Below are 55953 nucleotides of genomic sequence, written 5' to 3' on the forward strand. Positions count from 1 at the left end.
GCGGGCGCGCCGGAGGAGGGTGCCGCGATGCACGGTTCCACGGACGCTTCCACCAGGACCATGGGGGTCCTCACCATCGGCGGACTGGTCGTGGTGACGGCCTACACGGTCGCGCTCGGCAGCAACGGCTGGCTGTGGTTCGGCTGGGTCGTCCTCGGCCTGATCACCCTCGCCCTGATCGCGACCCGCACGCCGTGATCCCTGCGGGGAGATCCGTACGGGGTGATCGCTTCGGGGTGATCCCTGCGGGGTGAGCGTCAGGGCGGGCCGACGCGGGCCGCTGTCGTATGGACGCCCGGCTGGTACTTGGGCAGCCGGGCGGTGATCCGCATGCCCGCGCCCGGCGCGGTCTCGATGACCAGGCCGTGGGCGTCGCCGTAGACCTGCCGCAGCCGGTCGTCGACGTTGGACAGGCCGATGCCGCCGGACGGGCTGACCTCGCCCGCGAGGATGCGCCGCAGCAGCGCGGGGTCCATGCCCGCGCCGTCGTCCTCGATGACGACAAGGGCCTCGGCGCCCGCGTCCTGCGCGGTGATCCGGATGTGACAGCGGTCCGTCTTGCCCTCCAGGCCGTGCTTGACGGCGTTCTCCACCAGGGGCTGGAGGCACAGGAAGGGCAGCGCGACGGGCAGCACCTCGGGGGCGATCTGGAGGGTGACGGCGAGCCGGTCGCCGAAGCGGGCCCGGACCAGCGCCAGGTAGTGGTCGATGGCGTGCAGCTCGTCGGCGAGGGTGGTGAAGTCGCCGTGGCGGCGGAACGAGTAGCGGGTGAAGTCGGCGAACTCCAGCAGCAGCTCGCGGGCCCGCTCGGGATCGGTGCGCACGAAGGACGCGATCACCGCGAGCGAGTTGAAGATGAAATGCGGGGAGATCTGGGCGCGCAGGGCTTTGATCTCGGCCTCGATGAGGCGGGTGCGGGAGCGGTCGAGGTCGGCGAGTTCGAGCTGGACGCTCACCCAGCGGGCCACCTCGCCCGCCGCCCGGACCAGGACGGCCGACTCGCGGGGCGCGCACGCGACGAGGGCGCCGTGCACCCGGTCGTCGACCGTGAGCGGGGCGACGACCGCCCACCGGACCGGGCAGTCGGGCGTCGCGCACTCCAGGGGGAAGGCCTCGCCGCGCCCGGTGTCCAGCGGTCCCGCGAGGCGGGCCATGATCTCGGCGCGGTGGTGGGCGCCCACGCCGTCCCAGGCGAGGACCTCGCTCCGGTCGGTGAGGCAGAGGGCGTCCGTGCCGAGCAGGGTGCGCAGCCGGCGGGCGGACTTGCGGGCGGTCTCCTCGGTGAGCCCGGCGCGCAGCGGGGGCGCGGCGAGGGAGGCGGTGTGCAGGGTCTGGAAGGTGGCGTGCTCGACGGGGGTGCCGAGGCCGCCGAGGTGCTGGGGGCGGGCGGTGCGGCGGCCGAGCCAGAGGCCCGCGGCGAGGCAGGGCAGGATCGCGATGCAGAGGCCCGCGAGGAATCCGCTCATGACGTGACCTCCGCCGTACGGGGGGTGACCTCGGCCGTGCGCAGTTCCTCGGGCAGGTGGAAGCGGGCCAGGACGGCCGCGGTGCCGGGCGGGACGCGGCCGGGGGTGGCGAGGGAGACCAGGATCATGGTGAGGAAGCCGAGCGGGACCGACCACAGGGCGGGCCAGGCCAGCAGGGCGTGGAGGGTGCCGGTGACGGGCAGGCCCGCCATGGTCGCGGTGACGGCGGCGAAGGCGCTGCCGCCGCCGACGAGCATCCCGGCGGCCGCGGCGGGCGGGGTGAGCCGCCGCCACCAGATGCCGAGGACGAGCAGCGGGCAGAACGAGGACGCGGAGACGGCGAAGGCGAGGCCGACCGCGTCGGCCACGGGCAGCCCGCCGACCAGGAGGCTTCCGGCGAGCGGGACGAGCATCGCGAGGCCGGTGCCGAGGCGGAAGTGACGTACCCCGCGGGAAGGCAGCACGTCCTGGGTGAGGACCCCGGCGACGGCCATGGTGAGGCCGGAGGCGGTGGACAGGAACGCGGCGAAGGCGCCGCCCGCGACGAGCGCGCCGAGCAGGTCCCCGCCGAGGCCGCCGATCACCCGGTCCGGCAGCAGCAGGACGGCGGCGTCGGCGTCGCCGGTGAGGGCGAGTTCGGGGGCGTAGAGGCGGCCGAGGGCGCCGTAGACGGGCGGGAGGAGGTAGAAGCCGCCGATGAGGGCGAGGACGGCGACGGTGGTGCGGCGGGCGGCGACGCCGTGCGGGCTGGTGTAGAAGCGGACGACGACGTGCGGCAGGCCCATCGTGCCGAGGAAGGTGGCGAGGATCAGCCCGTACGTGGCGTACAGCGGGCGTTCCTCGCGGCCCGCGGCGAGGGAGGTCGACATGCCGCCGTTGCTGCCGCGCTCGGCGGTGGGGACGGTGCTGCCTTCGGGGAAGGTGAGGCGGGTCCCGGCGTCGACGCGGTGCGTCCCGGCGGGCAGGCGCAGTGCGGCGGCGTGGTGGGGGCGGCCGTCGACGCGGCCGGTGACGGTGACGGTGAGCGGGCGGTCCAGGGTGAGGTCGAGGGTGTCGTCGACGCGGACGGAGCGCTGGTCGCGCAGGGCGGGGGGTTCGTCGAAGGCGCGGCGGGGTCCGCCGTCGGCCTGCCAGGCGAGGACGAGGAAGAGGGCGGGGACGAGGAGGGCGGTGAGCTTCAGCCAGTACTGGAAGGCCTGGACGAAGGTGATGCTGCGCATGCCGCCCGCGGCGACGGTGACGGTGACGACGACGGCGACGATGAGTCCGCCGAGGGAGTCGGGGGCGCCGGTCAGCACGGTCAGGGTGAGGCCGGCCCCCTGGAGCTGGGGCAGCAGGTAGAGCCAGCCGACGCCGACGACGAAGGCGCCCGCGAGCCGCCGTACCGCCTGGGAGGCGAGGCGGGCCTCGGCGAAGTCGGGGAGGGTGTAGGCACCCGAGCGGCGCAGGGGCGCGGCGACGAAGAGGAGCAGGACGAGGTAGCCCGCGGTGTAGCCGACCGGGTACCAGAGCATGTCGGGGCCCTGGACGAGGACGAGTCCGGCGATGCCGAGGAAGGAGGCGGCGGAGAGGTACTCGCCGCTGATGGCGGCGGCGTTGAGGCGGGGGCCGACGGTGCGGGAGGCGACGTAGAAGTCGGAGGTGGTGCGGGAGATGCGCAGGCCGAAGGCGCCGACGAGGACGGTCGCGACGACGACCAGGGCGACGGCGGGGACGGCGAAGTTCGGGTTCACGGGCGTGCGGTCCTCATGGCTCCTCGGCGGTCCTGGTCCTCATTGCTTGTCGGCGGTCCTCAGCGGTCCTCGACCAGGCGGACGAGGTCGCGTTCGTTGCGTTCGGCGCGTCGGACGTACCAGCGGGCGAGGAGGACCAGCGGGAGGTAGAGGCCGAAGCCGAGGATCGCCCACTGGAGGCGGCGGGCGTCGGGCAGGGCGGCGAACAGCAGCGGCAGCGGGCCGACCAGGAGGGCGAGGACGGCGAAGACGGTGAGGGCGGCGCGCAGCTGGGTGCGCATGAGGGAGCGGACGTAGGTGTGGCCGAGGGTGGTCTGCTCGTCGATCTCGGTGCGCGGGCGGTGCGGGCCGCTGGGGCGCCGGGTGCGGCGGGGCGGGCCGGTGACGGTGACGCGGCGCTCGGCGGGGTCCTGGGGCGGCACGGGTCAGGGCCTCCGCATCAGCAGGTCGCGCAGCTCGCGGGTGTGGCGGCGGCTGACCTGGAGTTCGTCGCCGCCGACGAGGACGCTGACGGTCCCGGCGTCGAGGCGCAGCTCCCCTATGTGGCGCAGGGCGACGAGGTGGCGGCGGTGGATGCGGACGAAGCCGCGGGCCCGCCAGCGCTCCTCCAGGGTGGAGAGCGGGATGCGGACGAGGTGGCTGCCGCGGTCGGTGTGCAGGCGGGCGTAGTCGCCGCGGGCCTCGACGTGGGTGATGTCGTCGACGGCGACGAAGCGGGTCACCCCGCCGAGTTCGACGGGTATGTGGTCCGGGTCGGGTTCGTGGACGGGGACGGGCGCGGGCAGGGGGCCGCCGGTCGGGCGCGGGGCGCCGGTGCGCTGTTCGGCGGCGCGGCGGACGGCTTCGGCGAGGCGCTCCTTGCGGACCGGTTTGAGGACGTAGTCGACGGCCTTGAGGTCGAAGGCCTGGACGGCGAAGTCCTCGTGGGCGGTGACGAAGACGACCAGCGGCGGGCGGGCGAAGCCGGTGAGGAGGCGGGCCAGGTCGAGGCCGTCGAGGCCGGGCATGTGGATGTCGAGGAAGACGACGTCGACGGCCTCCGGGCCCTCGGGGCCCGACTCCAGGGCACGGTTGATGCGGCGCAGCGCCTCGGTGGCGTCGCCCGCTCCCTCCACGCTGCCGATGCGGGGATCGGCGGCGAGCAGGTAGAGCAGCTCCTCCAGCGAGGGGCGTTCGTCGTCGACGGCGAGGGCGCGCAGCATGAAGGTGGAGTGTAGGGGCGATCCGGACGCCTGGACACGTGCCGGGGCGAACCCGGAGCCGCTGGATACAGTGCCCGCATGAACAGCGGTGGTCCCCTCTTCGACGAACTCGACCGGAAGATCCTCACGGCGCTGATGGCGAACGCCCGGACGAGTTTCGCCGAGATAGGGGCCGCGATCGGGCTGTCGGCGACGGCGGTGAAGCGGCGGGTGGACCGGCTGCGGGAGTCCGGGGTGATCACCGGGTTCACGGCGACGGTGCAGCCGTCGGCGCTGGGCTGGCGGACCGAGGCGTACGTGGAGGTGTACTGCGAGGGCGCCGCGCCGCCGCGGCGGCTGGCGGAGGTGGTGCGCAACCATCCGGAGATCACCGCGGCGATGACGGTGACGGGCGGCGCGGACGCGCTGCTGCACGTGCGGGCGCGGGACGTGGAGCACTTCGAGGCGGTGCTGGAGCGCATCCGGGTGGAGCCGTTCATCCGGAAGACGATCAGTGTGATGGTGCTGTCGCACCTGCTGCCGGACAGTCCCGAGGCCGGCGCGACCCACGCCGCGCCGGACGACGCAGCAGATCCGCGCTGAGCGGGCAGAACACGCAGCATTCGTGCGTGGACGCGCAGCTTTTCCCGCTTGTCGGGCGTCGGCCGCAGTTTCTACGGTGGTGTCACCCTCAGTCGACACCGCAGAAAGCGGAGGAACCCCTCTGTGAGCGTGAGCGTCAGCCGTGAGCCGCGCCTTCGGCGCTTCCTGGTCTGCGAGCCCAGACACTTCGCCGTGCAGTACGCGATCAACCCGTGGATGCGTCCCGACACCCCCGTCGACGTCGATCTGGCCCAGGAGCAGTGGCAGGCGCTGATCCGCGCCTACCGCACCCACGGGCACACCGTCGACACGGTCGAGCCCGCGCCCGGCCTGCCCGACATGGTCTTCGCCGCGAACTCCGCGGTCGTCGTGGACGGGCGGGTCTTCGGCTCGCTGTTCCACGCGGCCGAGCGGCGCGGCGAGTCCGCCCACTACGACCGCTGGTTCAAGACGGCGGGCTACGACGTCCACCGGTCCGAGTTCGTCTGCGAGGGCGAGGGCGACCTCGTCTGGACCGGCCGCTACGTGCTGGCGGGCACCGGGTTCCGCACCACCCGCGAGGCCCACCGGGAGGTCCAGGAGTTCTTCGGGCACCCGGTGGTCAGCCTGACCCTGGTCGACCCGCACTTCTACCACCTCGACACCGCGCTGTTCGTGCTCGACGACACCAACGTCGCCTACTACCCGGAGGCGTTCTCGCCCGGCAGCCGCGAGGTGCTGGCCCGGCTGTTCCCGGACGCGGTGCTCGCCTCCCGCGACGACGCGATGGTGTTCGGGCTGAACTCCGTCTCCGACGGCCGCAACGTCTTCATCGCGCCCCGGGCCGAGTCCCTGGCTGCGAACCTCGCCGACCACGGCTACGTCCCCGTCCCCGTCGACCTCTCCGAGTTCCAGAAGGCCGGCGGCGGCATCAAGTGCTGCACCCAGGAGATCCGCTCATGACCGCTCCCGCGCACGTCCGTGGCTCCGCCGACCTGATCCGGGCCGAGGAACCGGTCCTCGCGCACAACTACCACCCGCTGCCGGTGGTCGTGGCGCGGGCGGAGGGCTGCTGGGTGGAGGACGTCGAGGGGCGCCGCTACCTCGACCTGCTCGCCGGGTACTCGGCGCTCAACTTCGGCCACCGCCACCCGGCGCTGATCGAGGCCGCGCACCGGCAGCTGGACCGGCTGACGCTGACCTCGCGGGCCTTCCACCACGACCGGCTCGCCGGGTTCGCGGAACGGCTGACCGCGCTGACCGGCCTCGACATGGTGCTGCCGATGAACACCGGCGCCGAGGCGGTGGAGAGCGCCGTGAAGGTGGCCCGCAAGTGGGCCTACGAGGTGAAGGGCGTGCCCGCCGAACTGGCCACGATCGTGGTCGCCGCCGACAACTTCCACGGCCGCACGACGACGATCGTCAGCTTCTCCACCGACGAGACGGCGCGGGCCGGGTTCGGCCCGTTCACGCCCGGCTTCCGCGTCGTGCCGTACAACGACCTCGCGGCGATGGAGGCGGCCGTCGACGAGACGACCGCGGCGGTGCTGATCGAGCCGATCCAGGGCGAGGCCGGTGTCGTCGTCCCCGACGACGGCTACCTCGCCGGGGTGCGGGAGCTGACCCGGCGGGCGGGCTGCCTGTTCGTCGCCGACGAGATCCAGTCGGGCCTCGGCCGCACCGGGCGGACCCTCGCCGTCGAGCACGAGGGCGTCCGCCCGGACGTCGTCCTGCTCGGCAAGGCCCTCGGCGGCGGCATCGTGCCGGTGTCGGCGGTCGTCGCCACCCGCGAGGTGCTGTCCGTGCTGCGGCCCGGCGAACACGGTTCGACGTTCGGCGGGAACCCCCTGGCCGCGGCCGTCGGCACGGCGGTGGTGGAACTGCTGGAGACCGGGGAGTACCAGGCCCGTGCGACCCGGCTCGGCGGCGTCCTGCGGGACGGGCTGACCGACCTCGTCGGCCGCGGGGTGACCGGGTTCCGGGCGCGGGGGCTGTGGGCGGGGGTCGACGTGGACCCGGCGGTCGGCAGCGGGCGTGAGGTCGGGGAGCGGCTGCTGCGGGAGGGGGTGCTGGTGAAGGACACCCACGGGTCGACGATTCGGCTGGCGCCGCCTCTGACGATCACGGAGGAGGAGCTGGGGTCCGCGCTGGCGGCGCTGGGGAGGGTGGTCAGCGGGTAGCGGGCCGGGCGCCGTCCGTTCCACGCGGGTGCATCCCTGTGACATGTCTGTCGTGAATGGTCTATAGCCACCAAAAGGCATATCCATCGCTTAGCGGGTGAAGATGGAGTCCGGAAGGTGGGTAGACCACTCTCAGCGACAGAGAGGTCGACCGTGGGCACTCACGACGAGGACGGCGCCGCCCGCCGGTGGTTCGACGTGGCGGACGCCGTGCCCCTCGTGCTCGACGCGCGAGGTGTGGTGACCGCCTGGACCCGAGACGCCGAACGCATGTTCGGTTACACGGCTGACGAGGCGGTCGGACTCGACCTGGCCGGGCTGCTGGCCGCCGACGACGCCGGGCGGGTGCCGGAGCTGCTGGACCGGTGCCGCCGGTCCGGCAGCTGGACCGGGCTGCTCTCGGTGTGCCCGAAGAACCGGGGCACGGTGACCGTGATGACCCGGATCAGCGCCACCCAGGAGAGCGGGCGCGCCCCCCGTCGGCTGGTCCTGATGAACGAGATGGCGGACGCCCCCGGCTGGACCATGAGCCGCTCCGTCCTGGAGCAGATGGTGGCCGACTCCCCCATCGGCATCGCCGTCGTCGACACCGACCTGCGGTACGTCTGGTCCAACGCGGCGCTGGAGCGCTTCGGCGGCGGCCCTCCGCAGCGGCGGCTCGGGCTGCGGATGGGCGACGTGCAGCCGGGCTTCGACTGCGCGCCGGTCGAGGCGACCATGCTGCGGGTGCTGGCCTCCGGCGAGAAGGTCGTCGGGTTCGAGCACGTCGGGCGGACCCCGGGCGCCCCGCACCGCGAGTCCGCGCACGTCCTGTCGTTCACCCGGCTCGACGACGAGTGGGGCAGCCCCGCGGGCGTCTACTACACGGTCGTGGACATCACCGACCGGCACCGTGCCCGGCGCCGCCTCGCCCTGCTGGACCGGGCCGGACGGCACATCGGGCGCAGCCTCGACATCGGCCGCACCGCGCAGGAGCTGGCGGAGGTGGCGGTGCCGGGGTTCGCCGACGCCGTGGCCGTGGACCTGCTGGAGTCGGTGCTGCGCGGGGCCGAGCCCACCGCCCTCCCGGCGAGCGGAGCGGACGGCCCCGTCGTGCTGCGGCGCGCCGGGCACCGTACGGCCGCCGACCCCGCGCCGCCCGACGGGGAGCACGACGACGACGCGGCCGACCGCCCGGCGCCCCGGACCGTCACCCATGCCGCCGGTTCGCCCGCCGCACGCTGCCTCACCACGGGGCGGGCCTGGCGGGAGGAGCGGGTCGGTCCGGAGGCGGCCGGGTGGAGCACCGCGCTGCCCGCCGCCGACGCCGGGTCGGGGCCGCCCAGCGTGCTGATCGTGCCGGTGCGGGCCCGCGGCGCCACGCTCGGGGTGACCACGTTCCTGCGCCACGCCGCCCAGGAGCCGTTCGGCGAGGACGACCTCGTCCTCGCCGAGGACCTCGTCTCGCGGGCCGCGGTCTGCGTGGACAACGCCCGCCGCTACACCCGCGAACGCGACGCCGCCCTGGCGCTCCAGCGCAATCTGCTCCCCCACCGCCTCCCCGAGCAGGACGCGGTGGAGGCGGCCGCCTGCTACCGGCCCGCCGACGAGCTGACCGGCCTCGGCGGCGACTGGTACGACGTCATCCCCCTCTCGGGGGCGCGGGTGGCCCTGGTCGTGGGCGAGGTGCCGGGCCACGGCATCGAGGCCGCCGCCCAGATGGGCCGCCTGCGGACCGCCGTACGGACCCTCGCCGCGCTGGGGCTGCCGCCGGACGAGGTGCTGGCCCACCTGGACGACCTGGTGGCGCGCGGGGCGCAGGACCAGGACGGCGCGGGAGACGGCGCGGAAGGGGAGGGCGCGGAGCACGCCGACGCCTCCCAGGCGGTGGGCGCGGGCTGTCTGTACGTCGTCTACGACCCGGTGGACGGCCGGTGCGCGATGGCCGCCGCCGGACACCCGGCCCCGGCCGTCGCCCGGCCCGACGGCACCGTGGAGTTCGTGGACCTCCCGCAGGGGCCGCCGCTCGGCGCGGGCGGGCCGCCGTTCGAGTCGGCCGAGCTGGTCCTCCCCGAGGGCAGCGTCCTCGCGCTGCACACCGACGGGCTGCTCACCCAGGGCGACCGGTGGACCCTGGCCGACGGGCGGGAGCGGCTGGTGCGGGCCCTGGAGCGGCGGGGCACCACGCTGGAGCCGAGCTGCCGCGGTGTCATCGACGCGCTGGTGCCGGACCGGCCGCACGACGACGCGGCGCTGCTGATGGCCCGGACCCTGCGGCTGCCGGCCGGCCGGGTCGCGGAGTGGGAGCTGCCGGTGGACCCGGCGGCGGTCGCCGAGGCACGCAAGGCGGCAAGCCGCAGGCTGGGCGAATGGGGCCTGGAGGAGCTGTCGTTCACCACCGAGCTGGTCGTCAGCGAACTCGTCACCAACGCGATCCGGTACGCCGGGGGCCCGATCCGGCTGCGGCTGATCCGCGAACGGGCGCTGCTGGTCTGCGAGGTGCACGACGCCGGTGCCACCACCCCGCATCTGCGCCACCCGCGCACCACCGACGAGGGCGGGCGCGGACTGCTGCTGGTCTCGCAGGTCACCCGCCGCTGGGGCACCCGCTTCGTGCCCGACGGGAAGATCATCTGGGCGGAGCAGTCGCTCTCCGGCCCCGAGGCGTGAACGGCCCCCGGCGCGCGGGCGCGTGTGAGGCGCCGCGGGCGGGGCACGGACGTCGTACGGCTGTGCGGCCGACACGGCCCGTGGGTACGGTTCATGACGTGCCGTCAGCGTCGCGGTGATCCACGGGGATTCCGGGGCGCGGACGGCCAGGTCTAGACTTTGCAGCCCGCGTCATACCGGGTGACCTGCTGGAACACGGCGGACGAGCCGATCCGCCGGACTGAGGAGCCGCTCCTTGTTCTACTACCTCCTGAAATACGTGGTGCTGGGTCCCCTGCTGCGGCTGGTGTTCCGGCCGCGCATCGAGGGGCTCGACCACGTGCCCGCGTCCGGGGCGGCGATCGTGGCGGGCAACCACCTGTCGTTCGCGGACCACTTCCTCATGCCCGCGATCCTCAGACGCCGGATCACCTTCCTCGCCAAGGCGGAGTACTTCACGGGTCCGGGCGTCAAGGGACGGCTGACGGCGTTCTTCTTCCGCAGCGCCGGGCAGATCCCCGTGGACCGTTCGGGCAAGGAGGCGGGCCAGGCCGCCATCCGCGAGGGGCTCGGCGTACTGGCCAAGGACGAGCTGCTCGGCATCTACCCCGAAGGCACCCGCTCGCACGACGGCCGCCTCTACAAGGGCAAGGTCGGCGTCGCGGTGATGGCGCTCAGGGCGGGCGTGCCGGTGGTCCCGTGCGCGATGATCGGCACCTTCGAGGCGCAGCCGCCCGGCCGGAAGATCCCGCGCGTCCACCCGGTGAGCATCCGGTTCGGCGAGCCGCTCGACTTCTCCCGGTACGCCGGGATGGAGGGCGAGAAGGCCGTCCTGCGCGCCATCACCGACGAGATCATGTACGCGATCCTCCATCTGTCGGGGCAGGAGTACGTCGACCGGTACGCGGCCGAGGTCAAGGCCGAGGAGGAGGCCGCGGCGAAGGAGCGGGCCGCGGAGCGGGGGCGCCGGTTCCCGAGGCTGCCGCAGCGGTGAGACGCGCGCGGTACGGGCGGTACGGAGTGCCGCCCGGCGCCCGGTCGCGGTGAGGCGACAGGGGTGAGGGGCGGCCGGGGTGTCCCGGCCGCCCCTCGGTCCGTCGCGGGGTGTTACGGCTTCGGCGTGGCGTGCGGGGTGCAGGTCACGTCGGCGGTGTCCAGCTTGCCGGTGAGGAGGTAGGCCTCCACCCGGGTGTTGATGCACGGGTTGACCAGCGAGGTGACGCCGTGCGAGCCGGCGTTCTTCTCGGTGATCAGGCGGGAGCCCTTGAAGCGCTGGTGCAGTTCGACGGCGCCCTCGTACGGGGTGGCCGCGTCCCGCTCGGACTGGACGATGAGCACCGGCGGCAGGCCCTTGTGGGTCTTGACGTTCACCGGGGTCTGCTGCCGGACCGGCCAGGTGGCGCACGGCAGGTTCATCCAGGCGTTGGCCCACGTCATGAACGGGTGGTCCTTGTGCAGCCGGGTGTTGTCGCGGTCCCACTTCTTCCAGCTGGTGGGCCACTGGGCGTCGGCGCACTCGACGGCCGTGTAGACGGCGTTGCCGTTCTCGGCGGAGGCGTTGCCCGCCGTGTCCGACAGGTCGGGGGCGGCGGCGTCGATCAGGGCCTGGGTGTCACCGGCGACGTACTTGCTGAAGACGGTGGCGACCGGGATCCAGGACGAGTCGTAGTACGGCGCGCTCTGGAAGAAGGAGATCAGCTCGGCCGGGCCGACGACCCCGCCGAGGGGCTGCTTCGCGGCGGTGGCGCGCAGGTCCAGGTACTTGGCCTGGACGGCGGCGCGGGTGGTGCCGAGGTGGAAGACGGCGTCGTTGGCGGCGACCCAGTCCTGCCAGTCCTTCCAGCGGCCCTCGAAGGCGACGTCCTGGTCCAGGTTGGCCTGGTACCAGATCTTCTCCCGCGACGGGTTGACGACGCTGTCGACGATCATGCGGCGGACGTGGCCCGGGAAGAGGGTGCCGTAGACCGCGCCGAGGTAGGTGCCGTAGGAGACGCCGAGGAAGTTCAGCTTCTTCTCGCCGAGGGCGGCCCGGATGACGTCCAGGTCGCGCACCGTGTTCGGGGTGGTCATGTACGGCAGCATGTCGCCGCTGCGCTCGTAGCAGCCCTCGGCGTACTCGCGGGCGAGCTTGCGCTGGGCGCGCTTGTCGGCCTCGGTCTTCGGGACCGGGTCGGCCTTGGGCGCCTTGACGAACTCCTGGGGGTCGACACAGGAGATGGGCGCGGACCGGCCGACGCCGCGCGGGTCGAAGCCCACGAAGTCGTACGCCTTGGCGGTGTTGACCCAGAGCGCGGACTTGGTGGTGGAGCGCAGCGGGAAGCGCAGGCCGGAGCCGCCGGGGCCGCCGGGGTTGTAGACGAGGGCGCCCTGGCGCTCCTCCTTCGTGCCGGTGCTCACGGCCCGGTCCACGGCGATCTTGATCTTCTTGCCGTTGGGGCGGGCGTAGTCCAGGGGCACGGTGACGTAGCCGCACTGGACCGGCTTGGCGAGGCCCCAGTCGGCGGGACAGTCCTGCCAGTCGACACCGGCCCGCGCGGCGCGCTCGGCGGCGATCGCCGCGCCGCGCATCTCACGGTCCTGGCCCGGACGGTAGCCGGTCGCGCTGGCCGTCGGGGCGGCGACGGCACCGGCCACCAGGGTGGCGGCGACGAGTGCGCCCGCCGAACCCAGCACCGCGGTCCGCCTGTTCGGTCGTATCTGCCTCAAGAGGGCACTCCCCGTACATTGTTGATCGGAGTCGGTCGGATACGGGGAATCCTTGCGGCTGTGAGGTGTCTGAGAACAGATGTGGTTGACCTTCTTTGCCAATCCGATAACCGGACCGGAAAGTCCCGTTCACCGGATCACGCGTCGGGGGACGCCAGGACTTTCACCGCCTCGTCCAGCACCCGGCGCAGCAGTCGTCCGTCCGGCGCGACGGCGCTGACCAAGGCGGCCGGTCCGGCGAGCGGCACCAGGGCGGCGCCGGGGCCGAGCACCCGTGCCGTCACCGGCCGGTCCGCGAACCCCGGCCGTACGACGACGAGTTGACCGACGGCGCGGTGGCCGCCGAGGACGGCCGGGCCGTCCCAGCCGCCCGGCGCCCCGGGCCCGCAGGCCAGTTCCTGGTCCAGGACGGTCCGGCCGCCGACCCGCACCGTGAGCCTGCTGGTGAGGCGGCCGGGGTCCTCGCCGACCCGGCCGAGGACCTGCTCCTCGCGCAGGACGAGCGTGGCGTCCGGGGCGAGGTCGGCACGGGTGGTGACGTGCAGGTCGCTGCCCTGCGCGGAGATCAGCGGCTCGGGCAGCCAGTGCAGCTCCGCGCCGTCGGCGACGTCGAGGCGGACATCGTAGCGGGCCCCGGACTTGACCTGGCCGGGCAGGGCGAGGGTCGCGGCGACCGAGCCGACGCGCAGCCGGGCGCCGGGGCCGGCCATGGCCTCGACGGCGAAGTGGTCGCCGCCGAGCGGGCCGCTCATCGCGCCGACCAGCAGGACCCGCGCCTCGTCGGGCTCGCCGCGGGTGCGGCGCAGGGCGAGCGGGCCGTCGCTCTCCAGGACGGGCAGCACGGTGCCGCCGCGGCCGTCCGCGCGGGCCTCGATGCGGGCGGTGGCGCGCACCCCGCCCGTGCCGTGATGCGTGCCGTGGTGTGCGCCGGGTCCGGTGCCGGGGTTCAGGTCGGGGCTCACGTCAGGTCGTGGCGGGCGGTCCACGCGGCGCGCTGCGCCCGCACCCAGGCCGCGACGTCGCGCACCCCGTCCTCGCCGCGCAACGACTGGAAGACGACGGGCAGTTCGGCGCGCTGCGCCTTGGCGTCGGCGGCCATCCGGGCGAGGTCGGAGCCGACGTACGGCGCGAGGTCGGTCTTGTTGATCACGAGGAGGTCGGCGGTGGTGACGCCAGGGCCGCCCTTGCGGGGGATGTCGTCTCCCCCGGCGACGTCGATGACGAAGATCTGCGCGTCGACCAGACCCTTGGAGAAGGTGGCGGTCAGGTTGTCGCCGCCGGACTCGACGAGGACCAGGTCGAGCGGGCCGACCTCGTCCTCCAGGTCCTCCACGGCCTCCAGGTTGGCCGAGATGTCGTCCCGGATCGCGGTGTGCGGGCAGGCGCCGGTCTCCACGGCGGTGATCCGCTCGGGCGGCAGGACGGCCTCGCGGAGCAGGAACTCGGCGTCCTCGCGGGTGTAGATGTCGTTCGTCACGACGGCCAGCGAGAGTTCGTCGCGCAGCGCGCGGCAGAGGGCGGCGACGGTGGCCGTCTTCCCCGACCCGACGGGGCCGCCGAGTCCAATGCGCAGGGCGCGGCGGGTGCCGTCGGGCCGGCGGGCGTCGGCGCTGACGGCGGCCGGGCCGGTGTGGACGTGGTCGAGGTGCATGGGTGCGGCTCCTTGTCGGCCGGGTCAGGGGCGGTGCGCGAGGTGGTGCGGGCGGGGGCGCGGGTGCGGGTGCGGGTGCGGGTGGCCGGGTGCGGGTGGCCGGGTGCGGGCGGGCGGCTCCGGCGGGGGCTGGGGCGGGGGCGGGTCATGAGGCGAACAGCCGTACCGGCCAGGCCGCGTGGGCCTCGGCGCCGGTCTCCAGGAGGGGGGCGGAGGCGGCGGGGAGGGCGTCGGTGCCCTCGGTGCGGACGGCGCGGCCCGCGGGGGCGGCGCGGTCGACGACCCGGTCCAGTTCGGGGGCGAGCCGGGCCAGGACGGCGGTCGCCTCGAAGGGGTCCAGGCTGAGCAGCCGTACGGTGGCCGTCGCCGGGCCGCTGACGCTCTCGTAGGCCGCGCAGTACGCCGCGTCCTCCGGGGTGAGTCCGGCGGCGCGGGCGGTCAGGCCGAGGACGACCGGCTGGTGCGCGCCCTTGGGGAACCGCCGTGCCAGGGCGTCGAGTTCGCCGCTCGGCCAGGTGGCGCGGGCGGCGCGGGTGAGCTGTCGGCCGAGACGGCGGGCGGCGGCCCGCAGGGCGGGGGACGGGGTGCGGGCGTCGGCGGCGGCGTCCAGGACGGCCGGGTCGGCCCCGGCCGCGGCGGCCGCGGCGAGGGCCGCCGCGACCAGCCCGGCCGTGTGCAGCCGTCCCCGGCAGAAGGCCTCCAGGCCGTCCGTGCCCGTGATCCGCCCGGCCTTCACCGCCTCCTCCGCGCCGCCGGAGTGCGCGTGGCCCCCGGCGGGGAAGCGGCCGTCGGCCAGGACGAGGAGGGTCGCCCTGGACATCAGAAGAGGAAGTAACGCTGGGCCATGGGCAGTTCGGCCGCCGGGGCCGCCTCGACGAGTTCGCCGTCGATGTGCACGGCGAAGCTGTCGGGGTCGACGGCGACACGCGGGCGGGCGTCGTTCTCCCGCATGTCCGCCTTGGTCACCCCGCGCGTGGAGTCGATGGCGACGAACCGCTTGCCGAGCTGGAGGCGTTCGGGCAGCCCGTCCTCGATCGCCAACGGGGCGACGAAGTTGAGGGAGTTGGCGGCGGGGGCCCGGCCGATCGCCCCGAACATCGGGCGCGGCAGCACCGGTTGCGGGGTCGGGATGGAGGCGTTGGCGTCGCCCATCTGGGCGTAGGCGATCTGGCCGCCCTTGAGGACGAGGAGCGGCTTGACGCCGAAGAACGCCGGTTCCCACAGCACCAGGTCGGCGAGTTTGCCGGTCTCCACGGAGCCGATCTCGCGGGCGAGGCCCTGCGCGAGCGCCGGGTTGATCGTGTACTTGGCGACGTAGCGGCGCACGCGGTGGTTGTCGGCGCGGCCGTCGCCGGGCAGCGCGCCCCGGCGGCGCTTCATCACGTGGGCGGTCTGCCAGGTGCGCAGGATGACCTCGCCGACGCGGCCCATGGCCTGGGAGTCGGAGGAGATGATCGAGATGGCGCCCAGGTCGTGCAGGACGTCCTCGGCGCCGATGGTGGAGGGCCGGATGCGGGACTCGGCGAAGGCGAGGTCCTCGGGGACGGCCGGGTTGAGGTGGTGGCAGACCATCAGCATGTCGAGGTGTTCCTCGGCGGTGTTGACGGTGTAGGGGCGGGTCGGGTTGGTGGAGCTGGGCAGCACGTGCGGCTCGGAGACGACCGTCATGATGTCGGGCGCGTGCCCGCCGCCCGCGCCCTCGGTGTGGTACGCGTGGATGCCCCGGCCGCCGATCGCGGCGAGCGTGTCGCCGACGAAACCGGCCTCGTTGAGGGTGTCGGTGTGGATGGCGACCTGGATGCCGGTGCGGTCGGCGACCGTGAGGGAGGCGTCGATGACGGCCGGGGTGGAGCCCCAGTCCTCGTGCAGTTTCAGGCCGAGGGCGCCGCCGCGGATCTGGGAGAGCATCGCCTCGTGCGAGACGGTGTTGCCCTTGCCGAGGAAGCCGATGTTGAGCGGGTGGTGCTCCATCGCCTCCAGCATCCGGGCGAGGTGCCACGGGCCGGGGGTGACGGTGGTCGCCTTGGAGCCCTCGGCGGGCCCGGTGCCGCCGCCGACCAGGGTGGTGATCCCCGCCGACAGGGCCTCGTCGGCGATCTGCGGGCAGATGAAGTGGACGTGCGCGTCGACGCCGCCCGCGGTGAGGACCCGGCCGTTGCCCGCGATGACCTCGGTCTCCGGGCCGATCACCAGGTCGGGATGGACACCGTCCATGGTGTCGGGGTTGCCGGCCTTGCCGATGCCGGTGATCCGGCCGTCGCGGATGCCGACGTCCGCCTTGACGACGCCCCAGTGGTCGATGACGACGGCGCCGGTGATCACGGTGTCGGGGGTGCCCTCGGCGCGGGTGGCGCGGGCCTGGCCCATGGACTCGCGGATGACCTTGCCGCCGCCGAACACCGCCTCGTCGCCCGCGCGTCCGGGGCCGCCGGAGCGGTCCTCCTCGATCTCCACGAGCAGGTCGGTGTCGGCGAGCCGGATGCGGTCGCCGGTGGTCGGGCCGAACAGGTCGGCGTACGCGGCGCGTGAGATCTCAGGCATCGAGGGCCCCTCCGGTCTCCCCGCGCAGCCCCGGCACGATCCGGGCTCCGGCCAGCGGGACGAGTTCGACGTCGACGGGGATGCCGGGTTCGAAGCGGACGGCGGTTCCGGCGGCGACGTTGAGGCGGCGGCCGCGGGCGGCGGCGCGGTCGAACTCCAGGCCGGGGTTGGCCTCGGCGAAGTGGTAGTGGGAGCCGACCTGGACGGGCCGGTCGGCGGCGTTGAGGACGGTGAGCCGGGTGACCTCGCGGCCCTCGTTGTAGACGATCGGGCCCTCGGCGAAGAGGATCTCTCCGGGTGTCATCGGCGTCCCCTCAGACGATCGGGTCGTGGACGGTGACGAGTTTGGTGCCGTCCGGGAAGGTCGCCTCGACCTGCACGTCGTGGATCATCTCGGGGATGCCCTCCATGACGTCGTCGCGGGTCAGCAGCTTGCGGCCGGACGCCATCAGCTCCGCGACGGTACGGCCGTCGCGGGCGCCCTCCAGGATGTGCGAGGTGATGAGGGCGATCGCCTCGGGGTGGTTGAGCCGCAGCCCGCGGGCCCGGCGCTTCTCCGCGACGTCGGCCGCCACGTGGATCAGCAGCCTCTCCTGCTCGTGCGGGGTCAGTTGCACGTCCCACCTCACCTCCTCGCGCCGGGCCGTGCGGGGTCCGGCTGCCGCGGCCACCGGCAACGTCCCAGGTGGCGTGGGAGGGCAGGCTAGTTGGAGAGCGTTTCGCGCACGTTAACCACGGCGTGATCCGGACGGGGCCGCGGGGACGCCCGGAAGGCGGGCTGCCACGGCCCGCGCGCGGGGGCGGTACGTCGCCCTCCGCGCCCGCGTCCCTAGTCGGCGTCCGCGCCTGCCTCCGTACCCGTGTCCGTGTCCGTCACGCTCATGAGTGCGCGCAGTCCGTCGCGCAGGACCTCGATGTCGGTGGGGCCGAACAGGGCCTGCTGGAGGATGAATCCGAGGACGGCGGCGATCATCGTGCGGGCCACGTGGTCGGGTTCGGCGTCGGCGCGCATCGTTCCGGACGCCTGGTAGAGGCGGACCACGTCGCTCCACGCCCGGCGCACCCCGTCGTAGTTCTCGCGGAGCAGGTCGGCCAGTTCGGGGTTGCGCGGGATCTCCGACCAGACCTGGAGCACCAGCCGGGGGAAGGCGGGACCGCCGTCGGGCAGCACCCCGCCGCGTGAGGCGAGGGTGCGCCCGAGGACGGAGGTCACGAGGGTGTCGGGGAGCTGCGTCGGCGTCTGCCGGGTCGCCTCCTGGAACGCCTCCCGGACCTCGGCCATCGTCTCGGTGACGATCGCCGCGATCAGCTCCTCCTTGCCGCTGAAGTAGCGGTAGACCGCGCCCGCCGAGAGGTCGGCCTCCTTCAGCACGTCCTGCATCGAGGTCGCGTGGAAGCCGTTGCGGGCGAAGCAGAGGGACGCCGCGTCGAGGATCTGGCGACGGCGAGCGTCGAGATGGGCCTGGGATACACGTGCCATGGACACGAACCTAAAACGAACGTTCCTTCTTGACAAGCGGCGCCGACCCGTCGCACGGTGGGGGCGATAAAACGAACGATCATTCTTTATGAACCGGGACCCACGGAGGAACCATGTCCACCGCCGCCGCCCCCTCGGCCCCCTCGGCCTCCGAGGCCTCCGGCGAAGGCAGACCGGCCCTCCCGGCAGGGCTCCGCCCGCTGCTGCCGCTGCTGCTCGTCCCGCTCCTCGCGGCCCTGGCGCTCTGGGCGTTCGCCTGGCCCGCCGCGCGCACGGCGCCGAACGACCTGCCGCTCGGCGTCGCCGGACCGGCGGCCCAGGCGGACCGGGTCGCCCAACGGCTCGGGGCGCGCGACGGCGCGTTCGAGATCCACCGCTACGCCGACGAGGCCGCCGCCCGCGACGCCGTGGCCGACCGGACGGTGTACGGGGCCGTGGTCGTCACCCCTCAGGGTCCGGAACTGCTGACCGCGTCGGCGGGGGGACCGGTGGTCGCCCAGTTCCTCCAGCAGGCGGTGGGCGCGCAGGCGGCGGCCGACGGCACCGCGCTGCGGGCGGTCGACGTGGTGCCGGCTCCGGCGGCGGACCCGCGCGGCGCGGCCCTCGGGGCGAGCGTGCTGCCGCTGGCGCTGGCGGGGATCGCGGCGGGCGCGATGGTGACGCTGCTGGGGCTGCGCGGCGTACGGGCCGCCCTGACCCTGCTGGGCGCCGCCGCTCTGGTGGGTGTGGTGGGCGGGGCGCTCGCGCACAGCTGGCTGGAGGTACTGACCGGGAACTGGTGGGCGGAGGCGGGGGTACTGAGCCTGTCGACGCTGGCGGTGGGCGCGGCGGTGGCCGGGTGCGCGGCGCTGCTCGGGCCCGCGGGCATCGGTGTCGTGGGGTTCGTGGTGATGTTCCTGGGCAACCCGTTCTCGGGCGCCGCGTCCGCGCCCCGGATGCTGCCCGACCCGGTCGGCGCGATCGGGCAGTGGCTGCCGCCGGGTGCGGGGACGACCCTGCTGCGGTCGGTGTCCTTCTTCGACGGCGCGTCAGCCACCGGTCCCCTGCTGACCCTGATCTGGTGGGCCGTCCTGGGCCTCGGCGCGGTCCTCCTGGGCCCCGCCCTCCGGAACCGGGCCCGTACCCCGCAACCGAGCACGCCCGGCCGCGAACCGGCACTGGCGGGCTGACGGACGACGACCGGGGCGGGGGCCCACTGACACGGACCACACCCGCCCGGTGGCCTCCCTCGACGCCACGGCGACCGCGGAACCCCCGCCATCCCCACCCGCCCTCGTGGACGCGCCCGTCGGTGAGGGCCTGCCGGTCAGGCGACGGCCGGGCTCAGGCGGGTCCGGTCCCCCGGTGTTCCGCCGCCGCGCCGAAGCGGTCGCGGCCGAGGGAGGGGGGTGCGACCTCATGGACGGTCGCGGCCAGAGAGGCGACCGGCCGTTCCTCCGCCGGGGCACCGATCCCGCCACCGCCGTCGACGCCGTCGAGGGAGTCGAGGCGTTCCAGGTCGGCCGCGGAGACGAGGGCGACCAAGGGCTTGCCGTGGCGGGTCACGACGACGCGCTCGCCGCCGTACACCACCCGGTTGATCAGGTCGGCGAGTTCAGCCCTGGCTTGCGTCACCGGAATCTCGTAGGCCATGGGCCCATCCTACCGTCCCGTACGTCCTGTACATTTCATACAGACGTCGACGGAGGGGGACCCCGATGCTTCCGGAACTGCCGCCGCTGCCCGCCCTGACGCGCGCCGAGGCCGAGTTGATCGACCGTTATCTGGAGGTGGTCGACCTGGTCGGCCGGATCAACCCGGCCCGGGACGGGGACACGTACAGCGGACTGCGGGCAGCCCAGGCGCTGGTGAGCCGGGCGACCGAGCTGCGGGACGCGCTGACGACGATGCACCGGCGGGGCGAGAGCGAACTGCACGCGCCGACCCTCGCGCGGGCGCTCCGCCTCCTCGACGGGGAGCGCCGGGCGGCGCGCGTCACGATGCCGCCGGGCGCCTCGGCCAGTTGACGCACCCGGCCCCGGCGCGCGCGTTTGGCCCCGCGCCCCGTGGCGTCCGGGCCGGAATCGAAACGGACCGAACGGATTACCCCCGTCCGGCGGAGCGGTGGCTGCTTTTTCCGGCCCGTCCGAGCCCTCCCCGGTTGCGCGGGATGGGGTCAAAACGGGCGGAACTCTGGGTTCCTTCGCTGGTCGGAGGCCCTGTGGCGCCTTGACTTCTGACCCCGCATCAGGGTGTCCACCCGAACGGGTGAGTGGTGAGTAACCCCACAAATCCCCGGTTCCATTGGGATTTTCGGACATCCGTGGGCCAAGATCCCTGACTGACGACAAGCCCCCGCCATCAGAGGCGGGGCGGTCCGGGCGGACGCCGAGTCCTGCCGCCGCCCGGATGACCGGTCGACAGGAGTGCACCGGCAGGAGTGGAGGACCCGAGCACGACGGGCAGCCGGAACGGTTCCCTCGTACTTCCGTACGCATGTGCGTACGGCCGGACGAGCGACACCGGGCCGAGCGGCCCTTGGGGTGAAGCCGTGGTGACACGGCCGGGCAACTTCGCCAGCCCGAATCCGACAGGTCATCCTTCACAGGCGGCTGACGAAGGGTTGCGCATGACTGCGCTCAATCGTGTCCCGTCGCTGATGGCACGCGCCGGTACGGCTTCGGCGTTCGCCATCGCCGCAGTGGGTGGCTCGATCGTGATCCCGGGTGTCGCCTCCGACGCCTCGGCGGCCACGCACGCGACGAAGGCACTTCAGGTCGCGGCCTCCAAGAAGGGTGCTCCGTACAAGTACGGGGCGACCGGTCCGAAGAGGTTCGACTGCTCCGGGCTCACGCAGTACTCGTTCAAGAAGGCGGGCAAGAAGCTGCCGCGCACCGCGGCGCAGCAGTACAACAAGACCCGTCACATCTCCGCGGGCAGCCGCAAGGCCGGGGACCTCGTGTTCTTCCACTCGGGGTCGAACGTCTACCACGTGGGCATTTACGCGGGCAAGGGCAAGATCTGGCACTCCCCGAAGACCGGGGACGTGGTGCGCCTCCAGAAGATCTGGACCAAGAGCGTCTGGTACGGCCGGGTCAAGTGATCTCCCGGGGCGGTGGCGGCGACCTGACGCGCTCCCACCGCCCCGGGAACTCCGCAAGCCCCGCCGGGCCCCCGGCACGCCCTCCACGGGGCGCGTGGGGGCCCTTCGCGGTCTCCGGGGCCGCACGAGGCCAGGCAGGACCGCACGCGAGGCTCAGGCAGGACCGCACAAGGCTCAGCGGGGCCGTACGGGACTCAAGGCCGCCGCGGGACGCTCACGGGCCGTCCTGGCGTCCCACCGCCGTGACGGGCCGCACGGTGGCCGTCCAGGGCAGCTCGATGGAGACCGTCTTGCCGCCCTCGCCCGTGGGGCGCACCCGCAGCTTCCCGCCGTGCTCCACCGCGAGCCAGCGGATGATCACCATGCCCCGGCCGTTGTCCTGCTGGACGGCGGCCGGCAGGCGGCGGGGGAAGCGCGGGTGACTGTCGGTCACCCCCACCCGCAGCCACGCGTCCCGGTCGAGGACCACGCCGACCGTGAAGGTGGGCGACTGCCCGAAGGTGTGCTGCACGGCGTTGGTGGCGAGTTCCGACACGATCAGCCGAACGGTGTCGGCGAGTTCCGCGTCGGCGGGCAGACCCCACTCCGCGAGGGTGTCGAGGACGTAAGCGCGGGCGGCGCGCACCGAGGCGGGATCGCTCGGCAGGGTGACGGATGCTTCCAGGTGGTCTGCCATGGCGACGTCGTCCTTCGTCTCACGCAATTCCCGCGCTCGTCCGAGGCCGGAACCGGACACGGAACGAAGGGTTCGAGTACGGTCCCGGACTGGTGCTTCGTCGCCAGAGTGCCATCACGGGACAGGCCGCGGGGAGCGATCCACCAAGATGTGCATATATCTGTCGCTCGATGCGGTGAACTCCGCCGGTGTGGAGCATCCGGGGGCGGCCCGGAGGCAGTAGGGAGAGAGCCATGCAGCACGGTCCCGCGGTGCGCCGCCGGAAACTGGGCGCGGAACTGCGGTCGCTGCGCTCGCGCGCGGGACTCACCAGTGGCGAGGCGGCCCGCCTGGTGGGCTGGCACCAGTCGAAAGTGAGCCGCATCGAGACCGGCACCAGCGGTGCGAAACCGGCCGATGTGCGGTTACTCCTCGACGCCTACGCCGTGCACGACCCCCATCTGCGGCAGGTGATGCTCGCGTTGGCCGGATCGGTCGACGGCGACGGGGCGGGCCGCGAGCACTGGTGGCACGCCTACCGGGGCGTCCTGCCGCCCGCCTACCGGGACTTCATCAGCCTGGAGTCGCAGGCCAGGGCGATGCGCACGCTGGAGACGACGGTCGTGCCGGGGCTGCTCCAGACCCCGGCGTACGCGCGCGCGGTGACCCGGGCGGCGGTCGAGGGGGTCGACGGGGACTGGCTGGACACGCTCGTCGAGGTGCGGATGGCGCGGCAGGACGTGCTGCGCGCGCAGCCGCCCCTGAAGCTGAGCGCGGTGCTCGACGAGGCGGTCCTGAAGCGGGAGATCGGCGGCCCCGAGGTGATGGCCGAACAGCGGGAACGGCTGGTCGAGGCGGCGCAGTTGCCCCAGGTGCAGCTCCAGGTGCTGCCGTTCTCGGCGGGTGCGCACATCGGCGTCACCGGGCCTTTCGTTATCTTCTCATTTTCGAGCACTTCTGATTTGGATGTGGTGGTTCTCGACCACTTGACGAGTAGCCTCCATCTCGAACGGAAAGAAGACCTCCGTGCCTACGCGGAGGCCTTCGACGCCCTTCGGGCGCACGCCCTCTCGCCCGAGGAATCCCTCGCACATCTCGCCGGAACCGCAGCCGGACCACCTCGCCGCGACGGGTGACGGCGCGTAAGGAGGCACCATGACCACGTCGCCCCGGCACGCCCCCGTACGCCCCTCGCCCCGGGCGTGCGTCCCCCCGCAGGCCGCCGCGGGTCTGCGGTGGCGGCGCAGCAGTTACAGCACCGGAGCCAACAACTGCGTCGAGACGGCCCGTCCGGCCGCCGGTCCCTGGGCCGGACTGCTCGCCGTACGCGACTCCAAGGACCCGGCCGGTCCCGCGCTGCTCTTCACCGCCGCGAGCTGGACGGACTTCACCGCCGCGCTCCGCTGAACCCCGCTTCCCGCGGCCCCGGCTCCCCGGCCGACGGCAGGGCTCAGGGCCGTGCCGCGTCGATGACCCGTACGGCGTGGGCGATCTGTTCCCCGGTGAGGTCCGCGCGGGCGGTCAGCCGCAGCCGGGAGACGCCGTCGGGCACGGACGGCGGGCGGAAGCACCCCACGGCGACGCCCGCCGCCCGGCAGTCCGCCGCCCAGCGCACCGCCGCCTCCGGGGACGGCGCCCGTACGGAGACGACCGCCGCGTCCGGGCGGACGGCCTCCAGACCGGCCGCCGTCAGCCGGGTGTGCAGCTCGGTCGCGACCGCCCGCGCGCGGGCCGCGCGCTCCGGCTCGCGCGTGAGGACGCGCAGCGCGGCGAGCGCGGCGCCCGCCGCCGCCGGGGCGAGACCGGTGTCGAAGATGAACGTCCGCGCGGTGTTGACCAGATGGTCGATCACGCGCGCGGGACCGAGCACCGCGCCGCCCTGGGCGCCCAGCGCCTTGGAGAGGGTGACCGTGACGACCACGTCGTCCGCGCCCGCGAGTCCGGCCGCGTGCGGCGCGCCCCGGCCGCCGTCGCCGAGGACGCCGAGCCCGTGCGCGTCGTCGACGACGAGACCGGCGCCGCGCTCCCGGCACACGGCGGCGAGGGCGGCGAGCGGGGCGGCGTCGCCGTCGACCGAGAAGACCGTGTCGGAGACCGCGACCGCCGGGCCGTCGTGCGTGGCGAGCGCCTTGCGGACGGCGTCCGGGTCGGCGTGCGCGACGACCTGGGTGGTGGCGCGGGCCAGTCGGCAGCCGTCGATGAGCGAGGCGTGGTTGCCCGCGTCGGAGACGAGGAGCGAGCCGTGCGGGGCGAGCGCGGTGACCGCGGCGAGGTTGGCGGCGTAGCCGGAGGAGAGCACCAGGGCCGCCTCGGCGCCGCAGAACGCGGCCAGCTCGCGTTCCAGTTCGGCGTGGAGCGCGGTGGAACCGGTCACCAGCCGGGAGCCGGTGGCGCCGCCGCCCCAGGCGCGGGCGGCGCGCGCGGCGCCCTCGGTGACCTCGGGGTGGCGGGTGAGTCCCAGGTAGTCGTTGCCCGCCAGGTCCAGCAGCGGCGAGTCGGCCGGGCGGGGGCGCAGCGTCCGGACGAGTCCGGCCCGGCGGCGCACCTCCGCCTGCTCGTCGATCCAGCCGAACGCCATGGGTCGCCCCCCGGAAGATTTGTAGGCAGTGCACAGACACTAGCGGGCCGTCGCCCCGTCCATGATGTGGCGATACCCACACCTCGGATGGCTTCTGTTGTACGAACTCTCCTTGGCCCGGAACGGTCCGGTAGGACAGGATCGGCTCTCATGGACCTGCTGAACACGCTGGTGGACAAGGGGCTTCGGCGCGAGCTGCCGACCCGCGAGGAGGCGCTGGCCGTACTGGCCACGTCCGACGACGACCTGCTCGACGTGGTGGCCGCGGCCGGCAAGGTACGGCGGCACTGGTTCGGGCGCCGGGTGAAACTCAACTACCTCGTCAACCTGAAGTCGGGCCTGTGCCCGGAGGACTGCTCGTACTGTTCCCAGCGGCTGGGTTCCACCGCGGGGATCCTCAAGTACACCTGGCTCAAGCCCGACGAGGCCTCGAAGGCCGCCGCGGCGGGGCTGGCCGGGGGCGCCAAGCGGGTCTGCCTGGTGGCCAGCGGGCGCGGTCCGACCGACCGGGACGTGGCCCGGGTCTCCGAGACCATCAGGACCATCAAGGACGAGAACGAGGGCGTCGAGGTCTGCGCGTGCCTCGGGCTGCTCTCGGACGGCCAGGCGGAGCGGCTGCGCGAGGCGGGCGCCGACGCCTACAACCACAACCTGAACACGTCCGAGGGGACGTACGCGGGCATCACGACCACCCACACGTACGCCGACCGGGTGGAGACGGTGCAGCGGGCGCACGCGGCCGGGCTGTCGGCCTGCTCGGGGCTGATCGCGGGCATGGGCGAGTCCGACGCGGACCTCGTGGACGTCGTGTACTCCCTGCGGGAACTCGACCCGGACTCCGTCCCGGTGAACTTCCTGATCCCGTTCGAGGGCACCCCGCTGGCGAAGGAGTGGAACCTCACCCCGCAGCGCTGCCTGCGCATCCTCGCCATGGTCCGGTTCGTCTGCCCGGACGTGGAGGTCCGTATCGCGGGCGGCCGTGAGGTGCACCTGCGCACGATGCAGCCGCTCGCGCTGCACCTCGCCAACTCGATCTTCCTCGGCGACTACCTCACCAGTGAGGGCCAGGCGGGCAAGGCCGACCTCGACATGATCGCCGACGCCGGGTTCGAGGTGGAGGGCGCGGGCGAGGTCACGCTGCCCGAGCACCGGGCCACCGCCGGGGGCGGGGGCTGCGGGTCGGCGGAGACGGCCGGGTGCGGGTCGCACGCGGGCGGGGGCTGCGGGTCCCACGGCGACGCGGGGGCGGCGGACGGCGCCGCCGAGGCGGGCGCCGGGGGCGGCTGCGGGCCGTGCGGTACGCCGTCGGCCGCGCCGCGGCCGGTGGAGACCGCAGGTGCCGTGGCGACCGGCGGTGCCGTGGAGACGGCCGGTGCGGCGGAGCCGGTGGCCGCGCCGTCCGGGGGTCCCCGGACGGACCTGGTCGCCGTCCGGCGCCGGGGCGCGGGAACGGATCTCGCGCCGAATGCCTGAGCACGACCTGAACGGCACCACGGGACCGGGGGCGGACCCGACCGCCCCCGGCCTCGCCGCGACCGGGCTGGGCGTGCCGGAGCTGCTGGATCTGGACCGGCGCCACGTGTGGCATCCGTACGGGCCGATGCCGGGCCGGGCCGAACCGCTCGTCGTGGAGTCGGCGAGCGGGGTCCGGCTGCGGCTCGCCGACGGCTCCGGGGAGCTGGTCGACGGGATGTCGTCCTGGTGGTCGGCGATCCACGGCTACCGCCACCCGGTGCTCGACGCGGCGGCGCGGGCGCAGCTCGACCGGATGAGTCACGTCATGTTCGGCGGGCTCACCCACGAGCCCGCCGTCCGCCTGGCGAAGCTCCTTGTCGACATGTCGCCCGAGGGGCTGGAGCATGTCTTCCTGGCCGACTCGGGGTCGGTGTCGGTCGAGGTGGCGCTCAAGATGTGCCTCCAGTACTGGCGTTCGCTCGGCCGCCCCGGCAAGCGGCGGCTGCTGACCTGGCGGGGCGGCTACCACGGCGACACCTGGCAGCCGATGTCGGTGTGCGACCCGGACGGCGGCATGCACGACCTGTGGACCGGGGTGCTGCCCGTGCAGGTCTTCGTGGGCGCGCCGCCCGAGGAGTACGACGAGGCGTACGCGCGGGAGCTGCGGGCGGCCGTCGCCGCGCACGCCGACGAGCTGGCCGCGGTGATCGTGGAGCCGGTGGTGCAGGGCGCGGGCGGGATGCGGTTCCACTCCCCCGCCTATCTGCGGGTGCTGCGGGAGGCGTGCGACGCGCACGACGTGCTGCTGGTGTTCGACGAGATCGCCACCGGCTTCGGGCGCACGGGCGCGCTGTTCGCGGCGGAGCACGCCGGGGTGACGCCCGACGTGATGTGTGTCGGGAAGGCGCTGACCGGCGGCTATCTGACGATGGCGGCGACGCTGTGCACGGCGCGGGTCGCCGCGGGCATCGCGCGGGGCGAGGTGCCGGTGCTGGCGCACGGGCCGACGTTCATGGGCAACCCGCTCGCGGCGGCCGTCGCCTGCGCCTCGGTGGAGCTGCTGCTCGGGCAGGACTGGCGGGCGGAGGTGAAGCGGATCGAGGCCGGGCTGCGGGAGGGTCTGGCCCCGGCGGCGGAGCTGCCCGGCGTGCGGGACGTGCGCGTCCTGGGCGCGATCGGGGTGGTCCAGCTCGACCGGCCCGTGGACATGGCGGCCGCCACCGCGGCGGCCGTCCGCGAGGGCGTGTGGCTGCGGCCGTTCCGCGACCTCGTCTACACGATGCCGCCGTACGTCACGGACGACGCGGACCTGGCACGGATCGCGCGCGCGGTGTGCGCCGCCGCGCGGGAGGGATGAGCATGCCGATCCTGGTGATCACGGGGACGGGCACGGAGGTCGGCAAGACCGTCACCACGGCGGCCGTGGCCGCCGCCGCGGTCGCGGCGGGCCGCTCGGTCGCCGTGCTGAAGGCCGCGCAGACCGGTGTACGGCCGGACGAGCCCGGCGACGCCGCGGAGGTCGCGCGGTTGGCGGGCGGGGTGACGACCGCCGAACTGGCCCGCTATCCCGAGCCGTTGGCGCCCGCGACGGCGGCCCGGCGGGCCGGGGCGCCGACGGTGGGCCCGCGGGAGATCGCGGAGGCGGCGACGAAGCTGGCGGCCTCGCACGATCTGGTGCTCGTGGAGGGGGCGGGCGGTCTGCTGGTCCGCTTCGACGAGCACGGCGGGAACCTGGCGGACGCGGCGGCGCTGCTGCGGGCGCCGGTGCTGGTGGTGGCGACGGCGGGGCTCGGCACCCTCAACACCACCGAGCTGACGGCCCGTGAACTGCGGTCGCGTGAGGTGGAGTTGCTGGGCGTGGTGATCGGTTCCTGGCCCGACTCCCCCGATCTGGCGATGCGGTGCAACGTCACCGACCTGCCCGAGGTGGCCGCCGCCCCGCTGCTGGGTGTCGTCCCCGCCGGGGTGGGCTCCCTCGATCCCGCCGACTTCCGTACGTCGGCGCCGGGTTGGCTCGCGCCCCGGCTGGACGGGGTGTGGGCGGCGGAGGCGTTCCGGCGCCGGGCGGCACTGTAGGAACGGCGCTCCAGGAAGGCCGGGCGGCACCCCTGAGGGCGCCCGAGCGGCGGGGTCAGTCTCCGTACTCGGCCAGCAGGCGGACCAGTTCGATGCGGGAGCGGATGCCCAGGCGGGTGAAGACGCCGCGCAGGTGGTGGTCGATGGTGCGCGGGCTGAGGGCGAGGCGGGCGGCGATCTCGCGGTTGGTGGCGCCCTCGGCGGCCATCCGCGCGACCAGTGACTGCTGGGCGGTCAGGGGCTGTCGGGCGGTCGGGCGGGTCCGTCCGCCGTCCGGGGCGGGGCAGGTGGCCGCCGGGGAGCCGAGGGCGCGCAGTTCGGCGCGGGCCCGGTCGGCCCAGTCGCGGGCGCCCGCGGCCTCGCACGCCTCCAGGGCGCCGTGCAGCCGCTCGCGGGCCTCGGTGCGGTGTCTGAGTCTGCGCAGCGCGCCGCCGAACAGCAGCTCGGTGCGGGCGCGTTCGAGGGCGCGGGTGCCATGGGCGTGGAGGGCGAGCGCGGCCCGGTAGTGGTCGACGGCCTCGGCGCCGGGGGCGAGCAGGGCGCGGCAGCGGGCGCTGAGGGCGAGGTCGTCGGGGCTGCGGACGGCGGCGGCCCAGCGGTCGTAGGCGGCGTGCGCGGTGCGGGCGGCCCGCAGGTCGCCGGTGCGGACGGCGGCCTCCACGTAGTGCGGGACGGCCAGGTGGCGGATCGCGGGGTGGCCGAGGCCGGGTCCGGCGGCGGCGAGGGCGCGCAGCCGGGCCGCGGCGGCGTCGAAGCGGCCCCGCCCGAGGTCCAGCAGGGCGAGGGCCCACTGGGCGAGCGCGGCGGGCAGTCCGAGGCCGTGCCCGAGGGCGTACGAGCGGGCCGCGGCGGCGCGTTCACGACAGACGTCGGCGTCTCCGGTGAGCGCCGCGAACAGCGCGAGGGCGGCCTGGAGGTGCGCGGCGCCGGTGTCCTGGCCGGTGAGGTGGGCCTGGCGCAGGGCGTCGAGGGCGGCGGCCTCGGCGGTGCGGGGGCGGCCGGTCCAGAAGTCGGCGTAGGCGCGGAACTCCAGGGCCTGGGAGACCGCGGGGACCTGGCCGAGGGCGCGGCCCGCCGCGGTGGCCCGCCGGGTGCCGTCGGCCGCGCGGCGGTGGTCGCCGAGGAACAGCGCGGCGATGCCCGCGTGGACCAGGAGGGTCGGGTCGTCGTCGGGCGCGGACCGGGCGGCCGTCTCCAGCAGGTTCCGGGCGTCGGCGTAGCGGCCCTCGACGGCCGCCGCCAGCCCGCCGAGCACGCCGGGCGGCTCGACGCCCAGCCGTCCGGCGACCCGTACGGCCTCCCGGCACCGGGCGAGGTCACCGGTGTAGAGGGCGGCCTCGGTGGCGCGGGCGAGGAGTCCGGGGGCGGTGAGGTCGGGGGCGGTGAGGTCGGGGGTGCGGGGGACGGTGGTGGGCGGGGTGGCGGCTCGGGGGGTCGCCCGTACGTCGTGTCGTTCAGCCCCCATGTCGGCCCCCGCCTCGGCCGTCGGCCGGGCGGCGGCGGTGAGCAGGGCGTCGAAGGCGTCCTCGGCGTGGCCGGTGCGCAGGGCCAGGACGGCGGCGAGGGCGTCGGAGGGACCCGCGGGGGTGCGGGCGGCGAGGAGGCGGGCCCGGTTGCCGTCGCCCGCGCTCCAGGCGTCGGCGGCGGCGCGGGCGAGCAGCCGGGAGCGTTCGCGCGGGTCGGCGCTGAGGGCTGCCGCGCGTTCGGTGAGCGCCCCGGACAGCGCGGGGTCGCCGGTGGCGCGGGCCTGCGCGGCGGCGGCCGTCAGCTCCGCGGTGAGCCGCCCGCTGGGGCCGAGCGCGCCCGCGCCCCGGTGCCAGGACCGGTGGACGGCCTCGGCCGGTGCGCGCAGCACGCGGGCGAGCAGCCGGTGGGCGTCGCGGCGGTCGGCCGGGGACGCCGCCTCGTAGACGGCCGTACGGGTCCAGGGGTCGATGAAGCGGACGCCGTCGGCGGTGGCGTGGGCGAGTCCGGCGTTCTCGGCGGCGTCGAGGCAACGGGTGTCGAGGCGGGCGGCGGCGACGGCGCGCGGGAAGGCGTGCCCGGCGGGGTGCGGGCCGGCGGTGGAGTGCGGGGTGGTGGCGGGCTGCTGGTCGGCGGCGGCGAGCAGGAGCAGACGGCGGGTGTCGTCGGGGAGGGCGCGCAGGGCGCGGCGGCGGGCGCGCAGCACCTGCGGGGCGAGGTCGGCGGGTTCGACGGGCAGCGGGTCGTGTCCGGCGGCCTGGCGGTCGGTGAGGCGGGCGGCGAGTTCGGCGGCGGCGCGCGGGTCGCCGTGGACGAGGCGAAGGACCCGGACGCGGACGCGTTCGGGGAGCGCGGACGCCGGACGCGCGGACGCCGGGCGTACGGGCGGGGCCGGTAAGTGCGGTGGCGAAGTGCGGCCGAGAGGTGGGGGGTTCACCGGGGTCACCACTCAACTGAGCTTATCGACAGATTACTTGGCCGGGGAAGACCGGCGATTTCACCGATGCGGGGGGCGGTCGGCGGGCCGGAGACTCCTGGCGACCACGCCGGACTCTCCTGGCGTCCCCACCCGTCTCGGGAGGCTTCATGCAGCGCCACCAGCGCCGCTTCGCCGCGGCCCTGTCGGCCGTGCTCTCCGCGCTCCTCGTCTCGCTCACGCTGTGCGCGTCCCCGGCGCGGGCGGCGGACCGCGACCCGATCGTGTTCGTGCACGGCATCAGCAGTGACCGCGGCAGCTGGGACGACTGGCTCGGGTTCTTCGCGGCGGACGGCTACCCGGCGGCCGAGCTGGACGCCTCCTCGTACACCTGGGACAAGTCGAACGTCGTCGCCGCCCGCGAGGTCGCGACGGTGGTGCAGAACGTGCTGGCGCGGACCGGCGCGCGCAAGGTGGACATCGTCGCGCACTCGATGGGCGTGATGAGTTCGCGCTACTACCTCAAGAACCTGGGCGGGACGGCGTACGTGGACGACTACGTCTCCGTCGCGGGGACCAACCACGGGACGTCGATCGCGTACGTGTGCGGCTGGCTGTACCCGTCCTGCGCCGAGATGCAGCCGGGCAGCGCGTTCCTCAACGCGCTGAACGCCGGGGACGAGACGCCGGGCGACGTGAACTACGGCAGCTTCTGGTCGCACTGCGACGAGGGGATCAACCCGGACTCCTCGGCGCTGCTGAGCGGCGCGGTCAACGTCGACGTCGGCTGCGTCGGGCACACCGCCACCAACAACGACCGGGGCGTGTACGAGCGGGTGCGGGACTTCGTGCGGTAGCCGGTGCGCCGGCCGGGCGGCTCTGGCCCGTGGCCCGACTCCCTTGTGCGGCACGGGAGTCGGGCCACGGGCAGGGTGCGGGGCGCGCGGTCAGCGGCTCCAGCGGTGCAGTTCGCGGGTGATGTCGCGGACCGTCGCCTCGCCGTTCTTCACCAGCCGGGCGAGATCGCGGACCTGCTCGGGCGAGGTGGCGACCTTCAGGCCGCTGGCCACCAGGTAGGCGTAGGCCACGGCGCAGGCGAAGAGGGCGTTGGAGCGCTCCAACGCGGGCACGTGGAGCAGGAGTTGGAGCAGGGCGGCGGCGCGGGCCTGCGGGGTGTCGTAGACCGGGACGTCGAAGATCTCGGCGTCGTGCCGGGCCACCGCCGCGACCAGGGCGCCCCAGTCGGTGACCTGGGGGTCACCCGGCGTCTTCTGCTCGGCGATCATCAGCAGCCAGGCGAGGTCGATCGTGAGGTCGCTCAACGGGTCAGCGGCCCGCCGCGGCGGTACCGGGCGCGCCGGGCTCGCGGACACCGGGCTCGTGGACACCGCCCTCGCGGGCGGTGCCGAACTCCTCGGCGAAGACGTTCTCGTACTGCCGCATGAAGTCGGCGGCGGCCTCGACGAAGGTCGCGCCCGCCTCGCCGGTGTCCTGCCGGACGAGTTCCTCGATGTAGCGGTTGACGCTCATGCCGCGCGCGGTGGCGCGCTCCCGGGCGGCCCTGGCCGTGCCCTCGTCCACGCGTACGTTCAGCTGGGTCTTCGCCATACCTCGAAGCTAGCGCCGATGTGCTAGCACCGGCAAGGCGGGTCCGGTACCGAAAAGGGATACCGGGTGTGGGGCGGGTCACACTACGCTCGGCCGGGACGACGAGTCGGCACATCCCCGTGAGCGAGGAGTCCAGCCGTGTCCGCATCCGCTGCGCAGCACCGCCCCGGGCGGGCCCCGGACGGCGGTGCGGCGGCCCGTGCCCGCGCCCTGACGAAGGCCTACGGGACCGGTGAGACGACCGTCCTGGCCCTGGACTCGGTGGACGTGGACGTCGCCCGCGGCCGGTTCACGGCGGTGATGGGCCCGTCCGGCTCGGGGAAGTCCACGCTGATGCACTGCCTGGCCGGGCTGGACACCGTCTCGGCCGGACAGGTGTGGCTCGGCGACACCGAGATCACCGGGCTGAAGGACCGGGAGCTGACCCGGCTGCGGCGGGACCGGATCGGGTTCATGTTCCAGTCGTTCAATCTGATCCCGACGCTGACGGCGGCCGAGAACATCACGCTGCCGATGGACATCGCGGGCCGCGCCCCCGACCGGGAGTGGCTGGACCGCGTCATCGACACGCTCGGGCTGCGCGACCGGCTCGGGCACCGGCCGTCGCAGTTGTCCGGCGGGCAGCAGCAGCGGGTGGCGTGCGCCCGCGCGCTCGCCTCCCGGCCGGAGCTGATCTTCGCGGACGAGCCGACCGGCAACCTGGACTCGCGGGCGGGCCTGGAGGTGCTGTCGTTCCTGCGGGAGGCGGTCGACGGGCTCGGGCAGACCGTCGTCATGGTCACCCACGACCCGGGCGCCGCCGCCCACTCCGACCTGGTGCTCTTCCTCGCGGACGGCAGGATCGTCGACGAGATGGAGCGGCCCTCGGCGGACGCGGTGCTGGAGCGGATGAAGCGGTTCGACCTGGTGCGGGCGCAGGCCGCCGGTCCGGCGGCGGGGCCCGGGACGGCTCCGACGGCAGGCCCGGCGGCAGGCCCGGCGGCGGGTCCGGTGGCGGGTCCGGCCGTCGAGGAGGGCTGACCGGGTGCTCAAGGCGACCCTGCGCAGTTTCCTCGCGCACAAGGGACGGCTGCTGCTGTCCGCGCTCGCCGTCGTGCTGTCGGTGGCGTTCGTCGCGGGCTCGCTGATCTTCTCCGACACGGTGGGCCGCACGTTCGACCGGCTCTTCGCGTCGACGGCGGCGGACGTGACGGTGCAGCCCCGCGACGACCTCACCTCCTCGGTGCCCAGCGGCGCCGTGCAGACCCTGCCCGCGTCCCTCGCGCGGACGGTGGCCGCCGTGCCGGGCGTGGCGGACGCGCACGCCGACGTCAGCGTGGAGAACATCACCGTCGTCGACCGGCGCAACGAGTCCGTCGGCCCCACCACGGGCGCGCCCACCCTCGCCACCGACTGGTACGTCACCGACCGCAGCGCCGTCGAACTGACCTCGGGCCGGACCCCGCGCGGCGCGGGCGAGGCCGTCCTCGACGCCGACACCGCCGACCGCGCCGACGTCCGCACCGGCGACACGCTCACCGTGCTGGCGCAGCCCGGATCGTTCCGGGTCGAGATCGTCGGCATCGCCACCTTCCGCACCACCAACCCCGGCGCCGCCCTCGTCTACCTCGACCCGGCGGTGGCCGCCGCACGGCTGCTGGGCTCCGCCGACCGGGCGACGTCGGTGTCGGTCGAGGCGGCGCCCGGAGTGAGCGACGAGGAGCTGAAGGGGCGGGTCGCCGCCGCCGTGGGCACCGGCCCCTACGAGGTGCGGACCGCCGACGAGCAGGCGAAGTCCGCGGCCGAGGACCTGGGCGGCTTCCTCGACGTCATCAAGTACGTGATGCTCGGCTTCGCCGGGATCGCCGTCCTGGTGGGCGTCTTCCTGATCGTCAACACCTTCTCGATGCTGATCGCCCAGCGCACCCGCGAACTGGGTCTGCTGCGCGCGCTCGGCGCCGACCGCCGCCAGGTGCGGCGCTCCGTCCTCACCGAGGCGGTCCTGCTGGGCCTGGTCGGCTCCACCGTCGGCCTCGCCGCCGGGATCGGACTCGCAGCCGGACTGATCCGCCTCATGAGCGCGTTCGGCATGAACCTCAGCACCGCCGAGATGGTCGTCGGCTGGGGAACCCCCGTGGCGGCCTACGTCGTCGGCGTCGGCGTCACCTTCGTCGCCGCGTACCTGCCCGCCCGGCGCGCGGCGGGCGTGTCGCCGATGGCGGCGCTCGCGGACGCCGAGGTCGCGGGCGTCGGACGGCCGCTGCGGGTGCGCGCGGTCGCCGGAGCCGTCGTGGGCGCGCTCGGCGCGGCGGCCCTGGCGGGCTGCGCCGCCGCATCCCGCACCGCGACCGCGTCCTCCCTGCTGGGGCTCGGCGTCGTCCTCACCCTCGTCGCCACCGTCGTCGCCGGACCCCTCCTGGTCCGGCCCGTCATCCGGGTGCTCGGCGCGGCCTTCCCCGCCGTGTTCGGCGCCGTCGGCCGCATGAGCCGCCGCAACGCCCTGCGCAACCCGCGCCGCACCGGCGCCACGGCGTCCGCGCTGATGGTGGGACTCGCGCTGGTGGGCGGCATGTCGGTGGCGAGCGCCTCCATGTCGACATCCTTCGACCAGCAGATCGACCAGACGCTCGGCGCCGACTTCGTCGTCCAGAACGCCAACTTCACCCCCTTCTCCCGCGAGGTCACCGACGCGGTCCGCGCCACCGACGGCGTCGGCCTCGTCGTACGGCAGCGGTTCGCGCCCGTCGCGCTGCGGCTGCCCGACGGCGACCGCGTCGAGACGACCGCGGCGGGCTACGACGACCAGGTCGACGACGTCGCCCACGTCACCTACGCCCGCGGCGACACCGCCGCCGCCCTCGCCGACGGGGCGCTCGGCATGGACGTCGACTTCGCCGAGGACCACGGCGTGCGCGTCGGCAGCGTGCTGCCCGTCGAGTTCCCCGGCGGACGCACCGGGTCCTACCGCGTCGGCGCCCTCACCGACCAGGAGGCCACCGAGGGCCCCGGCATGCAGGGCGGCGTCTTCTTCGGCATCGCCACGATCGAACGCGAGATCCCCGGCGGCCAGGAGTCCGGGCTGTACGTCAACGCGGCACCCGGCACCGGCGCCGACACGCTGCGGCCCCGGCTGGAGCGCGCCCTCGACCCGTATCCGCAGGTCCAGGTCCGCGACCAGGCCGACTACAAGGAACTCGTCCACGACCAGATCGCGGTCCTGCTCTACCTCGTCTACGCCCTCCTCGGCCTCGCGATCGTCATCGCCGTCCTCGGCGTCGTCAACACCCTCGCCCTGTCCGTCGTCGAACGGACCCGCGAGATCGGGCTGCTGCGCGCCATCGGACTCAGCAGACGGCAGCTACGGCGCATGATCCGCCTGGAATCGGTCGTCATCGCCGTCTGCGGCGCCCTCCTCGGCCTCGCCCTCGGCCTCGTCTGGGGCGTCTGCGTCCAGCAGATCCTCGCCCTCCAGGGCATGACCGCCCTCACGATCCCCTGGGGCACGATCGTCGCCGTCGTCCTCGGCTCCGCCGTGATCGGCGTGGTGGCGGCACTGCTGCCCGCGCTGCGGGCGTCCCGGATGAACGTGCTGGGGGCCATCGCCCACGAGTAGCTCCGCTGGTGGGGCGGTTGGGTGCGCTGTTGGAGGGGGGGTTGGAGAAGTGCGGGTGTTGGTGTGGGCGTTGTGGGGGCTGCCGCCCCCACGCCCCCGCTGTCGGCCCTGAAGGGGCCTCGTCCTCAAACGCCGGACGGGCTGAAAGAGGAGGTGCCTGGGGCGTCCGGACGCCGGAGGAGCTACCAGGCGGCCCGTCCCGTCCGGAGTGTGGAATGTTCGGTTTCTCCGGGGCGGGGGTGCTGGGGTCGGGGTATGGATGACTCTCTTCGTGCTGGTGGGCTGCGGGTGCGGGCCGCCACCGCCGACGACCTCGACCATGTGCTGTCCTTCTGGAAGGGCGCCGCCGAGGGGGCCAGCATCAGTGACGATCTCGACGGGGTGGCGCGGCTCGTCGGGCGGGACCCGGGGGCGCTGCTCCTCGCGGAGCGGGACGGTGTGCTGGTGGGGACCGTGATCGCGGGGTTCGACGGGTGGCGGTGCCATCTGTACCGGCTGGCGGTGCGGGCGGATCTGCGGCGGCAGGGGATCGGGACGGCGCTGCTCGCCGCCGCCGAGGAACGCTTCGTACGGCTGGGCGGGCGGCGGGCCGACGCGATGGTGCTGACGCGGAACGCCCGCGCGCACCATGCCTGGCGTGCGGCGGGGTACACGCCCGAGGAGCACTGGCGGCGCTGGGTGCGGCCGCTGGGCGGCTGAACCGGCACCACCGGTTACCCTTTGCCGACCCTTTACCCTGAGGAGGCCGGTCGTGCCGCCGGTCCCGTCACCGGCCCCGACCGGCCGTACCGGTCCCCGCCGGTTCCCCGAGCACCAGAAAGGTGTGAGCGTCCGCCCATGGGCGAGCCTCCCAGTACCCGACGCCTTCGACGTCGCGCGATCCTCCCCGCCCTGTCCGATCATGGGACGGAGGTGAACCGATGATCGAAGTACTCCTTCTGCTGGTGGCGATCCTGCTGTCGCTCGCGTGCGGTGCGTTCGTCGCCGCGGAGTTCTCCCTGACCACCGTCGAACGCGGCGAGCTGGAGCGGGCCGTCGAGCGCGGCGAGCGCGGCGCGGCCGGGGCCCTCAAGGCCGTGCGCCAGCTGACCTTCCAGCTCTCCGGCGCCCAGCTCGGCATCACCGTCACCAACCTGGTGGTCGGCATGCTCGCCGAGCCGTCGATCGCCAAGCTGATCTCCGGTCCGCTGGAGGCGGTCGGGCTGTCGTCGGGCGCGGCGAGTTCCCTCGCCCTGGTGCTGGGCACGGCCCTGTCGACGGTGTTCCTGATGGTCGTCGGCGAGCTGGTGCCGAAGAACTGGGCGATCTCCACCCCGCTGGCCGTGGCCAAGCGGGTCGGCAACGCGCAGCGCTGGTTCAGCGCCGCGTTCCGCCCCTTCATCACGCATCTCAACAACACCGCCAACCGGGTGGTGCGCCGCTTCGGCCTGGAGCCCGCCGAGGAGCTGGCCACCGCGCGCAGCCCCCAGGAGCTGGCGGCGCTGGCCCGGCACTCCGCCAAGGAGGGCGCCCTGGAGGCGGACACCGCCGAGCTGTTCGTCCGCACACTGAACCTGGCCGACCTGACGGCGGAGAACGTGATGACCCCGCGCGTCCAGGTCATCGCCCTCGACGCGCAGGCGACCTGTGAGGACGTGGCCAACGCGACGCGCGCGACGGGCCTGTCCCGCTTCCCGGTGTTCCGGGGCAACCTCGACACCGTCGTCGGCACCGCGCACATCAAGGACGTCCTCGCGGTCCCCGGCGACCGCCGCACCCGCGTCCCCGTCGCGGAGATCATGCGCGAACCCCTGCTGGTGCCCGAGTCGCTGACCGTGGACCGGCTGCTGGACCGGCTGTCGGGCCGGCGGACGATGGCCGTCGTCATCGACGAGTACGGCGGCACCGCGGGCGTGGCGACGCTGGAGGACATCGTCGAGGAGGTCGTCGGCGAGGTCCGCGACGAGCACGACCCGCACGAGTCGCCCGACCTGGCGCGCGCGGGCGTCGACGACGACGGGCGCCGCCTGTTCTCCGCCGACGGCGCCGCTCGCACCGACCAGCTCGCCCGCGTCGGCCTGCGCGCCCCCGACGGGCCGTACGAGACCCTCGCCGGGCTCGTCGCGACCGAGCTGGGACGCATCCCGGCCGTGGGCGACACCGTCGAGGTGGACGGCTGGCGGATGGACGTCGTGGACGCCTCCGGACGCCGCGCCGCCCGCGTCCTGCTGCACGCGCCCCTGCCCCACGACGACGAGGAGGACGGCGACGCCCGGAGCGGCGGGAGCGGTGCGGGCCGGGCCGACGGCGCGGCGAGCGCCGTACGGGAAGGCCCGGGGGACGGGAAGGGCGGTTCCGTGAGGAGCGGTCACAGGAGCGGTCACAGGAAGAGCGGCGCCGTGCAGAGCAGTGATGTGCGGAGCCAGGCGGAAGGGGCCGACCGATGACCGTCGTCCAGTTGCTGATCGGCCTGGCGACACTCGTCGTCAACGCCTTCTTCGTCGGCGCCGAGTTCGCGCTGATCTCCGTACGCCGCTCGCAGATCGAGCCGTACGCCGAGCAGGGCGACCGGCGCGCCAAGAGCGTGCTGTGGGGCCTCGAGCACGTGTCCGCGCTGATGGCCGCCGCCCAGCTCGGCATCACGCTGTGCACCCTGGTCCTCGGCGTGGTCGCGGAGCCCGCGATCGCGCACCTGCTGGAGCCGGTGTTCCACGCGGTCGGCGTGCCGTCCGGCGCGGGCCACGCCGTGTCCTTCGTGATCGCGCTGTCGCTGGCGACGTATCTGCACATGCTGCTCGGCGAGATGGTGCCGAAGAACATCGCGCTCGCCGAGCCGGTGCGGACCGCGCTGCTGCTGGGGCCGCCGCTGGTGACGCTGTCGCGTGCGCTGCGGCCGGTGATCTTCACCATCAACGCCTTCGCCAACGCGTTGCTGAAGCTGCTGCGGATCGAGACGAAGGACGAGGTCACCGCCACGTTCTCGGACGCGGAGCTGGCGCAGATCGTGCGGGACGCCGGGGAAGCCGGGCTCCTCGACGACCGGGCCCAGGAACGGCTGCACGACGCCCTGGAGCTGGGCAGCCGCCCGGTGCGGGACGTCGTCCTGCCACTGGAGCGGGTCGTCTACGCGCGCGTGGGCGTCACGCCCGACGAGCTGGAGCGGCTGGGCGCCGAGTCCGGGTTCTCCCGGTTCCCGGTGGTCGACGAGGGCCGCCGGATCGTGGGCTACCTGCACGTGAAGGACGCGCTGGACGCCTCGCCGCGGGACACCGCGTTCCCGGTGACGGAGCTGCGGCCCATCGCGCGCGTACGGGAGACGACGCCGCTGGACGACGTGCTCACCGCGATGCGCGGCAGCCGCACCCACCTCGCGGCCGTCCTCGGCTCCGACGGGCGGCTCGCCGGGGTGGTGACCATGGAGGACGTGCTGCGGGAGCTGTTCGGACAGCCCGAGCCCGCGTAGGCGCCTGGGCGCGCGTGGACGAGGGCCGGGGGCGGTCTGCATGGTGGCCCGGGGCGGTGGTCGGCACGGCGGCTGTCCCCCGGACCGGGGCCCCGGAGGCCGACCGACCGTCGGGTATGTGCTTCGGGTTACCATCTCAGACGCCATGCAGACGAACACCACACCCCCGTACTCCAGCCTGGTCGCGGTCGGCGACTCCTTCACCGAGGGCATGTCGGACCTGCTGCCCGACGGCACCTACCGCGGCTGGGCGGACCTGCTCGCGGGCCGGATGGCCGCCCGGACGCCCGGCTTCCGCTACGCGAACCTGGCGGTGCGCGGCAAGCTCATCGGCCAGATCGTCGACGAGCAGGTGCCGGTCGCCGCCGCGATGGGCGCCGACGTCATCACCCTGGTCGGCGGGCTCAACGACACCCTGCGCCCCAAGTGCGACATGGGGCGGGTGCGCGGGCTGCTCACCGAGGCCGTGGAACGGCTCGCGCCCGCCTGCAAGCAGCTCGTGCTGATGCGCAGCCCCGGCCGTGACGGTCCGGTGCTGCAACGCTTCCGGCCGCGCATGGAGGAGCTGTTCGCCTGCGTCGACGACCTCGCCGTCCGGCACGGCGCCCTCGTCGTCGACCTCTACGGCGCGCCGTCCCTCGCCGACCCCCGGATCTGGGACGTCGACCGGCTGCACCTCAACCCCGAGGGCCACCGCCGGGTCGCGGAGGCGGTGTGGCAGGTCCTCGGCCACGAGGCCGAGGACACCGAGTGGCGTACGCCGATGCCCGCCACCCTCCCGCCGGGCTGGGCGGCCCGCCGCATCGCCGACGCCCGCTTCACCCGGCAGTACCTCGTGCCCTGGATCAGCCGCCGCCTCACCGGCCGCTCCTCGGGCGACGGCCTGCCCGCGAAGCGCCCCGACCTGCTGCCGTACGACGTCGACCCGACCCCGCCGGTGGAGTGATTGGCGCGGACTCGGCGGTGACGGGCGCGGACTCGCCCGCCCGGCCCCTCCCCCGGTGCCCCCGGATGCGGGCGGGGCGACGCCCGCCGAGGCTGGGGGCATGGAATCCGTACCGTGTGTCGTCGTCTATCCGCCGGGCTCCGACGGCGGGCGCCGGGTGCGGGCCGGCGCCCACTTCCTGGGGATGGCGTACGGCCTGCTCGACGTGGTCGAGTTCCTGCGCGAGGCCGGGACGGACCTCGCGCGCGGCCCCGGCGGGGACGATCCGGTCGAGGAGGAACGGTCGGTGGCGGGGTCCGAGCTGATCGAGTGGCGCGGCGGCGGGCCGGACGTGTGGGGCCCCACCCCCGGCTGACCAGGGCGACCGCCCGTCCGGGCGCCGGGACGCCGCCGTACGGGGGTCCCGTACGCGCCCGGTAGACTCCCTGCACGTGACTTCCGCTCCCGCCAAGCCCCGTATCCCCAACGTCCTCGCCGGACGCTACGCCTCCGCCGAGCTGGCCACGCTCTGGTCGCCCGAGCAGAAGGTGAGGCTGGAGCGTCAGCTCTGGCTCGCCGTGCTGCGGGCCCAGCGTGACCTCGGGATCGACGTGCCGGAAGCGGCGATCGCCGACTACGAGCGCGTCCTCGACACCGTCGACCTGGGCTCCATCGCCGAGCGCGAGAAGGTCACGCGGCACGACGTGAAGGCGCGGATCGAGGAGTTCAACGACCTCGCCGGGCACGAGCAGGTCCACAAGGGCATGACCTCCCGCGACCTCACCGAGAACGTGGAGCAGCTCCAGATCCGGCTCTCGCTGGAACTGGTGCGCGACCGTACGGTGGCGGTCCTCGCGCGGCTGGCGAAGCTGGCGGGCGAGTACGGCGAGCTGGTCATGGCGGGCCGCTCGCACAACGTGGCCGCCCAGGCCACCACCCTCGGCAAGCGGTTCGCGACCGCCGCCGACGAACTCCTCGTCGCGTACGGCCGGGTCGAGGAACTGCTCGGGCGCTACCCGCTGCGCGGCATCAAGGGCCCCGTCGGCACCGCCCAGGACATGCTCGACCTGCTGGGCGGCGACGCCGGGAAGCTGGCGGAGCTGGAGCAGCGGATCGCCGGACACCTCGGCTTCTCGCAGGCGTTCACCTCGGTCGGCCAGGTCTACCCCCGCTCGCTCGACTACGAGGTCGTCACCGCGCTGGTGCAGCTGGCGGCGGCGCCGTCCTCGCTGGCGAAGACGATCCGCCTGATGGCCGGGCACGAACTGGTCACCGAGGGCTTCAAGCCGGGCCAGGTCGGCTCCTCGGCGATGCCGCACAAGATGAACACCCGCTCCTGCGAGCGCGTCAACGGCCTCATGGTGATCCTTCGCGGCTACGCGTCGATGACCGGCGAGCTGGCGGGCGACCAGTGGAACGAGGGCGACGTGTCCTGCTCAGTGGTGCGCCGGGTCGCGCTGCCGGACGCGTTCTTCGCGCTCGACGGCCTGCTGGAGACGTTCCTGACGGTCCTCGACGAGTTCGGCGCGTTCCCGGCCGTCGTCGCCCGTGAGCTGGACCGCTACCTGCCGTTCCTCGCCACCACCAAGGTCCTCATGGGCGCGGTGCGGGCGGGCGTGGGCCGCGAGCTGGCCCACGAGGCGATCAAGGAGAACGCGGTGGCCTCCGCACTGGCCATGCGCGAGCGGGGCGCCGAGCGCAACGAACTGCTCGACAAGCTCGCCGCCGACGACCGCATCCCCCTGGACCGCGCCCGGCTCGACGCCCTGATGGCGGACAAGCTGTCCTTCACCGGCGCGGCCGCCGACCAGGTCGCCACCGTCGTCGCCCGCGTCGAGGAGATCGTCAAGCAGCGCCCGGAGGCCGCCGGGTACACCCCCGGAGCCATCCTCTGACCCGCTTCACCCGCGCCGAACTGGAGGCCGCCCGCGACCGCGTCGTCCCCGACGTGGTGGCGGACGGCCTCCATGTGCTGTTCTGCGGCATCAACCCCGGCCTGATGACGGCCGCCACCGGCCACCACTTCGCCCGCCCCGGCAACCGCTTCTGGCCGGTCCTCCACCTGTCCGGCTTCACACCGAGGCTGCTCAAGCCCGAGGAACAGGGCGAACTGCCCGGACACGGGCTCGGCATCACCAACGTGGTCGCGCGGGCCACCGCGCGCGCCGACGAACTGTCCGCCGAGGAGTACCGCGAGGGCGGACGCCTCCTCACCGCCAAGGTCGCCCGCCTGCGCCCCCGTTGGCTCGCCGTCGTCGGCGTCACCGCCTACCGCGCCGCCTTCGACGACCGCACGGCCCAAGTGGGCCCGCAGGACCGGCTCATCGGCGACACCAGGATCTGGGCCCTGCCCAACCCCAGCGGCCTCAACGCCCATTGGACGACGGCGACGATGGCGGAGGAGTTCGCCCGGCTCCGGATCGCTGCGGGCGGGGAGGACTGAGGGGGCGCGCTGCCTGACGGGGCTCACAGCTCACGCGTCGCGGTGGCACAGGCGGTGGGCGGCCGGGGCGAGCACCGCCGCCGTCCACAACGCGGTCACCGCGAGGCCGCTCCACGGGCCGAGGGTGCCGTACGGGGCGCTGTGCAGGGCGACTTGGCCCGCGCGGTCGGGCAGCAGGTCGGCGAGGCCCGAGGAGAGGTCACCGACCACGAACGACACGATCAGCAGCAGCGGGGCGAGGATGCCGAGTGCGGCGGGCGCGCTGCGCAGCAGGGCCGTCAGTCCGGCCGCGAGCAGGGCCATCAGGGTCAGGTAGAGGCCACAGACGACGGCCGCGCGCAGGCCCGCCCCGGTGCCGAAGTCCCGCTCCCCCGACGCCGCTCCGGCGACCGCCAGTGCGGTGAAGCCGCCCGCCAGACCGGCGGCGAGGACGGACAGGGCGAGCGCGGTGAGCTTGGCGGCGAACCAGCGGCCCCGGCACGGCACGGCGGCCAGCGACACCCGCAGCGCGCCACCGCGGAACTCGGCCGCCATGACCGCCGTACCGAATCCGACCGCGGCGATCTGACCGAGGCTGACGCCGAAGAAGGCGGTGAAGAGGGGGTCGGCGGCGTCCGGGCCGTCGCCGCCGGAGTCCGCCGCGGCGAGGACCGAGAAGGCGACGGTGGTGAGGGGGACGGCCGCCAGGACGGCGAGCGCGGAGCGCAGCGTGCGGATCTTGAGCCACTCCGCGTGCAGCACGGGCGTGAAATCCATGGTCAGACCTCCTGGGGGCGGGCCGCGAACTCCGTGTCGGCGGCGGTCAGATCGAGATAGGCCCGCTCCAACGTGCCCGCCTCGGTGCTCAGTTCCAGGAGGGGCACGCGCGCGTCGGACGCGACGCGGCCGACGTCGTCCACGCGCGCGTCGTCCACCGTCCAGTGGCCGTCCTCGTGCGCCACGGCCGCGAGGCCGTGCCGGGCCAGGGCGGCGACGAGGGCGGCCGGGTCGGTGGTCCGGACGCGGACGCGGGGCCGGACGCGCGCGTCGACGAACTCCCGCAGCGGGGTGTCCGCGAGGAGGCGTCCCCGGCCGAGGACGACGAGGTGGTCGGCGAAGGACGCCGTCTCGTTCATGAGGTGGCTGGAGACCAGCACGGTGCGCCCCTCCGCCGCGAGGCGGCGCAGCAGCGCGCGCATCCAGACGATGCCCTCCGGGTCCAGGCCGTTGGACGGCTCGTCCAGCAGCACCACCGCCGGGTCGCCGAGCAGGGCGGCGGCGACGCCGAGCCGCTGGCGCATGCCGAGGGAGTACGTCCGCACCCGGCGGCGGGCGGCTTCGCCGAGGCCGGTCTCGGCCAGGACCTCGTCGACGCGGCGCGCCGCGATCCGGTTGCTCGTGGCGAGGACGCGCAGGTGGTCGCGGCCGGTGCGGGCGCCGTGCGGGGCCTCGGTGTCGAGGAGGGCCCCGACGTGCCGGAGCGGGTCGCGCAGGGCGGCGTAGGGGCGGCCGTCGAGAGTGGCGGTGCCGGAGGTGGGCCGGTCCAGTCCGAGGAGAAGGCGCAGGGTGGTGGACTTGCCGGCGCCGTTGGGGCCGAGGAAACCGGTGACACGGCCGGGCGGCACCCGGAAGGTGAGGCGGTCGACGGCCCGGCGGGGGCCGTACTCCTTGGTGAGGTCGCGGAGGTGAAGGGTCGTCATGGCTCCACCCTGGCGGCCGCGCGGCGGGCGGTCCTCCCCCGTCGGCGGGGTCCGTCTCCCCCGCGCGGGGGAGGCCGTTGTCAGTGGCGGCTGCGACGCTGTTCCCATGGGCCGGACGCTGCGCCCGCTGCTGCGGGGGACGACGTACACACGACTGCTGCACCTGTGGGTGCCGATGCTGGTCGTGAGCGTCTGGCTGTTCGTCGGGCCCGAGCATCCGTGGGTGCCCGCGGTGGTGCTGGCGCCGCTCGGCCTGGTGCCCGCGGTGCGGGTCGGCGAAGGCGCGCAGGCCCGGCTGCTGCTGACCCCCGGTGTGGACGATCCGGGGTTCTCGGTGGCTCCGGCGCGGACCTGGCGGGACCGGCTGCGGACGGTGCTGTGGCTGGAACTCCGGCTGGCGCTGGGCGTGGTGACGGTGTGCGCGTGCGTCTGGCTGCCGATGGCCGCCGTCACGCTGGGGCAGCTCGCGGCCGGACGCCGGGCCACCGGCACACCGGTGCTGGAGCGGCTGGAGCCGCACGGCTGGCTGAGCCTGCTGGTCCCGGTTCCGCTGGTGGTGCTGTACGGGGCGGTGGTCGGCCTCGGTCAGGTGGTGACGGTCCTCGCGCGCGGGCTGCTCGGGCCGTCGGCGGCGGAGCGGCTCGCCGCCCTGGAGGAGCGTACGGACCGACTGCTGGAGCGCACCCGCATCGCGCGGGAGCTGCACGACTCCATCGGGCACGCGCTGACCGTGGCGGTGGTGCAGGCGGGCGCGGCGCGCGCGGCGGGCGACCCGGGGTTCACCGACCGCGCGCTGCACGCGATCGAGGAGACGGGCCGGGCCGCGCTGGAGGACCTGGAGCGGGTGCTCGGGGTGCTGCGGGAGGCGGAGCGACCGGTGTCCGCCCGGCCCACGCTGGCCGAGGCGGACCGCCTGCTGGAGTCGGCGCGCGCGTCCGGCGCGAAGGTCGACGCCGCGCTGACCGGGCCGCTGGAGAGTGTGCCGGGTCCGGTGTCCCGCGAGGGCTACCGCATCCTCCAGGAAGCCCTGACGAACGTGCTGCGGCACGCGGGCGCGGTGCCCGTGCGGGTCCGGATCGGGGTCGCGGGCGACGTCCTCGGCCTGGAGGTGAGCAATCCGCTGCCCGACGGCAGACCCGGGCCCGCCGACGGCAGCGGACTGCGCGGGATGCGCGAGCGGGCCGCGCTGCTCGGCGGGCGGGCTTCGACAGGGCCGGACGCGGGCGAGTGGCGCGTACGGGCGGAGCTGCCGGTGCGGTGATCCGGGGTGCGGCCGGGTCGCGGTCCGGGTCGAGCGGTCCGGGGTGTTCCGGCTGGGTGGTGCTGATCTAGGGTCTGTCGTTTGGATCATGCCGGCTTCGGGCCTCGGTGCCTGGTGAGTGCCGGTGAGCGGGGTGTGGTGCGTGCAGCTGCAAGGCGGAGGAGGGCGTCGACGCGGAGCGTCGGCAACCGACGACAACGCCGCCGGGGGTGCCCCCTCTGGGGGAGGGCGTGCCACACCCCGCGGCCCAGGCGTGATCCAAACGACAGGCCCTAGGGTGGCCGGATGTCCTTGACCGTGCTGCTCGTCGACGACGAACCCCTGGTCCGGGCGGGGTTGCGGGCTGTGCTGGAGGCCCAGCCGGACATCGAGGTGGTCGGTGAGGCGGCCGACGGGGCGGCGGTGATCCCGCTGGTGCGGCGGCTGCGGCCCGACGTGGTCGCCATGGACGTACGGATGCCGTTGATGGACGGGATCGAGGCCACGCGCGCGGTGCTGCGGACGGTTCCGGAGCCGCCGCGCATCCTCGTCGTGACGACCTTCGAGAACGACGAGTACGTGTACGGGGCGCTGCGGGCCGGGGCGGACGGGTTCCTGCTGAAGCGGGCCCGCCCGGCGGAGATCGTGCACGCGGTACGGCTGGTCGCGGAGGGCGGGTCCCTTCTGTTCCCTGCCTCTGTGCGGCGGCTCGCGGCGATGTACGCGGAAGCGGGCGACGGGGCGGGCACCAGGGAGGCGCGGGAGACGCTGGCGCGGGCCCGGCTGACGGAACGGGAGGCGGAGGTGCTGCGCCTGATGACGCGTGGGCTGTCCAACGCGGAGATCGCGACACGGCTCGTCGTCGGCACGGAGACCGTCAAGTCGCATGTGAGCGGGGTCCTGGCCAAGCTGGGGGCCCGGGACCGCACCCAGGCGGTGATCACGGCGTACGAGTCGGGGTTCGTGACGGCGGGCGGGGCGACGGGGTGAGCGACGGCCGGGCGCGGGGGCGCGGGACGCGTCGGGGCGTGGTGGGTGGCGGTGGTGTGACGGCCGCACTCGCCGGGGTGCGTCGCGCCGAGTACGATCCGCCCCACACGCGCACGAGCTGGGAGGACGGACGGTGGGGCGGCTGACCGGCGGGGACCCCTCGCTGTTGCGAAGGATCAACTCCGCGGTGGTGCTGCACGCGCTGCGTGCCGCCGACTGCGCGACGCTCACCGAGATCACCCGGGTCACCGGGCTGTCCCGGCCGACCGTCGAAGGGGTCGTGGAGGATCTCATGACCGCCGGTCTCGTGGTCGAGACGGTGGCGGAGGAGGGTGCCGCCCGGCGGCAGGGGCGGCCCGCGCGCCGCTTCCGGTTCCGGGCGGAGGCCGGTCATCTGCTGGGCCTGGAGATCGGTGCCCATCGGGTGGCCGCGCTCCTGGCCGACCTCGACGGCCGGGTGCTGGGCGCGCAGGCCAAGGAGGTCGACGAGACGGCCCCGGCGGACGAGCGGCTGGAACGGCTGCGGACCGCCGTCGCGGAGCTGCTGCGGCGGGCGGGTGTCCCGCGCAGCTCGCTGCGGGCCGTCGGCGTCGGGACGCCGGGCATCGTCGAGGCCGACGGGACGGTCCGGCTGGGCACCGCGCTGCCCGAGTGGACGGGGCTGCGGCTGGGCGAGCGGCTGAGTCGGTCCTTCAAGTGCCCGGTGCTGGTCGAGAACGACGCCAACGCGGCGGCCGTCGCCGAGCACTGGAAGGGGTCCGCGACCGAGTCCGACGACGTGGTGTTCGTGCTCGCGGGCCTCAGCCCCGGCGCGGGCTCCCTGATCGGGGGGCGGCTGCACCGGGGGTACGGCGGGGCGGCCGGTGAGATCGGCGCGCTGCACCTGCTGGGGCGCGGGGTGACGCCCGAGACGCTGCTGTCCACCACCGACGAGCCGCTCCACCCGCTCGACGAGCAGGCCGTCGCCGAGGTGTTCGCCCAGGCCCGCAAAGGCGACCCTCGGGCGCGGGAAGCCGTGGAGCGGTACATCCAGCGGCTCGTCCACGATGTCGCCGCGCTCTCCCTCGCCCTCGATCCCGAGCTGGTCGTGATCGGCGGCTGGGCGGCCGGTCTGGACGGCGTGCTGGAGCCGCTGCGGCGGGAGTTGGCCCGCTACTGCCTGCGCCCGCCCAAGGTCGCCCTCTCCCTCCTCGGCGAGGCGGCCGTCGCCACCGGCGCCCTGCGGCTCGCCCTGGACCACGTGGAGGAACAGCTCTTCGCGGTCGAGAGCACGGTGACGGGGAGCCCGGCGGTGGGGCGGGGCTGACGGCTCGGCCGAAGGGGGGACGGCTTCGCCGGGGCCGGTGCCCCCGCACGCCCGCGGCCCCGCTCCGCAGGCCGTTCAGGGGGCTGCGGAGCGGGGCCGGGGGTGGTGGGGGGGAAGGTGGGGCGTGGGGGTCAGGAGGCCTGGCGTTCCGGGCCGTGGTGGATCTCGACGGCGCCCGACGCGCCGAAGGTGAGGCGGCAGGTGTCGGCGCGGTAGGTGGCCACGGAGAGCGCGGCGGTGCGGCCCTCGGCGTGGAAGCGGGTGGTGACGACGAGGACCGGCGCGCCGGGGAGGCGGTCCAGTTCCTTCGCGTCGTCGGCGCTCGCCGAGCCCAGCTCCACCGCGCGGTCCTCGTGCTCCAGCTCCAGGCGCTGCACCTCGCGCAGCACCGCCCGCGCGCGGGCGGGCCCGGCCGGGGCGTCGATCGCGGGGAGGTCGGGCACCGACTCCTGCGGGACGTAGAGGAGTTCGGCGGCGACGGGCTGGCCGTGGGAGACGCGGGAGCGGCGCACCATGTGCACCGGCTGGTCGCGCGGGACGCCGAGGGCGAGCGCGACGGCCGCCGGCGGGGGCGCGAGCACGCAGTCCACCGGGTCCCACAGGTCGTCCGCGGCGCCGGGCCAGGTCTGCCGCTCGGTGCCGACGTCGACGCCGACGCGGGGCGGCGCGACCGTGGTGCCGACGCCCCGGCGGCGCTGGAGGCGGCCTTCGAGTTCGAGCTGTTCGAGCGCCTGGCGGAGCGTGGCGCGCGCGACGCCGAAGCGCGCGGCGAGATCACGCTCGTTGGGGAGGATCTCCCCCACCGTGAACTCGGACTCCAGTGCCTCGGTCAGCACGGTCCGCAGATGCCAGTACTTCGGTTCCGGTACCGATTCCAGTTGCGTGGTCCCCACCCTGTCCTCCGCAATCGCCGTGGTACGGCGGCGTTTTCGCGCCCTTGTTTATTAAAGGTTGTTTCACTTCTCAGCGACGATAGGGCGCCCCCCACCCTTGGTCAAGACCAATCCTCGGCCGTGCGGGGGAGCGTCGGGGAGTGCCGACGGAAAGCGTTCACTGTGCGTTTGCACTCGGCTGTTTTCGTGACATCACGGCAAAGCCCCCTTCGTGAAAGAAGGGGGCTGTGGGCCGGGCGGCGTCCGTGGGGCCCCGGGGGAACGGCCGGAATGCTACGGAGCGAGGGCGCGCAGCTTGTCGGGGTTGCGGACGACGTAGACGGTGCGGACCTGTCCGTCGGCCACGTCGAGCTGGAAGACCGTGTCGGGGCGGTCGCCGGACAGGACGAGGACGGCGGGGCCGCCGTTGACCTCCAGGAAGCGGAAGGTGAGGCCGTCCAGGGACTTGCGGACGGCGCCGACGAGGAAGCGGGCCACGTGGTCGGCGCTCTCCAGCACCCGCAGCGGCGCCTTGGCCTTGCCGCCGCTGTCGCCGACGAGGCGCGCGTCCGGTGCCAGCAGGGCCATCAGCCCGGCCAGGTCCCCGTCGCCCGCCGCGGCGAGGAACCGCTCGGTCAGCGCGCGGCGCTGGGCGGGGTCGACGTCGTAGCGGGGGCGGCGCTCGTCGACGTGGCGGCGGGCGCGTCCGGCGAGCTGGCGCACGGCGGACTCGGAGCGGTCGAGGACGGCGGCGATCTCGGCGAAGGGGTAGCCGAACGCCTCGCGCAGCACGAACACGGCGCGTTCCAGGGGCGAGAGGGCTTCCAGGACGACCAGGACGGCGAGGGAGACGGAGTCGGTGAGGACGGCGCGTTCGGCGGTGTCCTGGACGGTGTCGCCGAAGTCGGTGACGTAGGGCTCGGGGAGCCACGGGCCGACGTAGGCCTCGTTGCGGGTCCGGATGCGGGCCAGCCGGTCCAGGGCGAGGCGGGTGGTGACGCGGACCAGGTAGGCGCGGGGTTCGCGGACGTCGGAGCGGTCGGCGGCGGACCAGCGCAGCCAGGCGTCCTGCACCACGTCCTCCGCGTCGGCGACCCGGCCGAGCATGCGGTAGGCGACCCCGAGCAGGAAGGCGCGGTGTTCTTCGAAGACGTCGGTGGCGGTGGTGTCCGTGGTCACGGGTCCATCCCATCCCGGTGCGTCCGGCCGTGTCCAGGGGGCGCCACGGCACCGGGGGCTACCGGCGGGTAGCAATTGCTGACAAGCTGTCTCCGCGGGCCGGGCGCCCGGCCCGCGCCCCGTTTCCGACGCCCGGACGCCCCGCGCGCGCGTACGCCGCCGCCCGGCGGTCCGGGCCTCCGCCGCCCAGACGAGGAGCCCGCATGTCCGCCACCGTCTCCTTCCCGGTTCCCGGTCCGCGCGGGCCGCGGTCCGTCACGCTGTCCTACGCGCGCGTGGGCCGCGGCGAGCCGCTGCTCCTGCTGCACGGGATCGGGCACCACCGGCAGGCCTGGGACCCGGTGGTGGACATCCTCGCCACCGAGCGCGAGGTGGTCGCGGTGGACCTGCCCGGCTTCGGCGTCTCGCCGCCGCTGCCGGACGGGCTGCCGTACGACCTGGCCACCACCGGCGCGGTGTTCGGCGCCTTCTGCGAGGCCCTGGAGCTGGGCCGTCCGCACGTCGCGGGCAACTCGCTCGGCGGGCTGATGGCGCTGGAACTGGGCCGCGAGAAGCTCGTACGGTCCGTCACCGCCCTCTCCCCCGCCGGGTTCTGGACGGAGGGCGAGCGGCGGTACGCGTTCGGCGTGCTGATGACGATGCGGCGGATCGCCGGGCGGATGCCGCTGCCGCTGGTGGAGCGGCTGGCCCGGTCGGCGGCCGGTCGGACCGCGCTCACCAGCACCATCTACGCCCGCCCGGCCCGGCGTTCACCCGAGGCGGTGGTCGCCGAGACGCGGGCGCTGACCGGGGCCACCGGGTTCGAGCAGACCCTCGCGGCCGGGGGCGGCGTGCGGTTCACCGAGGACGTCCCCGGCATCCCCGTCACGGTGGCCTGGGGCAGCCGCGACCGGGTGCTGCTGCGCCGCCAGGGCGTGCGCGCCAAGCACACCATCCCGCACGCCCGGCTGGTGCGGCTGCCCGGCTGCGGCCACGTCCCCATGAACGACGATCCCGCGCTCGTCGCGCGCGTGATCCTCGACGGCAGCCGCTGAGCGGCGTCCCGCCCGGCTCAGCACTCCGCTCCCCAGGGCGACTCCGGCCCCGACCAGGGCGCTGCCGACGGCCTGCCCTGCGCCGTAGGAGCCGGTGCCGACCAGGGGCGCGGTGGCCGCGGCGGCGACCGGGATCAGACCGGAGAAGAGGGTGGCGCGCTCCGCGCCGAGCCGCTGCATGCCCAGGTACCAGCAGAGGAAGCCGACGACGGTCGCGAGCAGCGCCTGCCACAGCAGGGCGGCCGTCTCGCCGCCGTCCGGCAGGCGCAGCCAGGCGCGGCCGTCGAGGAGCACGCCGATCGCCGCCGCCTCGACGGCGGCGATGCCGCACACGACGGCGGACAGCAGCCGGGGGCCCAGCAGGCTGAGCACGGGTGGGGCGAGCACGGCGAAGCCGACCTCGCCCGCGAGCGCGCACACCGACCAGAAGAGGCCCGCGCCGTCGGTACGGCCCCAGCCCTGCACGGTGAAGGCGCCGACCGCGACCAGCGACGCGCCGTACAGGACGGTCCGGCGGGGGCGGCGGCGCACGCTGAGCGGGACGAGCACGGCGACGACGACGGGCGCGCAGCCCACGAGGACGCCCGGCACGGCGGGTTCCGCGGACTGTTCGGCCGCGATGATCGCCAGGTTGAAGCCGACCATGCCGACCGCCGCGAGCAGGGCGAGGCGGCCCCAGAGCCTGGGCGAGAGCCGCCGCAGCCCGGCCGCCGCGCCATGACCGACCAGGGGCAGCAGGAGCAGGCAGGCGGCGCCGTAGCGGAGGGCCTGGCCGCCCGCCCAGGGGTAGTCGCCGAGCACGCTGTTGGCGGTGAAGGAGGCGCCCACGAGGACGCAGGCGAGCGCGGCGAAGAGGGAGCCGCGCGTGGTCGTGGCGTTCATACGGACCACGCTAGGAAGCCGGGCGGTCTGGTCTAAGGTCCACTTCCATGACGCCATCGGGGACCAATCCAGGCCGGAACGAGCCATTCCGGGGGCGGGAAAGCGCCTCCGGGGCCCCTGCCGAGACCGATTCCGGAGGTTCCGCTTCCTGTTCCGCTTCCGGTTCTGCTTCCGCGGCCGACCGGGGTGGCTACGGTGCCGACGGGGGCGGTGGCGGGGACGGTGCGGGCGCCGGTGGGTCCCCCGCCTGGGAGGTGCTGCTGCCCGCCGCCGGGGCGCCCGCGCGGTCGCGGGGGCGCGCGCTCCAGGAGGCGCTGCGGGACGCGGTGCGCTCGGGGCGGCTGACGCGGGGCACCCGGCTTCCGTCCAGTCGGGACCTCGCCGCCGACCTCGGGGTGTCGCGCGGGCTGATCACGGAGGCGTACGAGCAGCTCACGGCCGAGGGGTATCTGCGCAGCGGCCGGGGCGCCGGGACCTGGGTGGGCGGGGCCGCGCCCGCCGCGCCGCCCCGCGCCCGCGATCTCGCGCCCCGCTCCCCCGGCGCGCGGGCCGACTTCGTGGCCGGGACGCCCGACCTGTCGCTGTTCCCCCGGACGGCGTGGGCCGCCGCGCAGCGCGCGGTGCTGGCCGACCTCCCCCACCGGGACCTCGGCTATCCCGACCCGCGCGGGCTGCCCCGGCTGCGGACCGCGCTGGCCGGGCTGCTGGCCCGGCGGCGGGGCGTGGTGGCCGACCCGGAGCGGATCGTGGTCGTCTCCGGGGTGGCCCAGGCGACGGCGCTGCTGGCGCTGGCGCTGCGCACGCGCGGGATCGACGCGGTCGGCGTGGAGGACCCGGGCAGCCCGCAGCACAGCGGCCTGTTCGCGGCGGCGGGCGTCACCGCCGTACCGCTGCCGCTGGACGGGGAGGGGCTGGCGCCGGGGGCGCTGCGGGCGTCGGGGGTGCGGGCCGTGATGACCACGCCCGCGCACCAGTTCCCCACCGGGCTGGCCTACTCGGCGCGGCGGCGCACCCGGTTGCTGGACTGGGCGCGGGCCGTGGACGGCTTCGTCGTGGAGGACGACTACGACGGCGACTTCCGCTACGACCGGGCGCCCGTCGGCGCCTGGCAGGGCCTGGACCCGGAGCGGGTGGCGTACGCGGGCTCGGTGAGCAAGTCCCTCGCGCCGGGGCTGCGGTTGGGCTGGCTGCTGGTCCCCGAGGCGCTCGCCGACGAGGTCGTGGACCGCAAGCGGACGATGGACCTCGGCCACCCCTCCCTGGACCAGGCGGTGTTCGCGCGGTTCGTGGAACACGGCGACTACGACCGGCAGTTGCGTCGCTGCCAACGCGCCTACCGGGAACGGCGGGACGTGCTGGTCGCCGCGCTCGCCGAGCACTTCCCCGGCGCGCGGGTCACCGGCATCGCGGCCGGACTCCACGTCATCGCGGCCCTCCCGGCGCGGTACGGGCCCGAGGCCGGGTTCGCCGAACGGGCGGGCGCGGCGGGCGTGTCGGTGCGGACCCTGCGGGAGTACGGGCACGCGGCGGCGGCCGGTGCGGACGACGCGAGCGGAGGCGTCGGCGTAAGCGGGGGGAACGGTGGCGGCGAGGGCCGCGCAGGCCGTGGGGGCGGCCGTGGGGGCGAGGTGCGGCTCGTCCTCGGTTACGCCCATCTGGCACCCGCGCGGATCAGGGAAGGGGTCCGGCTGCTCGCGCGGGCGGCCGACCCGGACCGGACTTTGTAGACGGCAAGTGGGCCGCGTACGGCGGCGGTTGTTCACTCGTGGTTCGCGTGGGCGCCGCCGAGGGCCCGTAGGTGTGGCGGTGCACACCGGCAGGTTCCCGTCACTGGAGGCCCACCATGTCCGAACGCCCGCTCCCCGGACGCCGCGGCGTGCTGCGCGGCTCGCTCGCCGCGTCCGCGGCGCTGACTCTGCCCGCCGCCGCGGGAGCCACCGCCCTCGGCGCGGCGCCCGCCCTCGCCCTGTCCGGGCGGCCGCGCGCCGCCTGGGGCGTGCAGACCGGTGACGTGACCGCCGACTCCGGGCTCGTGTGGGTGTGCGCGGACCGTCCGGCCCGGATGATCGTGGAGACCTCGGCGACCGAGTCGTTCCGCAGACCGGTCCGGCTGCGGGGCCCGCTGCTCGGCCCCGGCACCGACTTCACCGGGACCACCCGGCTGCGCGGCCTGCCCTCCGGGCGGGAGATCCACTACCGCGTGCTGCTCGCCGACCCGGACGACCCGCGCCGCACGGGCGAGCCGGTGACCGGCAGCTTCCGCACCGTGCCGGAGCGGCGCCGCGACGGGGTGCGGTTCGTGTGGTCGGGCGACCTGGCCGGTCAGGGCTGGGGCATCAACCCGGAGCTGGGCGGCTACCGGATCTACGACGCGATGGCCCGCCTCGACCCGGACTTCTTCCTGTGCAGCGGCGACAACGTGTACGCCGACGGCCCGCTCACCGCGAGCGTGCCGCTGCCGGACGGGCGGACCTGGCGGAACGTGACCACCGAGGAGAAGGCGAAGGTCGCGGAGACGCTGGCCGAGTTCCGGGGCAACTTCCGCTACAACCTGCTGGACGCGAACCTGCGGGCGTTCAACGCGCGCGTGCCGTCGATCGTCCAGTGGGACGACCACGAGGTCACCAACAACTGGTATCCGGGCGAGATCCTCACCGACGCCCGCTACACCGAGAAACGCGTCGACGTGCTCGCGGCGCGCGCCCGGCGGGCGTTCTCCGAGTACTTCCCGATCTCCACGCTGCGCCGTCCGTCCGGGCGGGTGCACCGGGTGCGGCACCACGGGCCGCTGCTGGACGTGTTCGTCCTCGACATGCGCACCTACCGCGACGCCAACTCGCCCGGCACCCGGCCCGTCGACCGCCAGGGCATCCTGGGCCGGGAGCAACTGGAATGGCTGAAGCGGGAGTTGTCCCGGTCCCGGGCGGTGTGGAAGGTGATCGCGTCCGACATGCCGCTCGGTCTCGTCGTCCCGGACACGGGCGACGGGCAGCCGAACATCGAGGCGGTGGCGCAGGGCGATCCGGGGGCGCCGCTCGGCCGGGAACTCCAGATCGCGGAGCTGCTGCGGTTCGTCAAGCACCGGCGGATCACCGGCACGGTGTGGCTGACGGCCGACGTCCACCACACGTCGGCGCAGCACTACGACCCCGCGCGGGCCGCGTTCAAGGACTTCGCGCCGTTCTGGGAGTTCGTGTCCGGTCCGCTCAACGCGGGCGCCTTCCCGGCGAGCGCGCTGGACGGCACGTTCGGCCCGGAGCGGGTGTTCGTGAAGGCGCCGACGGTGGCCAACGTGTCGCCCGCCGAGGGCTACCAGTTCTTCGGCGAGGTCGACATCGCCGGCGACAGCGGGGAGCTGACGGTGCGGCTGCGCGAGCAGGACGGCACGGTGCTGTTCACCCAGGTGCTCCAGCCGGGGCGCGTCGGGCAGTAGAGCGGGGGCGGTCGCGCGTCGGGGAGGGGACCGGGCGGCCGCCTCAAGATCGTAAAAGAGTCACCACCCTGAGCAAATGAGACAAATGCAGCCTTTACCCATCGGTCACAGACCGTTCGTGATCACGCAACACCGTTCCTTCACAGTGGCCGCATGAGTCGAGACATGTCTGATGTGACGCGGTCGAGAAACGGCCGCCCCGTCCACCACTGGCGGCGGGACGTCGTGGAGCTGGCCGCGCTGTTCACGGCGGTCGCGGTGGCCGACGTGGTGGCGAACCTCGTGGGCCACGGCCCCGACGGGCCCGGCCTGCTGGCCGTCTCCGCCGCCGCCCTCGCCGCCACGGCGGCGTTCCACGTGTGGTGGTCACGCCGTCACGGCCACGCCCCGCCGACGGGTGATACCGGCGCCCGGCCCGTCTCCCCCGCGGAGCAGGCCGGGCCGTCGGAGTCCGCCGGGCGGCCGGGGCTGCCCGGCGGCCCGGCGGAGAGCACCCTGTGGCGGATGCGGACGACGGTGCGGGACACGCCCGGCTCGCTGGCCGCGCTGTGCACGGCGCTGGCCGAGCACCGGGTCGACATCCTCAGCCTCCAGACCCACCCGCTCGGCACCGACACCGTGGACGAGTTCCTGCTCCGCGCCCCCGCCCCGCTGGTGGGCGCCGACATCGGTCGGGCCGTGGCCCGCGCGGGCGGCGGCGGGACCTGGATCGAGCGGGCCGACGCCCACGACCTGGTGGACGCCCCGACCCGGATTCTCGACCTGGCCACCAGGACCGCCCTGGACGCGGCCGAACTGCCTTTGGCGCTGCGCCAGTTGCTGGGCCGCTGCACGATCCGCTCGCTGCCCGCCCCGGCGCGGGAGGCCGCCGGGCGCGCTCCGTCCGGTGTGCCGGTGGAGGGCGTCCTGGAGGACACCGTGATGCGGCTGCGGGCGCCCGAGGGCGGCGTGATC

General features: G+C 74.7%; 53 protein-coding genes and 1 pseudogene (1 of these 54 cut by a window edge). 31 read left to right on the plus strand and 23 right to left on the minus strand.

The window, feature by feature from the left end:
* Positions 1-27: 27 nt before the first annotated feature.
* On the plus strand, positions 28-198 hold the full coding sequence (locus ACIQPQ_RS30545; RefSeq protein WP_383771161.1) for a hypothetical protein: 171 nt from the start codon (positions 28-30) through the stop codon (positions 196-198).
* Between the two features lie 59 nt (positions 199-257).
* Here the strand turns inward: ACIQPQ_RS30545 and ACIQPQ_RS30550 are convergent, their stop codons facing one another.
* From ACIQPQ_RS30550 to ACIQPQ_RS30565, 4 genes are read right to left on the minus strand one after another with little or no spacing between them, the layout of a single operon-like run.
* Positions 258-1466 carry a sensor histidine kinase gene (locus ACIQPQ_RS30550; protein WP_401310144.1) on the minus strand — a complete coding sequence of 403 codons (1209 nt, stop codon included), beginning with the start codon at positions 1464-1466 and terminating at the stop codon, positions 258-260.
* Complete coding sequence (locus ACIQPQ_RS30555) at positions 1463-3199, minus strand: cation acetate symporter (protein WP_401310147.1); 1737 nt, start codon at positions 3197-3199, stop codon at positions 1463-1465. Before ACIQPQ_RS30555 ends, ACIQPQ_RS30550 begins: the two co-directional genes overlap by 4 nt.
* Positions 3200-3258: 59 nt before the next feature.
* The gene (locus ACIQPQ_RS30560) at positions 3259-3621 is read right to left on the minus strand and encodes a hypothetical protein (protein ID WP_401310150.1); all 363 of its coding nucleotides are present in this window, start codon (positions 3619-3621) and stop codon (positions 3259-3261) included.
* Between the two features lie 3 nt (positions 3622-3624).
* Positions 3625-4401: a LytR/AlgR family response regulator transcription factor gene (locus tag ACIQPQ_RS30565; RefSeq protein ID WP_383771149.1), complete on the minus strand. Its 777-nt coding sequence runs from the start codon at positions 4399-4401 to the stop codon at positions 3625-3627.
* Between the two features lie 78 nt (positions 4402-4479).
* On the opposite strand from ACIQPQ_RS30565, the gene ACIQPQ_RS30570 reads away from it, so the two are divergent.
* From ACIQPQ_RS30570 to ACIQPQ_RS30590, 5 genes are all read left to right on the plus strand, one after another.
* A complete protein-coding gene (locus ACIQPQ_RS30570) occupies positions 4480-4983 on the plus strand; it encodes an Lrp/AsnC family transcriptional regulator (RefSeq protein ID WP_383771146.1) in 504 nt (167 codons plus the stop codon).
* 129 nt (positions 4984-5112) lie between these two features.
* On the plus strand, positions 5113-5925 hold the full coding sequence (gene ddaH, locus ACIQPQ_RS30575; RefSeq protein ID WP_401310846.1) for a dimethylargininase: 813 nt from the start codon (positions 5113-5115) through the stop codon (positions 5923-5925).
* Positions 5922-7142 (plus strand): ornithine--oxo-acid transaminase, encoded by a 1221-nt coding sequence (rocD, locus tag ACIQPQ_RS30580; protein ID WP_401310153.1) that lies wholly within the window; start codon positions 5922-5924, stop codon positions 7140-7142. The genes ddaH and rocD overlap by 4 nt, the downstream gene beginning before the upstream one ends.
* A 153-nt stretch (positions 7143-7295) precedes the next feature.
* Complete coding sequence (locus ACIQPQ_RS30585) at positions 7296-9791, plus strand: SpoIIE family protein phosphatase (RefSeq protein ID WP_401310156.1); 2496 nt, start codon at positions 7296-7298, stop codon at positions 9789-9791.
* Between the two features lie 235 nt (positions 9792-10026).
* Positions 10027-10764, plus strand: a complete 738-nt coding sequence (locus tag ACIQPQ_RS30590; protein WP_401310159.1) for a lysophospholipid acyltransferase family protein — start codon at positions 10027-10029, stop codon at positions 10762-10764.
* A gap of 113 nt (positions 10765-10877) precedes the next feature.
* Here the strand turns inward: ACIQPQ_RS30590 and ACIQPQ_RS30595 are convergent, their stop codons facing one another.
* The 8 genes from ACIQPQ_RS30595 to ACIQPQ_RS30630 all read right to left on the minus strand — a co-directional run bounded on the left by ACIQPQ_RS30595 (position 10878) and on the right by ACIQPQ_RS30630 (position 18148).
* A complete protein-coding gene (locus tag ACIQPQ_RS30595; protein ID WP_401310162.1) occupies positions 10878-12476 on the minus strand; it encodes an alpha/beta hydrolase in 1599 nt (532 codons plus the stop codon).
* Positions 12477-12613: 137 nt separating this feature from the next.
* Positions 12614-13426 carry an urease accessory protein UreD gene (locus tag ACIQPQ_RS30600; RefSeq protein ID WP_401310849.1) on the minus strand — a complete coding sequence of 271 codons (813 nt, stop codon included), beginning with the start codon at positions 13424-13426 and terminating at the stop codon, positions 12614-12616.
* 8 nt (positions 13427-13434) lie between these two features.
* A complete protein-coding gene (gene ureG / locus ACIQPQ_RS30605; protein ID WP_383771126.1) occupies positions 13435-14127 on the minus strand; it encodes an urease accessory protein UreG in 693 nt (230 codons plus the stop codon).
* Positions 14128-14272: 145 nt separating this feature from the next.
* Positions 14273-14947: an urease accessory protein UreF gene (locus ACIQPQ_RS30610; RefSeq protein WP_383771123.1), complete on the minus strand. Its 675-nt coding sequence runs from the start codon at positions 14945-14947 to the stop codon at positions 14273-14275.
* The gene (locus ACIQPQ_RS30615) at positions 14947-16668 is read right to left on the minus strand and encodes an urease subunit alpha (protein ID WP_401310166.1); all 1722 of its coding nucleotides are present in this window, start codon (positions 16666-16668) and stop codon (positions 14947-14949) included. The genes ACIQPQ_RS30610 and ACIQPQ_RS30615 overlap by 1 nt, the downstream gene beginning before the upstream one ends.
* Positions 16661-16972 carry an urease subunit beta gene (locus tag ACIQPQ_RS30620; RefSeq protein WP_383771117.1) on the minus strand — a complete coding sequence of 104 codons (312 nt, stop codon included), beginning with the start codon at positions 16970-16972 and terminating at the stop codon, positions 16661-16663. The genes ACIQPQ_RS30615 and ACIQPQ_RS30620 overlap by 8 nt, the downstream gene beginning before the upstream one ends.
* Positions 16973-16982: 10 nt before the next feature.
* Positions 16983-17285 (minus strand): urease subunit gamma, encoded by a 303-nt coding sequence (locus ACIQPQ_RS30625; RefSeq protein WP_037672587.1) that lies wholly within the window; start codon positions 17283-17285, stop codon positions 16983-16985.
* A gap of 212 nt (positions 17286-17497) precedes the next feature.
* Positions 17498-18148 (minus strand): TetR/AcrR family transcriptional regulator, encoded by a 651-nt coding sequence (locus ACIQPQ_RS30630; protein WP_401310170.1) that lies wholly within the window; start codon positions 18146-18148, stop codon positions 17498-17500.
* Between the two features lie 113 nt (positions 18149-18261).
* On the opposite strand from ACIQPQ_RS30630, the gene ACIQPQ_RS30635 reads away from it, so the two are divergent.
* Complete coding sequence (locus tag ACIQPQ_RS30635) at positions 18262-19317, plus strand: ABC transporter permease (protein ID WP_401310172.1); 1056 nt, start codon at positions 18262-18264, stop codon at positions 19315-19317.
* Positions 19318-19471: 154 nt separating this feature from the next.
* Here ACIQPQ_RS30635 and ACIQPQ_RS30640 read toward each other — a convergent pair whose 3' ends face one another.
* Positions 19472-19780, minus strand: a complete 309-nt coding sequence (locus ACIQPQ_RS30640; RefSeq protein ID WP_401310175.1) for a type II toxin-antitoxin system Phd/YefM family antitoxin — start codon at positions 19778-19780, stop codon at positions 19472-19474.
* Between the two features lie 65 nt (positions 19781-19845).
* On the opposite strand from ACIQPQ_RS30640, the gene ACIQPQ_RS30645 reads away from it, so the two are divergent.
* Both ACIQPQ_RS30645 and ACIQPQ_RS30650 read left to right on the plus strand, forming a co-directional pair.
* Complete coding sequence (locus tag ACIQPQ_RS30645) at positions 19846-20154, plus strand: hypothetical protein (RefSeq protein ID WP_383771103.1); 309 nt, start codon at positions 19846-19848, stop codon at positions 20152-20154.
* 602 nt (positions 20155-20756) lie between these two features.
* On the plus strand, positions 20757-21230 hold the full coding sequence (locus tag ACIQPQ_RS30650) for a C40 family peptidase (RefSeq protein WP_383771100.1): 474 nt from the start codon (positions 20757-20759) through the stop codon (positions 21228-21230).
* Positions 21231-21444: 214 nt separating this feature from the next.
* Here the strand turns inward: ACIQPQ_RS30650 and ACIQPQ_RS30655 are convergent, their stop codons facing one another.
* Positions 21445-21906, minus strand: a complete 462-nt coding sequence (locus tag ACIQPQ_RS30655; protein WP_401310179.1) for an ATP-binding protein — start codon at positions 21904-21906, stop codon at positions 21445-21447.
* Positions 21907-22139: 233 nt separating this feature from the next.
* Here ACIQPQ_RS30655 and ACIQPQ_RS30660 point away from each other — a divergent pair, with 233 nt between their 5' ends.
* A complete protein-coding gene (locus tag ACIQPQ_RS30660) occupies positions 22140-23021 on the plus strand; it encodes a helix-turn-helix domain-containing protein (RefSeq protein ID WP_401310182.1) in 882 nt (293 codons plus the stop codon).
* 19 nt (positions 23022-23040) lie between these two features.
* On the plus strand, positions 23041-23292 hold the full coding sequence (locus ACIQPQ_RS30665) for a DUF397 domain-containing protein (protein WP_401310184.1): 252 nt from the start codon (positions 23041-23043) through the stop codon (positions 23290-23292).
* Positions 23293-23335: 43 nt separating this feature from the next.
* Here the strand turns inward: ACIQPQ_RS30665 and ACIQPQ_RS30670 are convergent, their stop codons facing one another.
* Positions 23336-24463: an 8-amino-7-oxononanoate synthase gene (locus ACIQPQ_RS30670; RefSeq protein WP_401310186.1), complete on the minus strand. Its 1128-nt coding sequence runs from the start codon at positions 24461-24463 to the stop codon at positions 23336-23338.
* A gap of 150 nt (positions 24464-24613) precedes the next feature.
* Between ACIQPQ_RS30670 and bioB the strand changes: the two genes are divergently transcribed.
* The 3 genes from bioB to bioD all read left to right on the plus strand — a co-directional run bounded on the left by bioB (position 24614) and on the right by bioD (position 27994).
* A complete protein-coding gene (gene bioB, locus ACIQPQ_RS30675) occupies positions 24614-25936 on the plus strand; it encodes a biotin synthase BioB (protein WP_401310189.1) in 1323 nt (440 codons plus the stop codon).
* 127 nt (positions 25937-26063) lie between these two features.
* Complete coding sequence (locus ACIQPQ_RS30680; protein WP_401310852.1) at positions 26064-27275, plus strand: adenosylmethionine--8-amino-7-oxononanoate transaminase; 1212 nt, start codon at positions 26064-26066, stop codon at positions 27273-27275.
* A 2-nt stretch (positions 27276-27277) separates the two neighbouring features.
* Positions 27278-27994: a dethiobiotin synthase gene (bioD, locus tag ACIQPQ_RS30685; RefSeq protein WP_401310855.1), complete on the plus strand. Its 717-nt coding sequence runs from the start codon at positions 27278-27280 to the stop codon at positions 27992-27994.
* 55 nt (positions 27995-28049) lie between these two features.
* Here bioD and ACIQPQ_RS30690 read toward each other — a convergent pair whose 3' ends face one another.
* Positions 28050-30404 (minus strand): LuxR C-terminal-related transcriptional regulator, encoded by a 2355-nt coding sequence (locus tag ACIQPQ_RS30690; protein ID WP_401310858.1) that lies wholly within the window; start codon positions 30402-30404, stop codon positions 28050-28052.
* Between the two features lie 140 nt (positions 30405-30544).
* Between ACIQPQ_RS30690 and ACIQPQ_RS30695 the strand changes: the two genes are divergently transcribed.
* The gene (locus ACIQPQ_RS30695) at positions 30545-31231 is read left to right on the plus strand and encodes an esterase/lipase family protein (protein WP_401310192.1); all 687 of its coding nucleotides are present in this window, start codon (positions 30545-30547) and stop codon (positions 31229-31231) included.
* A 90-nt stretch (positions 31232-31321) separates the two neighbouring features.
* On the opposite strand, the gene ACIQPQ_RS30700 is transcribed toward ACIQPQ_RS30695, so the two are convergent.
* Together ACIQPQ_RS30700 and ACIQPQ_RS30705 are read right to left on the minus strand one after the other, a co-directional pair.
* Positions 31322-31696 carry a fic family toxin-antitoxin system, toxin component gene (locus ACIQPQ_RS30700; protein ID WP_383771080.1) on the minus strand — a complete coding sequence of 125 codons (375 nt, stop codon included), beginning with the start codon at positions 31694-31696 and terminating at the stop codon, positions 31322-31324.
* 4 nt (positions 31697-31700) lie between these two features.
* Positions 31701-31982, minus strand: coding sequence for a toxin-antitoxin system HicB family antitoxin (locus tag ACIQPQ_RS30705; protein ID WP_383771077.1), 282 nt, complete (start codon positions 31980-31982; stop codon positions 31701-31703).
* Between the two features lie 138 nt (positions 31983-32120).
* Here ACIQPQ_RS30705 and ACIQPQ_RS30710 point away from each other — a divergent pair, with 138 nt between their 5' ends.
* From ACIQPQ_RS30710 to mug, 9 genes are all read left to right on the plus strand, one after another.
* Positions 32121-33002 carry an ABC transporter ATP-binding protein gene (locus ACIQPQ_RS30710; protein WP_401310197.1) on the plus strand — a complete coding sequence of 294 codons (882 nt, stop codon included), beginning with the start codon at positions 32121-32123 and terminating at the stop codon, positions 33000-33002.
* A gap of 4 nt (positions 33003-33006) precedes the next feature.
* Positions 33007-35574: an ABC transporter permease gene (locus tag ACIQPQ_RS30715; RefSeq protein WP_401310200.1), complete on the plus strand. Its 2568-nt coding sequence runs from the start codon at positions 33007-33009 to the stop codon at positions 35572-35574.
* A gap of 255 nt (positions 35575-35829) precedes the next feature.
* Positions 35830-36273 (plus strand): GNAT family N-acetyltransferase, encoded by a 444-nt coding sequence (locus tag ACIQPQ_RS30720; RefSeq protein WP_401310202.1) that lies wholly within the window; start codon positions 35830-35832, stop codon positions 36271-36273.
* Between the two features lie 221 nt (positions 36274-36494).
* A complete protein-coding gene (locus ACIQPQ_RS30725) occupies positions 36495-38000 on the plus strand; it encodes a hemolysin family protein (protein WP_401310205.1) in 1506 nt (501 codons plus the stop codon).
* Positions 37997-39016: a hemolysin family protein gene (locus ACIQPQ_RS30730; RefSeq protein ID WP_401310208.1), complete on the plus strand. Its 1020-nt coding sequence runs from the start codon at positions 37997-37999 to the stop codon at positions 39014-39016. The genes ACIQPQ_RS30725 and ACIQPQ_RS30730 overlap by 4 nt, the downstream gene beginning before the upstream one ends.
* A 145-nt stretch (positions 39017-39161) precedes the next feature.
* The gene (locus ACIQPQ_RS30735; protein ID WP_401310211.1) at positions 39162-39962 is read left to right on the plus strand and encodes an SGNH/GDSL hydrolase family protein; all 801 of its coding nucleotides are present in this window, start codon (positions 39162-39164) and stop codon (positions 39960-39962) included.
* A gap of 100 nt (positions 39963-40062) precedes the next feature.
* A complete protein-coding gene (locus ACIQPQ_RS30740) occupies positions 40063-40317 on the plus strand; it encodes a hypothetical protein (RefSeq protein WP_383771058.1) in 255 nt (84 codons plus the stop codon).
* Positions 40318-40393: 76 nt separating this feature from the next.
* Positions 40394-41836: an adenylosuccinate lyase gene (gene purB / locus ACIQPQ_RS30745; protein ID WP_401310215.1), complete on the plus strand. Its 1443-nt coding sequence runs from the start codon at positions 40394-40396 to the stop codon at positions 41834-41836.
* A complete protein-coding gene (mug, locus tag ACIQPQ_RS30750) occupies positions 41833-42384 on the plus strand; it encodes a G/U mismatch-specific DNA glycosylase (RefSeq protein WP_401310861.1) in 552 nt (183 codons plus the stop codon). The genes purB and mug overlap by 4 nt, the downstream gene beginning before the upstream one ends.
* Before the next feature lie 30 nt (positions 42385-42414).
* On the opposite strand, the gene ACIQPQ_RS30755 is transcribed toward mug, so the two are convergent.
* Positions 42415-43140, minus strand: a complete 726-nt coding sequence (locus tag ACIQPQ_RS30755) for an ABC transporter permease (protein ID WP_401310218.1) — start codon at positions 43138-43140, stop codon at positions 42415-42417.
* 2 nt (positions 43141-43142) lie between these two features.
* The gene (locus ACIQPQ_RS30760) at positions 43143-44063 is read right to left on the minus strand and encodes an ATP-binding cassette domain-containing protein (protein ID WP_401310221.1); all 921 of its coding nucleotides are present in this window, start codon (positions 44061-44063) and stop codon (positions 43143-43145) included.
* Positions 44064-44169: 106 nt separating this feature from the next.
* Between ACIQPQ_RS30760 and ACIQPQ_RS30765 the strand changes: the two genes are divergently transcribed.
* The 3 genes from ACIQPQ_RS30765 (at position 44170) to ACIQPQ_RS30775 (ending at position 47599) form a co-directional block, all read left to right on the plus strand.
* A complete protein-coding gene (locus tag ACIQPQ_RS30765; RefSeq protein WP_401310224.1) occupies positions 44170-45324 on the plus strand; it encodes a sensor histidine kinase in 1155 nt (384 codons plus the stop codon).
* A gap of 285 nt (positions 45325-45609) precedes the next feature.
* Positions 45610-46293: a response regulator gene (locus ACIQPQ_RS30770; protein ID WP_401310227.1), complete on the plus strand. Its 684-nt coding sequence runs from the start codon at positions 45610-45612 to the stop codon at positions 46291-46293.
* A 133-nt stretch (positions 46294-46426) separates the two neighbouring features.
* Positions 46427-47599, plus strand: a complete 1173-nt coding sequence (locus tag ACIQPQ_RS30775) for an ROK family transcriptional regulator (protein WP_401310229.1) — start codon at positions 46427-46429, stop codon at positions 47597-47599.
* Positions 47600-47730: 131 nt separating this feature from the next.
* On the opposite strand, the gene ACIQPQ_RS30780 is transcribed toward ACIQPQ_RS30775, so the two are convergent.
* Positions 47731-48492, minus strand: coding sequence for a GntR family transcriptional regulator (locus tag ACIQPQ_RS30780; protein ID WP_401310231.1), 762 nt, complete (start codon positions 48490-48492; stop codon positions 47731-47733).
* Positions 48493-48765: 273 nt separating this feature from the next.
* Complete coding sequence (locus ACIQPQ_RS30785; RefSeq protein ID WP_401310234.1) at positions 48766-49650, minus strand: RNA polymerase sigma-70 factor; 885 nt, start codon at positions 49648-49650, stop codon at positions 48766-48768.
* A gap of 203 nt (positions 49651-49853) precedes the next feature.
* Here ACIQPQ_RS30785 and ACIQPQ_RS30790 point away from each other — a divergent pair, with 203 nt between their 5' ends.
* Entirely contained in the window at positions 49854-50684 is an 831-nt protein-coding gene (locus ACIQPQ_RS30790) for an alpha/beta fold hydrolase (protein WP_383771046.1), read from the plus strand.
* Positions 50685-50729: 45 nt separating this feature from the next.
* Here ACIQPQ_RS30790 and ACIQPQ_RS30795 read toward each other — a convergent pair.
* Positions 50730-51653, minus strand: a pseudogene (locus ACIQPQ_RS30795) (DMT family transporter); the annotation flags it as partial.
* A gap of 167 nt (positions 51654-51820) precedes the next feature.
* On the opposite strand from ACIQPQ_RS30795, the gene ACIQPQ_RS30800 reads away from it, so the two are divergent.
* The 3 genes from ACIQPQ_RS30800 to ACIQPQ_RS30810 form a co-directional block, all read left to right on the plus strand.
* Positions 51821-53293, plus strand: coding sequence for a PLP-dependent aminotransferase family protein (locus ACIQPQ_RS30800; RefSeq protein WP_401310237.1), 1473 nt, complete (start codon positions 51821-51823; stop codon positions 53291-53293).
* Between the two features lie 116 nt (positions 53294-53409).
* Positions 53410-54999, plus strand: a complete 1590-nt coding sequence (locus ACIQPQ_RS30805; protein ID WP_401310240.1) for an alkaline phosphatase D family protein — start codon at positions 53410-53412, stop codon at positions 54997-54999.
* Positions 55000-55164: 165 nt separating this feature from the next.
* Positions 55165-55953 carry the 5' portion of a GNAT family N-acetyltransferase gene (locus ACIQPQ_RS30810; RefSeq protein WP_401310243.1) on the plus strand. The gene runs 651 nt beyond the window's last position, so only the first 789 of its 1440 coding nucleotides appear in the window; its start codon is at positions 55165-55167; its stop codon lies off the right edge, out of view.

This window comes from Streptomyces sp. NPDC091281, assembly GCF_044757425.1.
Taxonomy (GTDB): Bacteria; Actinomycetota; Actinomycetes; order Streptomycetales; family Streptomycetaceae; genus Streptomyces.

Coding starts and splice junctions, on each gene's coding strand:
- ACIQPQ_RS30545 (WP_383771161.1), top strand. CDS start 28: ATGCACGGTTCCACGGACGCTTCCACCAGGACCATGGGGGTCCTCACC.
- ACIQPQ_RS30550 (WP_401310144.1), bottom strand. CDS start 1,466: ATGAGCGGATTCCTCGCGGGCCTCTGCATCGCGATCCTGCCCTGCCTC.
- ACIQPQ_RS30565 (WP_383771149.1), bottom strand. CDS start 4,401: ATGCTGCGCGCCCTCGCCGTCGACGACGAACGCCCCTCGCTGGAGGAG.
- ACIQPQ_RS30570 (WP_383771146.1), top strand. CDS start 4,480: ATGAACAGCGGTGGTCCCCTCTTCGACGAACTCGACCGGAAGATCCTC.
- rocD (WP_401310153.1), top strand. CDS start 5,922: ATGACCGCTCCCGCGCACGTCCGTGGCTCCGCCGACCTGATCCGGGCC.
- ureG (WP_383771126.1), bottom strand. CDS start 14,127: ATGCACCTCGACCACGTCCACACCGGCCCGGCCGCCGTCAGCGCCGAC.
- ACIQPQ_RS30610 (WP_383771123.1), bottom strand. CDS start 14,947: ATGTCCAGGGCGACCCTCCTCGTCCTGGCCGACGGCCGCTTCCCCGCC.
- ACIQPQ_RS30615 (WP_401310166.1), bottom strand. CDS start 16,668: ATGCCTGAGATCTCACGCGCCGCGTACGCCGACCTGTTCGGCCCGACC.
- ACIQPQ_RS30620 (WP_383771117.1), bottom strand. CDS start 16,972: ATGACACCCGGAGAGATCCTCTTCGCCGAGGGCCCGATCGTCTACAAC.
- ACIQPQ_RS30630 (WP_401310170.1), bottom strand. CDS start 18,148: ATGGCACGTGTATCCCAGGCCCATCTCGACGCTCGCCGTCGCCAGATC.
- ACIQPQ_RS30635 (WP_401310172.1), top strand. CDS start 18,262: ATGTCCACCGCCGCCGCCCCCTCGGCCCCCTCGGCCTCCGAGGCCTCC.
- ACIQPQ_RS30640 (WP_401310175.1), bottom strand. CDS start 19,780: ATGGCCTACGAGATTCCGGTGACGCAAGCCAGGGCTGAACTCGCCGAC.
- ACIQPQ_RS30645 (WP_383771103.1), top strand. CDS start 19,846: ATGCTTCCGGAACTGCCGCCGCTGCCCGCCCTGACGCGCGCCGAGGCC.
- ACIQPQ_RS30650 (WP_383771100.1), top strand. CDS start 20,757: ATGACTGCGCTCAATCGTGTCCCGTCGCTGATGGCACGCGCCGGTACG.
- ACIQPQ_RS30655 (WP_401310179.1), bottom strand. CDS start 21,906: ATGGCAGACCACCTGGAAGCATCCGTCACCCTGCCGAGCGATCCCGCC.
- ACIQPQ_RS30660 (WP_401310182.1), top strand. CDS start 22,140: ATGCAGCACGGTCCCGCGGTGCGCCGCCGGAAACTGGGCGCGGAACTG.
- ACIQPQ_RS30665 (WP_401310184.1), top strand. CDS start 23,041: ATGACCACGTCGCCCCGGCACGCCCCCGTACGCCCCTCGCCCCGGGCG.
- ACIQPQ_RS30670 (WP_401310186.1), bottom strand. CDS start 24,463: ATGGCGTTCGGCTGGATCGACGAGCAGGCGGAGGTGCGCCGCCGGGCC.
- bioB (WP_401310189.1), top strand. CDS start 24,614: ATGGACCTGCTGAACACGCTGGTGGACAAGGGGCTTCGGCGCGAGCTG.
- ACIQPQ_RS30680 (WP_401310852.1), top strand. CDS start 26,064: ATGCCGGGCCGGGCCGAACCGCTCGTCGTGGAGTCGGCGAGCGGGGTC.
- bioD (WP_401310855.1), top strand. CDS start 27,278: ATGCCGATCCTGGTGATCACGGGGACGGGCACGGAGGTCGGCAAGACC.
- ACIQPQ_RS30695 (WP_401310192.1), top strand. CDS start 30,545: ATGCAGCGCCACCAGCGCCGCTTCGCCGCGGCCCTGTCGGCCGTGCTC.
- ACIQPQ_RS30705 (WP_383771077.1), bottom strand. CDS start 31,982: ATGGCGAAGACCCAGCTGAACGTACGCGTGGACGAGGGCACGGCCAGG.
- ACIQPQ_RS30720 (WP_401310202.1), top strand. CDS start 35,830: ATGGATGACTCTCTTCGTGCTGGTGGGCTGCGGGTGCGGGCCGCCACC.
- ACIQPQ_RS30725 (WP_401310205.1), top strand. CDS start 36,495: ATGATCGAAGTACTCCTTCTGCTGGTGGCGATCCTGCTGTCGCTCGCG.
- ACIQPQ_RS30730 (WP_401310208.1), top strand. CDS start 37,997: ATGACCGTCGTCCAGTTGCTGATCGGCCTGGCGACACTCGTCGTCAAC.
- ACIQPQ_RS30735 (WP_401310211.1), top strand. CDS start 39,162: ATGCAGACGAACACCACACCCCCGTACTCCAGCCTGGTCGCGGTCGGC.
- ACIQPQ_RS30740 (WP_383771058.1), top strand. CDS start 40,063: ATGGAATCCGTACCGTGTGTCGTCGTCTATCCGCCGGGCTCCGACGGC.
- ACIQPQ_RS30755 (WP_401310218.1), bottom strand. CDS start 43,140: ATGGATTTCACGCCCGTGCTGCACGCGGAGTGGCTCAAGATCCGCACG.
- ACIQPQ_RS30760 (WP_401310221.1), bottom strand. CDS start 44,063: ATGACGACCCTTCACCTCCGCGACCTCACCAAGGAGTACGGCCCCCGC.
- ACIQPQ_RS30765 (WP_401310224.1), top strand. CDS start 44,170: ATGGGCCGGACGCTGCGCCCGCTGCTGCGGGGGACGACGTACACACGA.
- ACIQPQ_RS30770 (WP_401310227.1), top strand. CDS start 45,610: ATGTCCTTGACCGTGCTGCTCGTCGACGACGAACCCCTGGTCCGGGCG.
- ACIQPQ_RS30790 (WP_383771046.1), top strand. CDS start 49,854: ATGTCCGCCACCGTCTCCTTCCCGGTTCCCGGTCCGCGCGGGCCGCGG.
- ACIQPQ_RS30805 (WP_401310240.1), top strand. CDS start 53,410: ATGTCCGAACGCCCGCTCCCCGGACGCCGCGGCGTGCTGCGCGGCTCG.